The organism is Streptomyces sp. NPDC059582 (assembly GCF_042735715.1).
In the GTDB taxonomy this organism is placed as follows: Bacteria; Actinomycetota; Actinomycetes; order Streptomycetales; family Streptomycetaceae; genus Streptomyces.
In genome coordinates this window covers 1-56,784 of record NZ_JBHWCC010000011.1, presented here as the reverse complement: position 1 = coordinate 56,784, position 56,784 = coordinate 1, and the positions used below count along the sequence as shown (strand labels likewise).

Genomic DNA, 56,784 nt, shown 5'->3' with positions numbered 1-56,784 from the left:
CTGCGGGATGCCCGCGTTGACCCCGAGGTCGCCGTGGTACGCCTCCAGGTTCAGCACCGGGTTCAGCATCGCCGGGAACTGAGACGCCACCGCGCTGCCCCCGCCGTAGGTCGGCAGGAAGAAGGCCTGGAAACCGAGCTGTTCGGAGACGCCCTGGGGGTTCTTGTAGCCGTCCATGACCTTGACCACGCCGGAGGAGGTGACGTTGGAGTCCAGCGGCAGCAGCGGTACGGCGTTGTGGAAGACGACGTCGCCCTTGCCGTCCTTGACGGTCACGACGGGGGCGTAGCCGTGGGCGGTGAGATAGACCTTCGAGTCGCCGATCGCCAGCGGCTCGTTCACCTTGACGGTGGTCTTCTTCTCATTGCCGTAGGCGCCCTCGCTGTAGGTGATGGCCGCCTGGTAGGTGCGCGGAGTGCCCCGGTTGGGGCCGGTGAGCTCGTAGGTGCCGGTGAACTTGTCCAGGACGAAGCTGAAGGGCACCAGGTCGTCGGAGCCGAAGAGGTTGCCGGACTTGAAGTCGTCGTAGGAGATCAGCGTGTTCGAGAAACCGTCGCCCTCGACGACCAGCTTGTTGCCCTCGGACTTGAACAGCTGGCCCCAGGCGAAGGCGGACAGCATCACGATCAGCGCGATGTGGAAGGCGAGGTTGCCGACCTCTCGCAGATAGCCCTTCTCCGCGGCGACCGCGTCCCCGGCCGGGTGGGCGCGGAAGCGGCGCTGCTTCAGCAGCGCGAGCGCGGCCTCGCGGACCCGCTCCGGCTCGGCCTCGGTGCGCCAGGTCGTGTACGCGGGCAGCCGGGTCAGCCGCCGGGGCGCGCCCGGCGGCCGGCTGCGCAGCTGGCCGACGAACTGCCAGGTGCGGGGCACGATGCAGCCGATGAGGGAGACGAACAGCAGGATGTAGATCGCGGAGAACCACACCGAGCTGTAGACGTGGAAGAGCCCGAGCTTGTCGTAGACGGCCGCGAGGTTCTCGTGGGCGGCCCGGAAGTCGGCGACCTTCGTCGCGTCGGTCCCGGACTGCGGGATCAGCGAGCCGGGGATCGCGCCGAGTGCCAGCAGCAGGAGCAGCAGCAGCGCGACCCGCATGGAGGTGAGCTGCCGCCAGAACCAGCGGACCCAGCCGATGACACCCATGCCGGGCAGGTTGGCCGACGACTCCTGGGGTGCGGTGGACAGCTGGGAGCCGGCGGCGCCGAGGTCCTGGTCGTCCGGGACGGCCGGGGTCTCACCCGTCGGCGTGCCGGTTGTCGTCTCGCTCATCGCTCAGATCCCCACAGTGAAGCCGTTGGACCAGGTCTGCATGTCCTGCACGATGCGGTCCCAGGCACCGGTCAGCAGCAGCACACCGGTCACGATCATCATGGTGCCGCCGATGCGCATCACCCACGCGTAGTGGCGCTTGACCCAGCCGAAGGCGCCGAGCGCCTTGCGGAAGGCGACCGCGGCGAGCACGAAGGGCACGCCGAGGCCGAGGCAGTAGGCGACGGTCAGTATGGCACCGCGGCCCGCGCTCGACTGCTGGGAGGACAGCGCCAGCACGGAGGCGAGGGTCGGGCCGATGCAGGGCGTCCAGCCGATGCCGAACAGCGCGCCGAGCAGGGGGGCGCCGAACAGCCCGGCGACGGGTCGCCGGTGGAAGCGGAACTCCCGCTGGGTGAGCCAGGGCATCAGGCCCATGAAGAAGACGCCCATGAGGATCATGAGCAGGCCGAGCACCTTGGACAGGACGCCCCGGTGGCCCTGGAGCGTGTCGCCGAAGTAGCCGAACAGCGCTCCGCTGGAGACGAACACGGCGGTGAAGCCGAGCACGAAGAGGGAGGCGCCCGCGACCATCCGGCCGCGCCTGGCCTCGGCCAGGTCGGTGCCGGTGACCCCGGTGACATAGGACAGATAGCCGGGGACCAGCGGCAGGACGCACGGCGAGAAGAAGGAGACGAGACCGCCGAGCAGGGCGATGGGCAGGGCGACGAGCAGGGCGCCGTTGAGCACCGTCTGGTTCGGGTCCGTCGCCGCGGCGAGCAGGGACACTCCGGTCACGTCACTTCTCCGCGAGGACCGGGGAGATCATCTTGCGCAGCTTCTCCTCGCTGAGCGCGGACAGCGAGCGGGCGGCGATCCTGCCGTCCCGGTCGAGGACCAGCGTGGAGGGGATCGCCTGCGGGTTGAGGGTGCCTCTGCCGAAGCGGAGCATCAGCTTGCCCGTCGGGTCGTACAGACTCTGGTAGCCGACGCCGTACTGCTTCTCGAAGGCGCGCGCGGGACTGGTGCTGGTGTCGCGGGTGTTGATGCCGACGAACTGCACGCCCTGGCTCTTGAGGTCCTGGGAGACCTTCTCGAAGTCGGGTGCCTCGGCCCGGCACGGCGGGCACCAGGAGCCCCACACGTTCAGGACGACGACCTTGCCCTTGAAGTCGGCGACGTCGAGCCGCTTGCCGTCGACGGTCTCGCCGGACAGGTCGGGTGCGGCGGCCCGCTCCCCCTTGTCGGCGGTCGCGATGCCGTCCTTGCCCATGACGAAGTTGGTGTTGCCGCCTCCCCCGGAGGTACCCCCGGAGCTACAGGCGGACAGCACCAGCGCGGCGACGGCGGCACCGGCGATGGTCAGGGGGGCGCGGCTGGCGGCACTCATGTGAAAAGTTTCGCATGCCCGTTCTGGGGATCTTGCGCACCCCCCTTGCGGGCGGAAACCCGCATTTCAGGCGGGGCTTGGGACGGAGCTCCGGACGACGCCTCGGACGCCGCTTCAGGAGGTCGCGGAACCGGCCGTGGACTCTGTCGCGGAACCGGACGGGGATCCGGACGGGGAACCAGCCGTGGACCCTGCCGTGGACCCGGCCGCGGAAGTGTCCTTCAGGAACTCCTGCCAGCCGCCGGCCGGCTTCTGGCCGACATCCAGCGTGCGCAGCTTGGTGAGCACCTCGGGCCGCTGCACGTCCAGCCAGTCCGCGAACTGCCGGAAGGAGACCAGCCGTACGTCGGCGCCCTTCTCCTTCTCCCGCGCGATGTGCTTGAAGGCCTCTTCCACGGCGTCCATGTAGATGCCGCCGTTCCAGTGCTCGAAGTGGTTGCCTATGAAGAAGGGTGCGCGATTCGTCTCGTACGACCGCTGGAAGCCGGATATGTACGCTTGCGCGGCCTGTTGCCGCCAGCCCGGGTAGTTGTAGGCGGGCGCGTTGGTGGAGTTGACCGACTGGTTCGCGAGGATGTTGTAGTCCATCGAGAGGACCTCGAAGGAATGGCCGGGGAACGGCATCTGCTGCAACGGCAGGTCCCACAGCCCCTGTCGCTTCCCGGGCCAGACCTGCCGGCCGCCGGGCGAGGAGGCGTCGTAGCGCCAGCCGAGCTCACGGGCGGCGGGCAGCAGGTTGTCCTGGCCGAGGAGGCAGGGCGTACGGCCGCCGACGAGCTCCTTGTCGTAGTCGAAGGGCAGCGACGGCAGATCGGTCCACCCGGAGTTGGTCCGCCACTCCTTCACGAACGACTTGGCCTGCGCGATCTCGCTCTTCCACTGCTGCGGGGTCCAGTTGCCGACCGTGCCGTAGCCGCCACAGAAGTGGCCGTTGAAGTGGGTGCCGATCTCGTGGCCCTCCAGCCAGGCGCGGCGGACGTTGGTGAGCGTCGCCTTGACGTGGTCGTCGGTGAGGTAGCCGATGTCGGAGGCGCCGCGCGGGTTGTTCGGCGGGTCGTAGAGCCGCTTCTTCGACTCGGGCAGCAGATACAGCCCGGAGAGGAAGAAGGTCATGCTCGCGCCGTGGTCCTTGGCGAGGTCCAGGAAGCGTGGGAAGAGTCCGTTGCCGACCTCGCCGGCGCCGTCCCAGGAGAAGACGACGAACTGCGGCGGCTGCTGGCCGGGCTCCAGCGGCTCGGGCTTGGCGGGCTGGTGCGGCTGCCTGCCGGTGAAGGAGGTCGAGCCGTCACCGAGGGGCCGCGCGGTGGCGGTCGGCTTGGCGCTGGGGGTTCGGGAACCGCCCGTGGAGGTCGGCCCGTCCGATGACGGGCGCGTGCCGGGGTGGGTGCCGCACCCCGCGAGTCCGGCGGCGGCCGCAGCGCCTGCGCCGAGACCGAGTGCTCCCCTGCGGGTGAGAGTGCGCATGGCATCCCCGTTCGTCGCGTTCTCTGGTGTCACCCATTCAGAGGACGCGACGGACGGAGAGGTTCCCAGCGATCACATGAGTCTGGCAACAATTGTTACGAACGTGTCATCGACCTACGCTCCGAAGGCCTTGCCCTGACCCTTCACCGGCTTGGCGCCGGCGAGCAGGTGGGCCGGGACGAGATCACGGGCCGGCTCGGTGTAGCCGACGGACACGATCTTGTCGCCCTGATACGTGAAGGTCGTCAGCGAGGCGAGCGTGCACTGCCGCTTGCGCGGGTCGTGCCACAGCCGGCGCCGTTCCACGTAGGACCGCACGATCCAGATCGGCAGCTGATGGCTGACGAGTACCGCCTCGTGCCCACGGGCCGCGTCCTTGGCGGCGTCCAGCGCCCCCATCATCCGCACGACCTGGTCGACGTACGGCTCGCCCCACGACGGCTTGAACGGGTTGACGAGGTGCTTCCAGTTGTCGGGGTTGCGCAGCGCGCCGTCCCCGACGCCGAAGGTCTTGCCCTGGAAGACGTTGTCGGCCTCGATCAGCCGCCCGTCGGTGGCGAGGTCCAGGCCGTGCGCCTTGGCGATCGGCGTCGCCGTCTCCTGCGCCCGCTCCAGCGGGGAGGCGACGACGTACGTGACGTCGCGGGAGGCGAGGTGCTCGGCGACCCGGTCGGCCATCTGCCGCCCGAGCTCGGACAGGTGGTACCCGGGCAGCCGCCCGTAGAGGATCCCGTCCGGGTTCTCGACCTCGCCGTGCCGCATGAGGTGGACGACGGTGAGGTCGGCGTTGTTCTCGCCGCTGCCGCCGGTGTTGCCGTCGTTGCCGATGATGACGTTGCTCATGCCGCCGTGGCCTCCGCCGCCGCTCGGGCCGCCGCCGGAAGGGCGTCGGCGATGCGCTGCACCGCACGCTCGTCGTGGGCCGTGGAGACGAACCAGGACTCGAAGGACGAGGGCGGCAGGTAGACGCCGTTCGCCAGCAGCGCGTGGAAGAAGGCGGTGAAGCGGAAGGACTCCTGCGCCTTCGCCTCCTCATAGGTGCGGACCGGACGGTCCGTGAAGAAGACGGAGAACATGTTGGAGGCGCTCTGCAGGGTGTGCGCGACGCTTTCCTTGCTGAGGGCCTCGGAGACGAGCGTCTGGATCTGCCGCGATACGGCGTCGATCTTGTCGTAAGCGGCGTCGTCGAGCAGGCGCAGCTGGGCGAGTCCGGCGGCGGTGGCCACCGGGTTCCCGGAGAGGGTGCCGGCCTGGTAGACGGGCCCGGCGGGCGCGAGGTGCTCCATGATGTCGGCGCGGCCTCCGAAGGCGGCGGCCGGGAACCCGCCTCCCATGACCTTCCCGAAGGTCATGAGGTCGGGCGCCACCCCGTCGATGCCGTACCAGCCGCTCCTGCTGGTCCGGAAGCCGGTCATGACCTCGTCGGAGATGAACAGGGCGCCGTTCTGGGCGCAGGCGGCCTTGAGCCCCTGGTTGAACCCGGGCAGCGGCGGCACGACGCCCATGTTGCCGGGCGAGGCCTCGGTGATGACGCAGGCGATCTCGCCGGGATGGGCGTGGAAGGCCTCGTGCACGGCCTCGAGGTCGTTGTAGGGCAGGACGATCGTGTCGCCGGCCTGGGCGCCGGTGACGCCGGGGGTGTCGGGCAGGGCGAAGGTGGCCACACCGCTGCCGGCCGAGGCCAGCAGGGAGTCGACGTGCCCGTGGTAGCACCCGGCGAACTTGATCACCTTGGCCCGCCGGGTGAAGCCACGCGCGAGCCGGATGGCGGACATGGTGGCCTCGGTCCCGCTGGACACGAGCCGCACCTGCTGCACGGGCTCGACCCGCGCGACGATCTCCTCGGCGAGCGCGACCTCGCCCTCACCGGGAGTGCCGAAGGACGTACCGCGCGAGACGGCGTCCTGCACCGCCGCGATGACCTCGGGGTGGGAATGCCCGAGGATCATCGGACCCCAGGAACAGACGAGATCGACGTATTCACGTCCATCCGCGTCGGTCAGATACGGACCGGTGCCGGACACCATGAACCGGGGCGTACCACCCACGGCGCGGAAGGCGCGGACCGGGGAGTTCACCCCGCCCGGTGTGACGACGGACGCACGGTCGAACAGGGCCTGCGAAACAGGCGCTTCGTAGGGATAGGGCGCTCCTGAAAAGGGCGATTCGCTCATGACCTGCGACTTCTCCGACCTTCTCCGACTTGCTCGGACTCCGCTTGCTGGGTGACCTCCTCAGGGTAGGCCAGGGGCGGGAAACGGCAGGGAGCAGCACGGCGCCCCCGCCCAGGGGCCGCCCGCGAGCGGGGCCGGACCCCCGCAAACCGGTGGCCCCTCCGCCGCCATCTGCGAAACTGGCACCTGATACACACAGCTATACGGGCCCGTACGACCCCGGGAATACAAAGGCTTGCCCAGAGGCTTGCTCTCAGGCCTCCCAGGGCCTCCCCGGGGCTGCGAAGATCCTGCGGACAGGTGTTTCAGCGCACGTTTCGGCGGGCGGCCGTGGGGGAGGTCACTGACACGATGATCGGGTTGCGCGGCGGGGGCCACGCGTCCTAGAAAAGCAGTCGGGTGGAGATATGCATCGCGGTGGCGGACTGGGCGAGGGGACTGACGACCTGGGTCCTCGACGTGCCCGGCGGGGAAGGCACCGGCGCGACGTGGAGGAATCGGCGGAAGCACATCAGGCTTATGGTGTACCGAGGGAGTCCGACCGGCTCGACCAGGAGGTCGACCGACTCCGGGCGGGGAGCAGGAATGGTGGTCGGGTGGGGGTGACGTACAAATACTTCGGCGCGCCGGACGGCGCGACCGCGGCCCGTGTCCCGATCTCGATGCGCCCCGAGGAACTCGGCGGCGACGAACTCGGCATGAACGGCATGTTCACCAAGATCAAGCCGGAGACCATGGCGGCCATGGTCCTGACCGGCATCGAGGGCGTCCCCCTCAACCGGGTCCCGCCCCTGGAACTGGTCGTCCTGCACCCCGACTACGCGGTCGTGAAGCTCCCGATGACGGTGGTCGACCCGCTGCGCGACATCGGCGAGGAAGCGGTGGGCGCGGCGGCCTTCATCTGGTCGACGGTCCCGGACCGCGGCGGCCCGCGGGACGCGTTCAACGTGTACCAGTTGCTGCACGAATGGCAGGACTTCAGCCATCGACTGCATGAGGCGGGGCATCAGCCGTACTGCCTGGTGTGGCCCTGACCCTGGAGTGTCTCCGGTAGCGGGCGGGGTCTACGGGCCTCGCCCCTGAAGCGCGAGCTCATCAGCGGGATCGACCTGGTCCACGTCCCGGTCCACCTCGCCTGCGGCGCGGAGCCCGTCCAGCGGCATCCGGTGCGGCTCGGACCACACTCGGGCCACCGGCCGGAACGAACTGCCGCCGATCAAGCCACCGTCCCGTCGTGCTGTCGGCGCACCATCTCGTTGATCCAGACGGGCGCGAACGGAGACGTGCAGCCGGGAGACGTCGGGTAGTCCTTGAGTACCTCCAGGCGCTCACCGATGCCGATCGCACGGGTGCGGTGCTCGGCGTGCTCGATCCCGATCTGAGCCAGGCAGTGGTTCATCGCCCACTGCAACCGGTCCGGGGCGTCCCTCATCTCCGCCTCGATGACGTCGAGCAGTCCCGCGAGGTCGAGATCCTCGGGCTTCTTCGCCACGCGTTCGGTGGTCAGCGCCCAGCCGGCACTCGCCACCGCCGGATCCGGATCGGCGATCCAGGCCAGACGCAGCTCTTCGGAGTGCGGGTTCTTCTTCACCACGTAGTTCACGAGCCAGTCGTGCACCTTGGGGGCGCGCGCCTCGCGCACCATGGAGTCCAGCTCGTCCCGCTCGAACGCCTTCGGACGGCAGACCAGGATCGCCAGCAGTCGCGCCGCGGTGTCATCCGTCTCCCAGAGCCGGCACGCGAGTTCCTGCTGCGTCTTCAGCCGCTTCGCGAGCGCACGCAGTTTGCCGAGGTGCACACCGTGATCGTCACCGTGCCTCTCGTTCACCGCCCGCGCCTTCGGATCCTCGAGCCCGGCCAGCTCGGCCAGCACCTCGGCCGGCGTCATGTCAGCCACCTCAGTCTCCTGTCCCTCACACGCGGTGCCAGCGTACGACGGGGTCGGCCGCCGGTCGTAACGCCGATCCAACCCGGGTCAGGAGAAGGATCGGCGGCTGGTCGAGCCGATCAAGGTCCGGCCCTGCCGAGGCCGAAACAGTCGCTCCGCAAAGAGCGGCGGTGTGAACATGGTCTTCATGGCCGAACCCGCCAGAAGAGGCGACCTGTTCCCCGGTGCCGGCAGTGCCGGCCGCTTCGCCGGTTCCGCCACCGCCGGTGAGCGGCGGCTGCTCGTCGACGTGCTGGCCGCCCAGCGGGCCACGCTGGAGCTGAAGTGCTCCGGCCTGGGGCCGGAGTTGGGGCTGCGGGCCGTGACGCCCTCCACGTTGTCGCTGCTCGGGCTCGTCCGGCATCTCGCCGATGTCGAACGGCGCTGGTTCAGGCGAGTGCTGGCCGATCAGGACGCGCCCGCGCTGTTCTCGTCTGCGGCGGAGCCCGACGGGGACTTCGACGGGGCCGTGTCCGACCCGGCGGTGGTCGCGGCCTCCTGGCAGGCCTGGCGGGACGAGGTCGCCTTCGCCGAGGGCTTCGTGAGCGCGGCGGCCGACCTCGATGTCCAGGGCCACGACGCGTGGCGCGGGCCGGTGTCGTTGCGCTGGGTGCTGATCCACCTGGTCGAGGAGTACGCCCGCCACAACGGCCACGCCGACCTCCTGCGCGAGCGGATCGACGGCGAGATCGGGGTGTGAGGCGAGGGCGTGGGGCGAAGGGCGCGCAGCCGACGTGAGGTCGGGGGGTGGGGTCGGGGGCGAGCGGTCGTCCTCGCCCCCGGCGCTCAGCCGGCCGCCGCCGTCGACGGCGCCTGGGCCGTTCCGAGCTCCGTCTCCAGGCCGTCCAGCAGTGCGCGTAGCCCGAGCTCGAAGGTCTGTTCCGGGGACGCGTTGTAGCCCGCGGCGGCCGGTGTGTCGAGGCGGGTGCGCAGGCGAGGGAAGCGGAGAGCGACCTCGCGGGCCTGGGCCATGGCTTCCTGGAGTGCCTGCTCGGCGCCGTCGGCGTCCCGGGCCAGCCGGCGGGTGAGGGACGCGGTCGCGGAGGCCGCCAGGGCGCTGCCCAGGACGTAGGTGAAGACGGCGGCCGAGGCGCGGTCGGCCTCGGGCCCGGTGAAGCCTGCCGTCTCGTAGACGGCGAGGATGCGGTCGTCGTGACGGGCCTTGCCGGGGCCGTAGATGACGTGCGAGCCCATCGCCTGCACCAGCCAGGGGTGGCGGGCGAGCATCGCGTGCAGGCCGGTGGCCATCCGGACGGCCGCCGCGCGCCAGTCCACGGCGGCGAGGTCGGGGAGCTCGATCTCGTCCCACACCTGGTCGCCGGCGAGCAGGACGAGGTTGTCCTTGTTCTTCACGTGCCAGTAGACCGCGGTCGCGGCGGAACTGAGCCGCTTGCCCAGGGCCCGCATGTTGAGGCCCTCCAGGCCCTCCTCGTCGAGCAGTTCGATCGCCGTGTCGACGATCTGTTTTTTGGTCAGTGTGTCGCGGGGCATGCGCCCACGATAGGCGCGGAACAACCACTTGTACAAAGTTCAGGCGTGCCCACCGAGAGGTCTTGTACTTGGTTCAAGTCATCCTTTGCGGTTCCCTTCGCCGCCACCGCATGCACTTAGTTCAAGTCTGGAGCCCGCCATGAACACCCTCGTCGCCGCACTCCAACTCCTCGTCGCCGCCGCCTTCCTGAGCATCCCCCTGGTCCGCCACCGCTACGGCACCACCGCGATGGCCGGCGCGCAGACCGAGCCGGCGCGGCAGGGTGTACGCACCTCCGTCCTCGCCGAGAACGGGATGCGGTTCGACGCGAGCGGACACGAGACGGCCGCGGCCGCCGGCGTCGCCGCCGTCATGGTCACGATGGCCGCGCTGAACCTCCTCGACAGCTCCTGGGTATCGACGTCGACGTGGATCTTCCAGAGCCTCGTCCTGCTGGGCGACTGCGTGATCCTGTACAGCCGGCTCACCGCCACGCGGTCCGTCCGGGCCGCCTTCGCCCGCAAGGGCGACCCCGAACTGGCCGGCGTCGACGTCCCCGCCCTCCACAAGGCGGCCGAGGACGGCTTCCCCACCTGGACCCGGACGCTCCAGAACGTCCGTGACACGGTGGTCTTCGGCGCCTCCGTGCTCGCCCTCGCCCTGCCGGCCGCCGTCTGAACGCCTCACCCGACCGTCCGCAGCACGGTCAGGACGAGAGCCCGCGCCACCCCCACCACCTCCCGGAGGGACACGTGCTCCCGCGCGCTGTGCGCCACCCGCACATCCCCCGGCCCGAACTGCAACGTCGGGATCCCGGCCGCCGCGTACAGCCGCAGATCACTGCCGTACGGCGCCCCGCGCTCCCGGGGCCGCGAGCCGCCGCCCACCTCGGCACAGGCGTCCCGCACCACCTCCCGCAGCGGATGCCCCTCCGTCAGCCGCCCACTGGCGAACTGCCCGCCCGGCCAGGTCACGGTCGCCGGATGCTCCCGCAGCCACACGTCACCGGCGCACGCCTCGGCCACGCACCGCTCCAGCTCGGCACGGGCCTGCGCGACGTCCTCGCCGAGCCGGACCCCCAGCCGCCCCTCGGCCACCAGCAGGTCGGGCACGCTGCTTGCCCAGTCGCCCGCACGCAGGGTGCCGACGGACAGGGCGTACGGGATCGGGTACTCCGCCATCAGCGGGGAGACGTCCTGGTTGCGGGCGGCCTCCAGCCGGGCCAGCGCCCGGTGCAGCGGCAGGTACGCGTCGATCGCGCTCACGCCGGCGTCCCGCGAACTGGCGTGGGCCGCCCTGCCGGGTACGGCGAGCCGGAACGTCAGCGCACCGGCGTTGGCGGTGACGACGGTGCCGTCCGTCGGCTCGGTGATGACACAGGCGTCACCGCGGTGGCCGCGGCGCAAAGTCCCGAAGGCACCGATGCCGCCGTCCTCCTCCCCGACCACGAAGTGCACGGCGACCCGGCCGCGCAGCCGCACCCCGGCCGCCCGTATCGCGGCCAGCGCGGCGAGGTGCGCGACGAGTCCGGCCTTCATGTCGCACGTCCCGCGCCCGTGCACCACGTCCCCGCTCACCCTCGGCACGAACGGGTCGCCGTCCCAGGCGGCGCGATCACCCGGCGGTACGACGTCGACGTGGCCCTGGAGTATCAGCGTCGGCCCGGCGTCCCCGTCGGCACCGCCCGTCGTGCGCCCCACCAGACCCCACGCCTCGTCGCGCGGAGCCTCCGTACCGGGGAAGTCGGGGTCCGCGAGCAGCGCGGGCAGGTCCATGGACCACAGGTCGACGTCGAGCCCCAGGTGCTCCAGACGCCGCGCCAGGTGGTGCTGGATCTCCGACTCGGCGGAGCTTCCGGTCACGCTGGGGATCGCGATCAGCTCCAGCAGCGTCCGGCCCACGGCCGCCTCGTCGATCGCCGCCAGCGCGGCCGCCTCCTCGTCGCTCGGCATCCGCCCGCCTCCGTCTTCCGGTTCGGGGAGCGACACCCACCGCCCCCGGCGCCCTCGTTCGGGCGGCGCCGCCCGCCGCCCCGAACAGATGTCTGCTCATCCCGAGCCCCCCGTACGCGGCGCGCCGTCAGCCCGTACGCGACGCGCCGTCAGCCCGTACGCGACGCGCCGTCAGGAGGGGACGAGCGGAAGGGCGTCCGAGTACGCGTTCACCGGCTTGGCGATCTCCTCGACGGTACGGGCGTCCAGCTCGGCCGGGGCGGACTTGGTGCCCAGCGTCCCACCCCGGTGCCAGGTTCCGGTGACGGACACCCAGGTGTCGGCGGGCAGCGCGGGGGTGCCGTGGATCCGCACCTTCACGGACTGGGCGTCCGCCGCGCAGCAGGTGAAGATGATGCGGGCCAGGTACCAGCCGCCCCCGTTCCGGTCGGGCGCGACGAAGCCGGTCATCTGGACGGTGCGCCCCTCGATGGCCTGCTCCCGGTCCTGCTGCACCCGGCGGGTGAAGTCGGTGAGGGTCAGCGGGACCGGCGAGGTGGCGGGCAGCGGGTCGAAGTGCCGTTGCTCCGTGACGGCCTTGGGTGCCTCGCGGGAGGCGGTGTACGCGCCGAGGGCGGGCGGGGCGAAGAACAGCAGGCTCAGCGCGGGGAGGAACAGCAGCCAGGCGACGCGGGGCACGGAGGAGTGATCATGCCCGTGCCCGTGACCACCTACGTCCCCGTCACCACCGCCCGGCCCGTCGCCCTCACCGTCACGGCCCGCACGGCTCTCATGACCCTCATGGCTCTCATGACCCTCATGGCCCTCATAACCCTCATGGCCCCCATCGCCCTCGCGGCCCGCACGCCTCTCATGGCCGTCATGGCCCTGATCTCCGTCCGCCGCCCCCTGCCACGACCACGCCTCCGCCACCCCCAGTACGAGCAGCAGCACGCCCGACGCGACCAGCATCGGGCGCATCCCCTCACGGACGTATCTGAGGCACAGGTCGGTGAAGAGCGAGGCGTGGAGCAGGCCGAGGCCGCTGAGGACGAGCAGGACGATCTGGAGAGGGCGTTTCACAGCAAAAACCCTCCGATCAGCGCGCTGGCCAGGATGGCCACGACGGTCGTGGCGGCGGAGAAGCGGACCGCGAAGGCCCGCCCGAATGTGCCCGCCTGAAGGGCGATCAGCTTCAGGTCGACCATGGGCCCGACCACCATGAAGGCCAGCCGGGCCACGGGCGAGAAGCCGGTGAGGGAGGCCGCGACGAACGCGTCCGCCTCGGAGCACACCGCGAGCAGCACGGCGAGCCCGGCGAGGAACAGCACCGACAGCCAGGGCGAGCCGGAGAACGTGTCGAGCAGCGAGCGCGGCACGGTCACGTTGAAGGTGGCCGCCGCCATGGCCCCGAGCACCAGGAAGCCGCCCGCGTGCAGGAAGTCGTGCTGGAAGCCGAGCCGGAACTCCGTCCAGCGGCTGTGCCCGGGCCGGTGACCGGTGTGCCGTACGGCCGGCTTGAGCCACTTCTCGCGGCCCAGGAAGAGCCACAGCCAGCCCATCACGGCTGCCGTGGCGAGCGAGGCGAGCAGCCGGGCCAGCACCATCGCGGGGCTGCCCGGGAAGGCGATGGCCGTGGCGGTCAGCACGACCGGGTTGACGGCGGGCGCCGACAGCAGGAACGCGAAGGCGGCGGCCGGCGGGACGCCCCGGCCGATCAGGCTGTTCGCGACCGGCACGGACGCGCACTCGCAGCCCGGCAGGACGACCCCGGCGATGCCGGCGACCGGGACGGCGAGCACGGGCCGCCGGGGCAGTACCCGGGTGAACACCCGCGCCGGCACGAAGGCGTTGATCGCGCCGGACAGGGCCGTGCCGAGCAGCAGGAAGGGCAGCGCCTGGACGGTGACGGCGAGACACACGGTCCGCCACGCCTGCACGGCCGGCGTGTCCATCCACCGGCCGGCGGCGAACAGCACCGCACCGGGCAGGACGGCGGCCCCCAGCAGCAACAACGGCCAGGAGCGGGGCCAGGGCCGGGGCCGTCCACGGGCGTGGACGTCGTCCCTCTCGTCGGTCTCCACGGAGGCCACGACGGCCGCCTCCGCCTCCTCGGCCGGTTCAACTGTCTTCTGCACGCCAGCTCCGAACGTCGGATGTCCGGACCGAAGATAACGGCCTCGACGGGCACCCATAACGGCCTGACATACCGCAAAAAACCCATAAGATCATCAAGATCTGCCCCGGTCCCCGCCGCCGGCCCCGGACCCCGCCCCCACACACGGACGCTGCCCTCCACGGACCCCGCCCCCACTCACGGGCCCTGCCCCCTCACGGGCCCTGCCCCCGATCCCGACCCGCCGCCCCTACTCCGCCACCGGCCCCCCGCCCACCGTGAAGCCGATCACCGACCCGCCCCCCTCCCGCCGGAAGGCGAACGGCGCACCCCCGTGCGCCAGGGCCACCTCCCGCACGATGGACAGGCCAAGGCCGGAGCCCGGCAGGGCGCGGGCGTCGGCGGCGCGGTAGAAGCGGTCGAAGATACGCATCAGGTCGGCGTCGGCGATGCCGGGTCCCCGGTCGAGGACCTCCACCCGGACCGTGCCCGGCCGCGCCGGGCCCGCGACGTGGATCTCGATGGGCGAGGTGCCGTCACGGTCGAACTTGGTGGCGTTCTCCACGAGGTTGGACACCGCCCGCTGGAGCAGCCCCGGCCGTCCGTGGGCCGTGGTGTCACCGCTCGCGCGCAGCACGACCTCCCGACCGGTACGGCGGCGGGCGAGGCCGAGGACGTCCTCGGCGATGTCGGCGAGGTCGACCCGCTGCGCCGGCTCGGCGTCGGACTGGCCGGCGGCGAGGTCGACGAGCTCGTTGACCAGGTCGGTCAGTTCGCGCGCCTCCTGGGTGAGGTCGGCGACCAGGTCCTCCCGGGTGGCGGGCGGGAGTTCGTCGATCCGCCGAAGCAGCGAGATGTTCGTACGGAGCGAGGTGAGCGGCGTGCGCAGCTCGTGCCCCGCGTCCTGGACCAGCCGCCGCTGATCCTCCTCCGACTGGGCGAGCCGGCCCAGCATGCGGTCGAAGGCGCGGCCGAGGCGGCCCACTTCGTCGTAGCCGGTGACCGGCACCTGCACACCGAGCCGGCGGGTGCGGGCGACGTCCTCGGCGGCCGAGGTGAGCACCACCAGCCGGCGGGTCACGCGCCGGGCCAGCCACCAGCCGAACAGCCCCGCAGCGGTGACGACGGCCGCCATCAGCGCCAGCGTGCGCTGCTGGAGCGCCCGCAGCAGATCCTCCGTGTCGCTGAACTCCTGCGCGACCTGCACCGCGCCCCGGCCGCCGCCGAGGGCGACGGTCACGATGCGGTAGACGTCGTTGCCGACGTCGACGTCCTCGTGCTGGGTGATCCGCCCGGCGGGGGCGGCCGCGGCGATCGTCCGGTCGGCCGCGGTGACCGGCAGCCCCGGGCTGCCGCTGTCGACGACCGCGCCGTCCGGGCCGAGCACCTGCACGTCCGTACGGGCGGGCCGTACGACGTCGTGGCCGGGCGCGGAGGAGGAGAAGTCGGCGGGCGTCATCCGGTGCTGGCCGACCTCGTCGCGCAGGTCCTGCACGACCTCGTCGAAGACGGTCTGCTGATCGACGCGCACGAGGCGGGCGGCGGAGCCGTACGACAGGATGCCGACGAGAACGGTGACGACCGCGGTCACCGCGGCGAACGACACCGCGAGGGTGGTGCGCAGCGAGAGCAGTCCCGGCCGGCGTCTGGTCAGCAGCCGCCGGAGGCGGCCCACTCAGTCCTCCCGCAGCACGTAACCCACGCCGCGCACCGTGTGGATCAGCTGCGGCGCGCCGGGCTCGTCGAGCTTGCGGCGCAGGTAACCGACGTAGACGGCGAGGTTCTTGGAACCGGGTCCGAAGTCGTAGCCCCAGATGCGGTCGTAGATGGTCGAGTGGTCGAGGACGATGCCCGCGTTGCGCACCAGCAGTTCCAGCAGCTCGAACTCGGTGCGGGTCAGCTCCAGCTCGCGCGCGCCGCGCCAGGCCCGTCTGGCCTGCGGGTCCATGCGCAGCCCGGCCGCAGTGACGTGCCGCTCGGACGGCACCGGACCGGCCGCCGGACCGGCCGCCGAGCCGGCCGAGGGACCCGGCACGGAGCCGGGCGCCGCGGGCGCCGCGGGTGCCGACGCCTGCGGCGAGGGCCCGGGCGGCGTCTCCTTCGGGGCGTCGGGGACGGTGGCGGACTCGTTCGCGCTGGTGCGGCGCAGCAGGGCGCGCAGCCGGGCGAAGACCTCCTCGACGTCGAACGGCTTGACGACGTAGTCGTCCGCGCCGGCGTCCAGGCCCGCGATCCGGTCGGCGGTCTCCACCAGCGCGGTCAGCATGAGGATCGGGGTGCGGTCGCCCTCGGCGCGCAGTACCCGGCAGACCTGGAGTCCGTCGATGCCGGGCATCATCACGTCGAGAACGAGCACGTCCGGCGGGTTGCGGTGGGCGTGCGCCAGCGCCTCGACGCCGTCGGCGACCGCGGTGACCTGGTAGCCCTCCAGGGCCAGGGCCCGCTCCAGAGCGTGGCGGATGGCGCGGTCGTCTTCGGCGAGGAGCACAGTCTGGGGCACGGACCCAGTCTGCCAAGGTTCCGGGATCCTACGACCTGATGATCTCGCCCGGAGCACCCTTCTTACTGGCCTCTCACCCTCCCGGACGCAACCCGGATCCGGCCGCCCGCCGGCCCCTCATCGGCCCCGGCCGCCGGCCCTCGCCGGCCCGCCGCCACGGCCGCCGTCCGCTCCGGCCGCCTCGCCGCCGGCCCTTCCGAGCCCGTTCCCCCAGCCGTTCCCTCAGCCCGTGGGCCGCGCCCTCTCAGCCTGTTCCCTCAGCCCGTGGGCCGCAGCGCGGCGAGCCGCTCCGCGAACGGCACCACGTCGAGGTCGTCCTTGACCGGTCTGGCCGCCGACAGCCCCTGCGTCAGCGCGGCCAGCTCCCCCGCCGCCCGCTCGATGCGCTCGGGCAGCCCCTCCGCACCCCAGTCCTCCGAGGCGGCGTAGACGCCGGTCGGGACGACCACGGCCCGCAGATAGGCGAAGAGCGGGCGCAGGGCGTGGTCCAGGACCAGCGAGTGCCGGGCGGTGCCGCCGGTGGCGGCGATCAGCACCGGCTTGCCGGCCAGCGCGTCGTTGTCGTGCGCGCCGAGCACGTCGAAGAACGACTTGAACAGTCCGCTGTACGACGCCGAGAACACCGGTGTCACGACGATCAGCCCGTCGGCCTGCGTCACGGCGTCGAACGCGGCGGACAGCTCCCGCCCGGGGAAGCCGTTGGTGAAGTTGTGCGCGATCTCGACGGCGAGGTCGCGCAGCTCGACCACCTGGACGTCCGCCGGGGCCTGCCGGTCCACGGCGGCGGCCAGCCGGTCGGCGAGCAGCCGCGTGGAGGACGGGACGCTCAGCCCCGCGGAGACGACGACGAGCTTCATGCGACGGTCACCCCTTCCTGGGAACCCTGGGAGTCATCGGCCTGCGCGGAGTCCTTGGCCGCGAGCAGCGACTGGTGGGTCGGCGCGTCCGGCACGCCCGCCGGGCGCCCGGCCGCGAACTCCTTGCGCAGCACCGGCACGACCTCCTCGCCGAGCAGGTCGAGCTGCTCCAGCACGGTCTTCAGGGGCAGTCCGGCGTGGTCCATCAGGAACAGCTGGCGCTGGTAGTCACCGGCGTACTCGCGGAAGGACAGCGTCTTCTCGATGACCTGCTGCGGGGAGCCGACGGTCAGCGGGGTCTGGTCCGTGAAGTCCTCCAGCGACGGCCCGTGCCCGTAGACGGGCGCGTTGTTGAAGTACGGACGGAACTCGCGCACCGCGTCCTGCGAGTTCTTCCGCATGAACGCCTGGCCGCCGAGGCCGACGATCGCCTGCTCGGCCGTGCCGTGGCCGTAGTGGGCGTACCGGGACCGGTAGAACTCGACCATCCGCTTGGTGTGGTCGGCGGGCCAGAAGATGTTGTTGTGGAAGAAGCCGTCGCCGTAGAAGGCGGCCTGCTCCGCGATCTCGGGCGAGCGGATCGAGCCGTGCCAGACGAACGGCGGTACGTCGTCCAGCGGCCGGGGAGTGGAGGTGAACCCCTGGAGCGGCGTGCGGAACTTGCCCTCCCAGTTCACCACGTCCTCGCGCCACAGCCGGCGCAGCAGGGCGTAGTTCTCGATGGCGAGGTTGATGCCCTCGCGGATGTCCTGCCCGAACCAGGGGTAGACCGGCCCGGTGTTGCCGCGGCCCATCATGAGGTCCGTCCGGCCGTCGGCCAGGTGCTGGAGCATCGCGAAGTCCTCGGCGATCTTCACCGGGTCGTTCGTGGTGATGAGCGTCGTGGAGGTGGAGAGGACCAGCTTCTCGGTGCGCGCCGCTATGTACCCGAGCATGGTCGTCGGGGACGAGGGCACGAACGGCGGATTGTGGTGCTCGCCGGTCGCGAACACGTCGAGCCCGACCTCCTCGGCCTTCAGCGCGATGGCGACCATGGCCTTGATCCGCTCACGCTCGGTCGGCGTACGGCCCGTGGTCGGGTCCGCGGTCACATCGCCGACGCTGAAGATTCCGAACTGCATGCCGCTCAACCTCCAAGTTGTTTACCGTTCAACTATAGCCTCCAACGAGTCCGGCCCGCCAGGTATTCCGCCCCACTGTCATCACCCCACCCACCCGGTTCCGGCCGGGCGGCTTCCGCCCCTTCGCGCCGGAGCGGGCGGCGACCACCCGGACGGCCCGCCGCGTCCGCTTCCCGGGCCTTCACCCCTGACGGCAAGGCGCCGATCGCCACCGACCTGTCGGTCCCTCCGAGCCGGCTGGTACGCATCGACCTGGTGAACGGCGCCCGGAAGGTGCTGGCCGGCACCAGCGGCGCCTCCCGGCCGGCGGTGTCACCCAACGGAAGCAGCATCGCCTTCGCTGCCCCGGGCGGACTGTGGAAGGTTCCGGTCGCAGGAGGAACAGCCGTGGCGGTCACCGGCACGGCCGGGGCCTCCGCCACCGACCCGGCGTGGTCCTACAACAGTTCCAGGCTGTACTTCGCCTCCGGCGCCGCGGTCAAGGCGGTGCCGGCGGCCGGCGGTGCCGCCGTGACGGTCGCGGAGACCAGCAGCACGGAGAGCGACGCCGTCGCCCCGACGGAGATCTACTCTCCGATGCCTTCGGTGGCCACCACGCTCACCATGAGCGTCTCCAAGTCCACCGTGGCCTACGGCACGGCGGTCACGGTCAGCGGCACGCTCGGCCGCAGCGGCGGCGGTGTTGCGGCCGGCCAGACGGTCGCCCCGCAGTTCCAGGCCGCGGGAACCACCACCTGGAAGACGGTCGCCGAGCGCACCACCGGCACCACCGGCACCACCGGCACCACCGGCACCACCGGCACCGTGTCAGCCTCGGTGAAGCCGACCGGCCGGGGTTATTTCCGGCTGGCCTACGCGGGGAAGACCGGCACCGACACGGCGGCACCACTGCGCTCCGCCACATCGGCAAGCCGCTTCGTCCAGGTGAACGCAGTGGTCACGGCCAAGGCTTCGACCACCTCGATCCGGCTCGGAAGCACGGTGAAGGTCACCGGGAAGGCCGTACCGGCCGAGGCGGGCATCCGGATGTCGCTCCAGCGATGGAACGGCACCGGTCGGGCGACCCTCGGCTCTGCCCGACAGAGCTCCACGGGTGCCGTCTCGCTCTCGGTGAAGCCCGCAGCGCGTGGCCCGTACAGCTACCGCCTGTTCAAGAGCGCCACCACGCGGATCGGCGCGGCGGCGTCCCAGACCGTGCGCATCAGGGTGGGCTGACCCGCGAAGCCTCGCGTTCCCCGCGCCATGGAGTCCGGGCGGGCCCGTCCGGTCAGGGCCCGTCCGAACGGCGCCCGGGCTCCTCGACCCGCCCCTCCCGCAACCGGGCGACCTGCTCCCCGCTGAAGTCCACCGTCCGCCGCATATGCCCGATGATCAGGGCGAGTTCGGCGTCGTCCAGCCCGTCGAAGAGGGCGGTCCAGCCGCCGCCCAGCCGCTCCCACATCCGCCCGAACTCGGCGACCTTCTCCGGCACGGTCGCCACGAGCACCCGCCGCCGGTCGGCCGCGTCCCGCCGCCGGACCACGTACCCCGCCTTCTCCAGCCGGTCCACCAGCCGGGTCGCCGACCCGGTCGTCAGGCCCGTCAGCTCCGCGATGCGGCCCGTGGTCACCGCACCACCCTCCAGCGTGAGCAGGTTCAGACACTGGAGGTCGGTGGGGTGCAGGCCGATGTGGTCGGCGACGGCCTGGTTGAGCAGGGCGTAGGAGGCCATGTGGCGGCGGGAGACGGATGACAGTTCGTCCAGCAGCCGCGACCGCTCGTTCTCGGACCCGGACATGCCCCGCTCCTCTTCGTCTGCGCCGTGCAGCGATCGTACGACGCGAAGTGCCCGCCCCCACCGCCCGTGGCGAGCCGGCCGGCAGTGGTCGGACGTGGTCAGAAGTAGTACGAGTCCCCCGTGTCCAGAACCAACACCCGCTGCCGGTCGTTCGCCCGGTTGCCGTCCACCGCGCCACCGCCCCACGCCGTGTCGATCTCCAGCGTCACCTCGTCCGGCCGGTCCCGCAGCCGCAGCACCAGAGCGATCTGGTCGCCCAACCCGTCCTCGGCCAGCGCGCCCGTGCGGCACACCACGTCCCGCGCCGCCGTACGGACACACGCCTGCGGCAGCTGCTGCCGGTCCGCGAGCGGCTGCGACCAGCGCAGCAGCACGCTCGCGTCCGGCACGGCGGACGGGCCGTGGTTGCGCGGGGTCAGCCGGACCTCGACCCGGCCGCCGCTCATCGTCGCCGCACCGTGATACGCCAGATCGGCCTCCGGCACGCCCGACGCGCCCACGGCACCGGCGAACGGCGCCGCCCCGCCGACGAGGGCCAGCGCCGCACCCCACACCGCGAACCCCCGCGCCCCGCGCGTCCTGTGTGTCATCGGTGTCCTCCGCGTCCTGCACGTAACCCGCATGCCGCCACCACTCCTCACTCCACCGCAGTCGCACGGATGTCGCATGGATGTATCCCACGCGGAGCCGACGGCAGGCGCCCTCCATCAGGTGACACCGGAGCCGTCCGAGGGCCGTGCGAAGCTGCCCGCATGCTGATCGTGCGCTCCGCCGCCCTGTTCGTCGTCGCCGCGCTCTTCGAGATCGGCGGCGCCTGGCTGGTCTGGCAGGGCCTGCGCGAACACCGCGGCTGGCTGTGGATCACCGGCGGCGTCCTCGCCCTCGGCGCGTACGGCTTCGTCGCCACCTTCCAGCCCGACGCCCACTTCGGCCGCATCCTCGCCGCGTACGGAGGGATCTTCGTCGCCGGTTCGATCCTGTGGGGCGTGGTCGCGGACGGCTTCCGCCCCGACCGCTGGGACATCGCGGGCGCGCTGATCTGCCTCGCCGGAATGGCCGTGATCATGTGGGCCCCGAGGAACGGCGGCTGACCGCGACCCCACGGAGAACGCCCACCCGTACGACCGACCCCTGTCGCCTACCCTGGTCAGAAACGATCGCGCGCGGCCACGAACCGCCCGCACCACCGCGACGCCGGGCGCACGCGGGACGTCCGCACCCGCGAGACGCCCGACCGAGCGCCCCCACCCGGTACACCCGCCCGCACGCACGAGGAGCAGTCCCATGGCCACCGCCGCACCCTCCGCCGCCTCCCGCATCGCCGTCGTCACCGGTGCGAGCAGCGGAATCGGCGCCGCCACGGCCCGGCAGCTCGCCGCGGCCGGCTACCGCGTCGTCCTGACCGCCCGCCGCAAGGACCGCATCGAGGCCCTGGCGGAGGAGCTCACCGCGGCCGGCCACGCGGCGACGGCGTACCCGCTCGACGTCACCGACCGCGCGGCCGTCGACGAGTTCGCGACCGCGTTCAAGACCATCGGCGTCCTGGTCAACAACGCGGGCGGCGCACTGGGCGCCGACCCGGTCGCGACCGGCGACCCCGCGGAGTGGCGCACGATGTACGAGACGAACGTCCTCGGCACGCTGAACCTCACCCAGGCCCTGCTGCCCAAGCTCGACGCGAGCGGCGACGGCACGATCGTGATCGTCTCCTCCACGGCCGGCCACGGCACGTACGAGGGCGGCGCGGGCTACGTCGCCGCCAAGCACGGCGCCCACGTCCTCGCCGAGACACTGCGCCTGGAGATCGTCGGCCGGCCGGTCCGCGTCATCGAGATCGCGCCCGGCATGGTCAAGACCGACGAGTTCGCGCTGACCCGCTTCGGCGGCGACACGGAGAAGGCGGCGAAGGTCTACGCGGGCGTCGCCGACCCGCTGACGGCCGACGACGTGGCGGACACGATCACCTGGGCGGTGACCCGCCCCGCCCACGTCAACATCGACCTCCTGGTCGTCCGCCCGCGCGCCCAGGCGTCCAACACGAAGGTCCACCGGGACGCCTGATGCCGGACTCCGAGCGGCTCCCCGACGACCCCGCCCGCAGCGCCGAGAAGCGCCGCCTCGCCCAGGAGACCAAGGACGAACGCCAGGTCTGGATCTTCCTGGCCTACTTCCTCTTCGGCATCCACGTCATCGCCTTCGTGATGATCTACGCGGTGCGGCACGCGAAGTGAGTCTCAGGGCACCGAGCACTCGGGGTCGTCGACGATCACCGCGTTCGCCGGGATGATCACGACGTCGTCCTCGTCCTCCGGCTGGACGAACCGGGTGGTGGCGTACGCCCGCCTGCCGTCCCCGACGCACTTGCTGGCGAGGTTCCCGAAGCCGTCCGGGAAGTTGTACACCTCGGCCGGGCTGTCCTCGCCGGCCCGGCCCGCCACCGGGGCGTCGGCCTTGCCCCGCTCCTGGTAGTGCTGCCTGGAGCAGCCGCCGAGCAGGGAGACGAGCAGCAGCGCACCGCAGCCGACCGCGAGGCCGCGCCCGTGGGCCCGCCTCAGGAGGCGCACGACTCGTCCTCCACGATCTGCACGTTCGAAGGGCCGGTGGCGTTCGTCGTGACGTAGGCGCGAAAGCCGTGCCCCACGCACTTGGTGGCGAGGTTCCCGAAGCCGTCCGGCATGTTGTAGACCTCGGCCGGGGTGTCGTCGCCCGCCTTGCCCCGCACCGGGGCGTCGCCCTTGCCCCGCTCGTCGTTGTAGCTCTGCGAACAGCCCGCGAGAACGGCCCCCGCGGCCAGGACCAGGGCCGCGGCTCCCGCGGCCGCGCGTATGCGCTCACGTCTCATCGAAAATCCCCCGTACTGGTTTGTCGGACCTACCTCCGAAGACAGCCCGACACCGGCTCCGGTTCCCCGCCGCCCCGACCCGGATCGGTGACCGCGCCGGCGTCGGTTCCCTCGGCCCTGGCCCAGGGCCTTTCGCTGGTGCCGTGGCAGGCGACGTTCGCCCGTGAAGGAGCGGCGTCCGGTGCGTGCTCCCGGCGTGCCGGCCGGAAGTCCTCGTACCGGCGTACTCGGGCTTTCGTCCGGTGCGGCGGGAGTGCGTGCCGGGCGTCGCGACGGGGCGAACGTTGCCCGTTGCGGCACTAGGGTCGGTGTCCGTGGACAGACACCTGCCCTTCGAGGCCCTGCACAACTTCCGTGACCTGGGCGGCTACCCGGCCGACGACGGCCGCCGGGTCCGCCCGGGCCGCCTGTTCCGCTCGGACTCGCTCGGCAAGCTGACACCGGAGACGGAGGACTGGTCCCGCTTCCTCTCCCTGGGCATCCGCACCGTGGTGGACCTGCGCCACCCCTGGGAGATCGAGACCCGGGGCCGCGTCCCGGCCCACCCCTCCTTCGCCTACCACAACCTCAGCATCGAGCACCGCCCCTACGACCAGGCGGCCCTGACCCCCGACATCGACCCCGGCCCCTATCTGGCCGAACGGTTCATGGAGGTCGCGCAGGACGGCACGAGGGAACTGCGCACCGCACTGGAACTGATCGCGGAGTCGGCCCGCTCGGACGCCCCCCTGGTCTTCCACTGCGCCTCGGGCAAGGACCGCACCGGCCAGCTCGCCGCCCTGGTCCTCTCCCTCCTGGGCGTCCCGGACCAGGTGATCATCGAGGACTTCAGCCTCACGGAACTCGCCACCCGGTCCCTGCTGGCCGACTGGCGGACCCGCAACAACGGCCGCACGCCCACCTGGCCGGGCTTCGCCCGCGCCCCCGAGTCGGTGATGCGCCTGTTCCTGGCCTCCCTGTACGCCCGCCACGGCTCGACGCGCGCCTACGTGAGCCAGGCCCTGGGCATGGACGCGGAAGCCCTCTCCGCCACCCTGCGCACCCACCTCCTGGAACCCGCGCCCACCACCTGGCCGGCGCCGGCCTACCGCCGGGCGACCCCCGGCGACGCCCCCGCCCTGGTCCGCCTGCGTGACACGGCCGCCCTCTGGCAACTGGCCCGCGGAATCACCCAGTGGCAGCCCGGCGAGAAGGACGAGACCCACTTCCGCACCCGTATGCGCGAGGGCGAGGTGTGGCTGGCCCACACCGGCGACCATCTCCACGGCGCCTGGGAACTCTGGTGGGACGACCCGGCCGCCTGGGGACCCCGGCCCCCGGAGGCGGGCTACATCCACCGCCTCATGACCACCCCGCACACGGCCCCGCCGGGCACCGGCCGCACCATGCTGGCCCAGGCCGAATCCCGCATCGCCGCCACCGGCCGCCCCTACGCCCGCCTGGACTGCCTCGCCTCCAACCCCCGTCTGCGCGCCTACTACGAGTCCGCGGGCTACACGGTGGTCGGCGAACAGCGAGCGAAGGACGGCGGCTCGGGCAGCCCGTACGCGGTGACCCTGCTGGAGAAGCGACTCGGCTGACGCCCGCAGACGCGACTCGGCTGACGCCCGAAGAGACGTCCGAAGACGCGACTCGGCCGGCATCCGGAGAGACGGCCGGAGAAGCCGCCCGTCCGACGCGCGCGGGGCCCGGGCGGCAAACGCCACCCGGGCCCCGCGCCTGTCCGACGCCTTACGCGGGCGTCTCAGCCCTTCACACAGACGACCTGCTTCAGCTTCGCCACGACCTCCACGAGGTCGCGCTGCTGGTCGATGACCTGCTCGATCGGCTTGTAGGCCCCCGGGATCTCGTCCACGACACCGGAGTCCTTACGGCACTCCACGCCCCGCGTCTGCTCCTCCAGGTCCTTCGTCGAGAAGCGCCGCTTCGCCGCGTTGCGGCTCATCCGCCGACCTGCGCCGTGCGACGCCGAGTTGAAGGCCTTCTCGTTGCCGAGGCCCTTCACGATGTACGAACCCGTGCCCATCGAGCCCGGGATGATCCCGAACTCGCCGGAGCCGGCCCGGATCGCGCCCTTGCGGGTCACGAGCAGATCCATGCCGTCGTAGCGCTCCTCGGCCACGTAGTTGTGGTGCGCGCTGATCTCCGGCTCGAAGGTCGGCTTGGCCTTCTTGAACTCCTTGCGGATCACGTCCTTCAGGAGCGCCATCATGAGCGTGCGGTTGTGCTTCGCGTACTCCTGCGCCCAGAACAGGTCGTTGCGGTACGCCGCCATCTGCGGGGTGTCCGCGATGAAGACGGCGAGGTCACGGTCGACGAGCCCCTGGTTGTGCGGGAGCTTCTGGGCCACGCCGATGTGGAACTCGGCCAGTTCCTTGCCGATGTTCCGGGAACCGGAGTGCAGCATCAGCCAGACAGAATCGGTCGTATCTATGCAAACTTCGACGAAATGATTTCCGGATCCGAGCGTCCCCATCTGCTTGGTGGCGCGCTCCTGGCGGAACTTCACCGCGTCCGCGATCCCGTCGAACCGCCCCCAGAAGTCGTCCCACCCCGCCGTCGCCAGCCCGTGGAAGCCGCCCGGGTCCACGGGGTCGTCATGCATGCCCCGCCCGACCGGAATCGCCTGCTCGATCTTCGAGCGCAGCCGCGAAAGGTCCCCGGGCAGGTCGTTCGCCGTCAGCGAGGTCTTGACCGCCGACATTCCGCACCCGATGTCGACCCCCACCGCGGCGGGACACACCGCGCCCGCCATCGCGATGACCGAACCGACGGTCGCACCCTTTCCGTAGTGCACGTCCGGCATCACGGCCAGGCCCTTGATCCACGGCAGGGTCGCGACGTTCTGGAGCTGGCGCAGCGCCACGTCCTCGATCGTCGCGGGGTCGGTCCACATCCGGATGGGCACCTTCGCCCCCGGCATCTCCACGTACGACATATCGTCCTCATTCCCCCACGAGAAACATAAAAGCCTTGAATCGCAAAACCGGCGCCAAGGTCGATGAATGGGACAACGGACCGGCGTCCACGGCAGTGCGTGCGATACACATTGTCTCCAGGGAACGCCCCCGTGCGGCAAGCGAATAACCAGCGGGGACACTGGCGGCCCCAGGATCGTTCCAGGGGCGGACACCCACACCGGCACCCACCGGGACACACCGTCGAAAGGAGCCTCACCGTGCAGCGCAAGGCGTACGTAACCGGCGTCACCGCACTCCTCGCGGTACTGCTGGCCGGCTGCACCGGTAGCTCAGGCGAGGGCGACACCACGGACAACTCCAACCCCGGCCGGCCCGGTACGGCGACGGCCGCGGCCCAGCCCGGCAAGTACCGCACGCTCCCGGAGCCCTGCGCCGCGGTCGGCGACGACACCCTCGACGCCCTGCTCCCCGGTCTCGCGCAGATCGTCGACCAGGAGCAGCGGGACAACGCCTACAAGGGCGAGGCGACCCTGACGTACGACACCGACCGCAAGGTCGGCTGCCGTTGGAAGGTCGACTCGGCGGACGCCACCGACCACCTCCTCGTCGACTTCGAGCGGGTGGTGTCGTACGACAACGCGGTGAGCGACGACAACCAGGCCGAGCAGCTCTTCGCCACGCGGGTGGAGGCGGCCGACCTCCCCGAGCCGGCCGCCGTCAGCACGACCGCGGCCGGATCGGTGTCCGCCGACCCGAGCGCGACACCGTCCTCGCCGAAGTCTTCGTCACCCCCGTCGTCCTCCTCGCCGTCACCTTCCTCCTCGCCGTCCTCCTCGGGCGCCCCGGGGGGCCAGAACCCGTCCCCTTCCTCCTCCTCTTCCTCCTCCACCGCCCCCTCCGACCTCCAGCCCCGCACGCTCGACGACCTCGGCGACGAGGCCTTCGTGGACGACGTGCTCAGCAGCTCCGGTTCGACGGCCAAACAGCGCACGGTGACTGTGGCGTTCCGCACGTCCAACGTCATCGTGACCATCGAGTACGAGGAGCAGCCGGCCACCGTCGGCGTCGTCCCGGACAGCAAGGAAATGCAGGACAGGGCCCGGAATCTGGCTGCGCGACTGGCCGACACACTGGGCGGTTAGCCCCACTTCCGCACCCGCCCGCACCTGTCCGCGAAGCGAACGAAGCGCGACCGCACAGCTTCTTCACCGCGTACCGTGGCCCCTCGGACCCGACCCGACCGCAGGAACCACGAGCGTCATGAGTGAAGGAACCATGCAGCGACGAGCCCAGCGAGACGACCAGTGCGACCAGCGAGTCCAGCGAGCGAAGCGCCTTCGCCGTGCCCTTGTCGGCGCGGCGGCGGTCCCCGTGATCCTGGTCGCCGCGGGCTGCTCCTCGGACTCCGGCTCCGACTCCGCCGCCGGCTCCGGTGACAGCGCGCAGCAGGACTCCGGCAACGGCGCGACGGCGAACGCGTCGCCGACGGTCCAGGCGGCGGCGTACCAGAAGCTGCCCGAGGTGTGCGCGGTGCTGCCGGCGAAGACCCTGACCGAACTCGTACCGAAGGGTGCGAAGTCGGGCAAGAAGGGCGAGTCGAACGACACGGCGTCACGTGGCAGCTGCTCCTGGAGCAGCCTGGAGAACAAGGGCGTCAAGGGTTCGCAGTTCCGCTGGCTCAACGTCTCGCTGCTGCGCTTCGACTCCGACACCGCGCGCGGTACGGGCGAGAAGCAGGCGCAGGCCTACTACGCGAAGCAGATCCAGGACGCCCGCGCGGTGTCGGGTGCGAAGAACACGAAGTCGGAGCCGCTGGCCGGGACGGGCGACGAGGCGACGACCGTGCGCTACGACCTGAAGAAGAAGGAAGGCGCCTTCAAGCAGCAGACGGTCGTGGCCCGCGTGGAGAACGTGGTCGTCACCCTCGACTACAACGGCGCGGGTCTGGCCGGCGAGAAGACCCCGAGCGCCGACGCTCTGGTGAAGGCGGCGCAGAAGGCCGCGAAGCAAGCCGTCACCGCGGTGGCGTCGGCGAACGGCGCCGACACCGGCAGCGGATCCGGCAGTGACTCCGGCGGCGCGGGCACGGCGAACCCCTCCCCCTCGAAGTCGTCGTCCAAGTCTCCGTCGAAGGCGCCGTCCAAGTCTCCGTCGAAGTCGGCGAGCGCCTCCTCTTCTCCCTCAGCGCCGAAGAAGAGCTGACTGTCACACCTGGCGGCCAACCCCCTGTTCGCCCCGGCTTTTTGACGGAGCCCGGCCCCCTCGGGACCGGGCTCCTGGCGTACCGGCAACACGTCCGGCGTACACATGTGCCACTCTGTTGCGCGCAACAACACGCAAGGGGAGGGGAGTACGGTGGCCGCGCCACTGCAGCTGACTCGGATGCACCGCGTTCTCATCGGCGTGGTCGTGACCGGCGCCGTGATCATCGCCGGCATCGGCTTCGCCGGTTCGTACGCGGCGGTCCGCGAGCTGGCGATCCAGAAGGGCTTCGGGAACTTCGCCTATGTCTTCCCGATCGGCATCGACGCGGGTATCTGCGTCCTCCTCGCGCTCGACCTGCTTCTGACCTGGATCCGGATACCCTTCCCGCTCCTGCGTCAGACGGCGTGGCTGCTGACGGCGGCGACGATCGCCTTCAACGGCGCCGCCGCCTGGCCGGACCCGCTGGGCACGGGCATGCACGCGGTGATCCCGATCCTGTTCGTGGTGGCGGTCGAGGCCGCCCGCCACGCCATCGGCCGGATCGCCGACATCACGGCCGACAAGCACATGGAAGGCGTCCGCCTCACCCGCTGGATGCTCTCGCCCCTGCCGACGTTCCTGCTGTGGCGGCGGATGAAGCTGTGGGAGCTGCGCTCCTACGAGCAGGTCATCAAGCTGGAGCAGGAACGGCTCGTCTACCAGGCCCGTCTGCGCTCCCGCTTCGGCCGGGCCTGGCGGCGCAAGGCCCCGGTGGAGTCGCTGATGCCGCTGCGCCTGGCCCGCTACGGCGTCCCCCTGGCGGAGACCGCCCCCGCGGGCCTCGCGGCAGCGGGCATCGAACCGGCCCTGCTCCCCCCGGCACCCCAGCCGACGCCCGCCGCAGCCCCCTTGGAAGCCACGCCCGACCGCGCCATCGAGGCGGCGCCCGCCCCGCGCCAGGCGGCGCCCGCACAGCAGCAGCGCCCCGAGCCCGACGCGGACCAGTACCCCACGGAGCCCGAGTTCGTGCCCGAACCGGACCAGAGCCCGTGGTTCGAGGCTCCCCGGCAGGCCGAGTACCAGGGCGGCTACAACCCGGCCTACAACCCGGAGCAGCAGTACGCCGCCTGGTACGCCGAACAGCAGCAGGCCGAGCAGTACCAGGACCAGTACGTCGAGGAGCCCCCGGTCCAGGAACCGTCTCCGGAGGAGACCGGCACCTTTCCCATCCCGGCCGGCCCCAACCGCACCCGCCAGCTCGGCGAGGGCGGCGGCACCCCCGTCCCGGAGCCGGACGAGGAGTCGTACTACCAGGTCTTCAAGCAGTCGATAAACGGCAGCTACCCGACCCCGAGCCAGTTCGCCGACAACGTCGAGGCGACCTACCGCGTCCCCGTCTCGGACGCCGAGGCCAAGCGCATGGTCATGCGCTTCCAGAACCGCCACGCGGCGGAACTGGAGGAGGACCACATCGCGTGATCCGCGCGTACGAAGGAGGGGGCGCCCGGTGCTGACACCGGGCGCCCCCTCCTCGTGGACGCCGAAGCGGTCTACTCGCCGAGCAGCTCCCGCACCCGCTCCTGGCCGACCGCCAGCAGCAGCGTGGGCAGCCGCGGGCCGGTGTCGCGGCCGACGAGCAGGTGGTAGAGCAGGGCGAAGAACGTCCGCTGGGCGGTCTTGATCTCCGGCGGGAGTTCCTTGGGCGTGGCGTCGGCGGAGAAGCCGGCCTGGACCTTGGGAACGCCGTAGACGAGATGGGTGAGCCCGTCCAGCGACCAGTGGTCGGCCAGCCCGTCGGCCAGCAGCCGCAGGGACTGCCGGGAGGCCTCGTCGAGGGACTTCAGCAGCTCGGCGTCGGGCTCCTCGCGCACGATGGTCCGCTGGTCGGCGGGAACGTGGGTGTTGATCCACGCCTCTGCCTTGTCGTACCGCGGGCGGGCCTCCGCCAGCGTCCCCAGCGGGTCGTCCGGGTCGAGTTCGGACAGGATCCGCAGCGCCTGGTCCTCGTGTCCGGCGGTGATGTCGGCCACCGAGGCCAGGGTCCGGTACGACAGCGGCCGCGGCGTGCGCGGCAGCTCGCCGTCCGCGGTACCCACCGCACGGGCGTGCGCGGCCACGTCCGCCGGAAGGGCCGAACCGTCGGCGACCTTCGCGTCGAGCTTGTCCCACTCGTCGTAGAGGCGCTGGATCTCCTGGTCGAAGGCGATCTTGAAGGACTGGTTGGGCCTGCGACGGGCGTACAGCCAGCGCAGGATCTGCGGCTCCATGATCTTCAGCGCGTCGCCGGGTGTGGGCACACCACCCCTCGACGACGACATCTTCGCCATGCCGCTGATGCCGACGAACGCGTACATGGGCCCGATGGGCTGCTCGCCGTCGAAGATGCCGACGATCTGCCCGCCGACCTGGAAGCTCGACCCGGGCGAGGAGTGGTCGACACCGCTCGGCTCGAAGACGACGCCCTCGTACGCCCAGCGCATCGGCCAGTCGACCTTCCAGACCAGCTTGCCGCGGTTGAACTCGTTCAGCCGGACGGTCTCGGAGAAGCCGCAGGAGTCGCAGGTGTACGTCAGCTCGGTGGTGCCGTCGTCGTACGAGGTGACCTTGGTCAGGTCCTTCTCGCAGTTGCCGCAGTACGGCTTGTACGGGAAGTACCCGGCGGAACCGGAGCTGCCGTCGTCCTCGGCGGCCGCGCCCGAGCCCTCCTCGGCCTCCAGCTCGGCCTCGTCGAGCGGCTTCTGACCCTGCTGCTTCTTCGCCGGGGCCTTCCTGGTGCGGTACTGCTCCAGGATCGCGTCGATGTCGCCGCGGTGCTTCATGGCGTGCAGGATCTGCTCGCGGTAGACACCGGAGGTGTACTGCGCCGTCTGGCTGATCCCGTCGAACTCCACGCCCATCTCGGCGAGCGCCTCGACCATCGCGGCCTTGAAGTGCTCGGCCCAGTTCGGGTACGCCGAGCCCTGCGGGGCCGGGACGGAGGTCAGCGGCTTGCCGATGTGCTCGGCCCACGACTCGTCGACACCCGCGATGCCGGCCGGCACCTTGCGGTAGCGGTCGTAGTCGTCCCAGGAGATCAGGTGCCGGACCTGGCGGCCCCGCCGGCGGATCTCGTCGGCGACGAGGTGCGGGGTCATGACCTCGCGGAGGTTGCCCAGGTGGATCGGGCCGGAGGGGGAGAGGCCGGACGCCACGACGACCGGTTTGCCCGGGGCCCGACGCTCCGACTCCTCGATGACCTCATCCGCGAAACGGGAGACCCAGTCGGTGGTCTCGGTGCTCTGAGCCACGATCGGCACGTCCTCTTTTTCTGAAGGTTGTCCTGAAGGTTTTCCTGAAGGCTTTGGCCTGCGTACGGACCGCCCTCATTCTCCCAGACCACCAGGCGCCTGGGAAAACGGCTTTACCCTCCATGGGATACTGAGTGGGTCTATCCATCCCACGAGGAGAACGGCACCCACTCCTATGGCCTCGGTCACGTCCCTCAGCGACTCCGTCCAGCAGCACCTCGCGACGGCACTCTCGGCAGCCCTGCCGGATGCCGGTTCCGCGGACCCGCTGCTGCGACGAAGCGACCGGGCGGACTTCCAGGCGAACGGCATCCTGGCCCTCGCGAAGAAGGCCAAGGCCAACCCGCGGGAGCTGGCGACGCAGGTCGTCGAGCGGGTCGAGTCGGGTGGCGTGATCAAGGACATCGAGGTCTCCGGCCCCGGCTTCCTGAACATCACGATCAGCGACAAGGCGATCATCGAGAACCTGGCCGCGCGGTACGCGGACAGCGACCGGCTCGGAGTGCCGCTCGCCGCGCACCCGGGCACGACGGTGATCGACTACGCGCAGCCGAACGTGGCCAAGGAGATGCACGTCGGCCACCTGCGCTCGGCGGTGATCGGTGACGCGGTGGTCAAGCTCCTGGAGTTCACCGGCGAGACCGTCGTACGGCGGCACCACATCGGCGACTGGGGCACCCAGTTCGGCATGCTCATCCAGTACCTGGACGAGCACCCGCACGAGCTGGACCACAAGTCCGGCGCGGTGAGCGGCGAGGAGGCGATGTCGAACCTCGACCGCCTCTACAAGTCGGCCAGGAAGCTCTTCGACTCCGACGAGGCGTTCAAGACCCGGGCCCGGCGCAGGGTCGTGGACCTCCAGGCCGGGGATCCGCACACGCTGGCCACCTGGCAGAAGTTCGTGGACGAGTCGAAGATCTACTTCTTCTCCGTCTTCGAGAAGCTGGACATGGAGATCCAGGACGCGGACATCGTGGGCGAGTCCGGCTACAACGACATGCTCGCGGAGACCTGCCGCCTGCTGGAGGAGTCCGGCGTCGCGGTCCGCTCGGAGGGCGCCCTCTGCGTGTTCTTCGACGACGTCAAGGGCCCCGACGGCAACCCGGTCCCGCTGATCGTGCAGAAGTCGGACGGCGGTTACGGCTACGCGGCCACCGACCTCTCCGCGATCCGCGACCGCGTCTTCAGCCTGAAGGCGAACACGCTCGTGTACGTCGTGGACGCCCGCCAGGCGCTGCACTTCCGGATGGTCTTCGAGACCGCCCGCCGGGCCGGCTGGCTGAACGACGACGTCAAGGCCCTCCAGCTCGCCTTCGGCACGGTCCTCGGCAAGGACGGCAAGCCGTTCAAGACCCGTGAGGGCGAGACCGTCAAGCTGGTCGACCTCCTCGACGAGGCGGTCGAGCGGGCGACGGCCGTCGTCCGGGAGAAGGCCGGGAAGGTGGGCCTGTCCGAGCCGGAGATCGTCGAGAACGGCCGGTACGTCGGCATCGGCGCCGTCAAGTACGCGGACCTGTCGACGTCGGCGGTACGGGACTACAAGTTCGACCTGGACCAGATGGTGTCGCTGAACGGCGACACGTCCGTCTACCTCCAGTACGCGTACGCCCGTATCAAGTCGATCCTGCGCAAGGCGGGCGAGGCCCGTCCCGCCGCCCACCCGGAGCTGGAACTGGCCCCGGCGGAGCGGGCGCTGGGCCTGCACCTGGACCAGTTCGGCGAGCTGGTGCTGGAGGTGGCCGCGGGCTACGAGCCGCACAAGCTGGCGTCGTACCTGTACCAGCTGGCGTCGCTGCTGACCACGTTCTACGACCAGTGCCCGGTGCTGAAGGCCGAGACGCCGGAGCAGGTGGAGAACCGGCTGCTGCTGGTCGACCTGACGGCCAGCACGCTCCACAAGGGCATGGCCCTACTGGGCATCAGGACGCCCGAGCGTCTTTGATCGGCCCATCGGTCCGCGCCTCTCCGTAAGCTCGTGCTTCGCCAATTCTTCACTCCGTGGCTCCGTCTCGCGACGACGACTTCCTGACAACTCAATGGCCCGCCGTTAGAGTTGACCAATCGCCACAATGCGGATGGTCACCACGGGGGGTCATGATCATCGTCGAGGAGTCGCGAGCCGCGGAAACCACCGTCCTCGGGACCGAGAGCACTGTCCTGCAAAGCGACCCGACGGTCCCGGAGCAGGACGTCGGGGGTTCCCACCCAGGTGGGAACCCCCACACAGAAAGTCACACGACGGTCCTGTCCTCCGAGGCGAAGGCCGCCGCCGTGCGGACCACCCTCGCCTCTCCTCTGCACAACCTGCCCGCTCTGCCCCCGCAGCCCTTCGTGGGTCGTGGCCAGGACCTGGAGCGGCTGGACAGATCCTTACGCTCCGGCGGCGGGGTCGTCACCCAGACGACCACGGTGAACAACCTGGGCGGAATCGGCAAGACCGCCCTAGCGCTGCGGTACGCGCACTCCAGGCTGGCCGGCTATCGGCTCGTCTGGTGGATCGTCGCCGAGACCGAGGAGCAGATTGCCTCCGGTTTCGGCGGCCTCGCCCTTTGCCTGTACCCGTCGTGGGCCCGGGAGGCCACCGCCAGAGAACGCACCGAGTGGGCTCTGACCTGGCTGGAGAACCACGCCAACTGGTTGCTCGTATACGACAACGTGGAACGGCCCGAGGAACTGACACCGTCTCTGGGACGGTTGTCTGGTCACGGCCACCAGCTGGTCACAAGCCGGTGCGGCACCGGCTGGCCCGCAGATGCCTCCCTGGTCAGCCTGAACTTACTCGGCCACGGGGACGCAGTCAGCCTGCTGACCGAGACATCCGAACGGGGCGTCGCCACCGCGTCGTCCGGGCAAGTCTCCGGCCCCTCCTCCGATTCTGTCCTCTCCCCCGCCCTCTCGCCCGCAGCCCTGCTCGCGGTTGACCTCGGACGTCTGCCCTTGGCTCTCGCCCAGGCGGGCGCCTATCTACGCGAGACCGGCACCGACTTCGCCGCCTACCGGGCCGAGCTGGCCCTCCAGCCCGGCACCGAACCGACCGATGACTCAGGCCCCTCAGACCGAACCATCGCCCGCATCTGGCAGACCAGCCTGAACTCGATCCGAGCCGACCATCCGTCTGCCGTCTCCCTCCTCCACACCCTGGCCTGGTACGCCCCCGAGGCGGTACCGCGTGAGGTACTGGACCGCTTGGGATCGCGCCTCCGGGTCCAGGACGTCGAGCACTCGCTCGCCGCGCTGGCCGCTTACCACCTCGTCACAGCCGGCCCCGAGGGTCCGACCCTGCACCGGCTCGTCCGGCAGACCCTCCAGCAGGCCGATCCACCCGAGGTGCCCGAGGCCCGCGACCTGGCCGAAGCCGCGCTGGCCGCCGACCTTCTCGGAACATCCGCCGAGCGCGTGCGGCAGAGGCTGGTGCACATCCAGGCCCTCGCGGGGACCGGTCCGTCCGCCGAACCGGACGGGGCGGCAGTCGAGATGTACCGGCGCGGTGCCGCCGAGCTGGTCGAGCGGGAACAGCACGTACTGGCGATCCCGTTGATGTCCCTAGCCGTCGACGGCAGCAGGCGGCTGTTCGGCGAGGACCACGACACCACGCTCGACGATCGTGACCGCCTGGCGGAACTGCACGCCAAAGCGGGTGACCCGGCTCGCGCAGTCAAACTGTGCCAGGACGTCTATCTCGACCGCGCCCAGGCCCATGGGCAGGAGGCCATACAGACGCTCGCTGCCCGGGACCGTCTGGCGTACGCGCACCGCAAGGCGGGGGACGCTATCCGCGCCGTGGGGGAGCTGAGGGCCGTGGTAGCCGACCGCGTCCGGGTCCAAGGCGAGGAGCACCCGGACACGCTCATGAGCCGCAACAACCTGGCCTACGCGCTCCAGACAGCAGGCCGCTACCAAGCCGCCGTCGACGAATTCCGGGCGGTCGTCGCGGACCGCGAGCGGGTCCTGGGCGCGGAGCACACGGACACGCTCGCCAGTCGGACCAACCTGGCATACGCGCACCTGAGCGCCGGCGACCACCGCACCGCGCTAACCCTGTATGAGCAGGCTGTCGCGGACCGGCGGCGCGAGCACGGTCCGGACCACCCTGACACGCTGACGAGCCGCGGCTGGCTGGCCTCCGCCCACCGGACCGCGGGCGACCCGCGCACGGCGCTCGCCCTGTTCCGGGAGGTGGTCGCCGATCGGACACGGGTGCAGGGAGCGGATCATCCGGACACCCTGCGCAGCCGCCAGGACCTGGGCTGGGCGTTGTCCGGCGCGCAGGGCCCGGACGCGGCGCTGCGGGAGTTCGAAGCACTCGCACGAGACAGCGCACGGGCTCAGGGGCCGGACCATCCCGCCACCCTCGAATACCGCAGCGGCATCGCGGAGTCGCACCGCAACCGGTCGGACTACGCACGAGCGGCCGAAGGGTTCGAGTCGGTGGTCGCCGACTGCACCCGGGTCAGAGACAAGGACCATCCCGACACCCTGCGTGCTCGGGGCTCGCTGGCCTACACATGGCAGCTGGCGGGGGATCACGCGCGGTCCATCGGCGAGCGTCGGGCGCTGGTCACGGACCGGACGCGGGTGCAGGGCGCCCAGCACCCGGCGACACTCGCCGCTCGAGCCGAACTGGCCTACGCCCATCGCGCGGCCTCCGACTTCCCGGCCACGATCGAGCTACTCGAGGCCGTCCTGCGGGATCGCTGCAAAATCCTGGGTGCCGAGCATCCCCGGGTCTTCGCCACCCGCGCGGCACTGGCTCACACCCTCCAGCAGAACGGCAGCCACACCCGCGCGGTCCAGCAGTTCGAGACGCTGCACCGGGACATGCAGCGTCTCCTGGGCCCCGAGAACCCCCAGGTCCTCGGTGTCCGACTCGACCTCGCCCGGGTGTACGCCGAGGAGGGACGGCACACACAGGCCGTGGAGCTCTACAAGCTCTTGGCCGCGGACTACGAACGGATCCACGGACCCGACCACCCCAAGACCCTCGCGGTACGGCTGTGGACAGCGATCTCCCACCGTGCGGCCGGCCGGTATGACCAGGCCGGCGCACTGCTCGACGCGCTGATCACCGACCGCTCCCGGATTCAGGGACCGGACCATCCGGACACACTGAACGCCAGGAGCTGGCGAGCGTGGGTGTTGCGATCTGCGGGAGATTCCAAGCGGGCGATCACGGCCTACCAGGAACTGGTCGAGGACCGCACCCGCATCCTGGGCCCTCAGGCTGCAGGCACGCTCGACGAGCGCAACCGTCTAGTGCTGGCCCAACTGGGTGACGGCGACCACAAAGGCGCGATCGACGGATTCACCGACCTTCTCCGGGAGCGGCGCCTGCTGATGGGCGCTGACGCGCCGGAGACTCTGATCACGCTGGAGAACCTGGCTTACGCCTGTTCGGCGGACGGTCAGCACGACCGGGCCGTCACGCTGTACGAAGAGGCCATCGCGACCCGGACCCGAAAGTCGGGGGCCACCCATCCGAGCACCCTGAACTCGTGGCGGAATCTGGCAATGGCCCAGCGGACGGCCGGCCGGCACCGTTCGTCGCTGCGCACGCTGCACTCCGCACTCGACGAACGTCGTCGCATCGACGGTCCCGATCATCCCTCCGTGCTTTCCCTGCGCTACGACGTGGTGGCGGGACTCAACGCGGCCGGTGACCACGTCCGCGCCGCGGAACTGGGCGATCAGCTGCTGACCGACTACGCCCGGAGGTATGACCGGGACCACCTCTCCCTGCTGAACGCCCGTATGCAGCTCGCGAACGCGTGGCGGCAGTCCGGCGATTACCAGCGAGCCATGGTCGGATACGAGGCGCTGGTGGAGGACTGCGCACGGGTCCACGGTCCGGAACACAGTGAGACCCTCGCGGCGAGGTCCCTGCTGACGTTCGCTCTCTCCGAGCGCCACGACTACGAAGAGGCCATCGCCGTCGGCCTGGCGCTGGTGGACGACAGCACGCGCGTTCAGGGCGCCGACCATCGCCAGGTCCTCCAGAAGCGGCGCAACGTGGTCCGCTGGCGCGACTGGGCGGACGACCGCGTCGGAGCCCTGCGCGACCTGGACGTGTTGCTGCGCGACCACGAACGGGTGCTCGGCGCCGACCATGCCGACACCCTCGCGCTGCGCGGGGAGGTCGTCGAAGCCCTGCTGAGCCCCGCGACAGCCACGCGAGCGGTGGAAGCCGCCACCCGACTGGTGGAGGACGTCACCCGCCTGCTGGGACCGGACGACGTCAAGACCCTCACCGAACGCGGGCGACTCGCCGAGGCGCACGAGCAGGCGGGCCATCTCGCCCGGACCCTGCCCATGCGTGAGGCGCTCGTGGCGGACCGCCTCCGGGTGCAGGGCGCCGATCATGGCGCCACCTTCAGCGCGCGCAGGCGAGTGTCCTGGTCCCTGCGTCTGGTCGGCGACCGGGTGCGAGCCGTGCGGGAACTCCTGGCCTTGGTCGAGGACAGCGACCGGGAGCACGGCCCGGACCACCCCGCCTCCCTGCGCTGCCGTCTCGCCCTGGCGTCCGCCTACCGGGAGGGGGGCGATCCGCGACAAGCGGTGCTGGTCCTCGAAGACCTCCTCAAGCGCTGCGAGACGGCTCTGCCCGAGGCGCACTGGATGACACTCTGGGCCCGCGGTGATCTGGCCTGGACTACGGCGGACACCGGGCCCGCCGACACCGCGGTGCGCCTGGCCCTGGACTTGGTCGAGGACTGCAAGCGCCTCTTCGGCGCCCGCCATCGTCAGACGCTGCGCCATCTGCCGTTCCTGGCCCACGCCCAGTCGCAGGCGGGCCGGCCTCGAAAAGCCCTGGAGGTCATGACTGAGCTCCTCGGTTCCCAAGCCCTGCTGACGGCCCGGAACCTGCCCCTGCCCGAGACACCCGAAGCCATCGCCCTCGTCCATCGGAAGGCAGCTCACGCGGGCGCCGAGGATCCGGACGAAATCGTGCGCCTGGGCGTGATCGTCGAGATCTTCGCCCGCAGTACTGGCGCCTTCCGTCCCACCCTCGCCGTCCAGCTCGCCGACCACCTCTCCCACGCGGGCGATCACGGTACGGCGGCGGATCTGCTGAAGGCCGTGCACGAGGGCCGGGCCCGCACGTTCGGCCCCGACCATCCGCTCACCCTGGAGAGCCTCGCCGCGCTGGCCTTCGCGGCTCTGGAGGCCGGCGACCCGGACTCCGCACCGTCCCACGAGGAACTGATCGCCCGCTGGGAACAGGTCTTCGGGCCGGATCATCCAGAGACGGAGGAACTCCGTTGGCGGCTGCGCACGGCGCGACCGGCCTGGCGGGCCCGGGTTTCGCTGCTGACGGACGACGAGCCGACGGTCGGCCGCCCGGCGCCCGTCGAGGTCGCCCTGGTCCGGGAGGAGGGTGCCACCGGGGCCACGCCGGCCCTCGTCATGGTGGTCCCGTCCTGCCGGACGGCCGCCTCGGTGGAACCGGCCCTGGCGGAGTACGACCCCGACGGTGCCCCGGCGCGCTTCACACTGACCGCGCACGAGCCGGGGGAACACGACATCCGCTTCACGCTGTACGACCATGCGTCCGGACTGGTGTTGCAGGACCTTCGGACGACGGTCAGGGTAACGGGCTCGCCAAACCAGAACGAGCACGCTCCGCACGGTTCCGGGGAGGACTGACCCGCATGACGCAAAACCTCGCCGTGGAGGTGCTCCGAGACCCCTCCCACGGATTCACGGGTGTGCCGCCCCAGTGGGACGGTACGCCGACCGCCCCCGCAGACGGCCCACCTGCCGAACTACGGGTCAAGCTGTACCGGTCCGGCCTGGACGAACTCAAAGCCCTCGCCACGCTCCAGGGCGCACAGGAAGCTGGTGCTGGTGCGAGACCGTGGCACCAGGCCACGCTGGCGGTGTCCCCCGAGGAACTGCTGGATCGTGCCGACCGGTTGCGGGCCATCTGGCGCGACCAGGTGGTCCACCACCAGAACACCGATACGGTCACAGCCACCGGCACCGACTCCGGGTATGGGCAGCGGGTGGGCGCCTACCTCCTATCGGAGGCCGTCGATCTGACCGAACTGTCCGCGCTGACCGACCCGTTGGTAGCGCGGTTGGCTGACGAGGGTTTCGATCTGCTCCATGTGCTGCTCGATGGGCCGGACTACGCCCTGGGCCGCTTCCGCGAGTTCCTGATGAGCACGCTCAACGGCGAGCGACCCTTACGGATCAGCTTCGAGTCGGAGTGGCAGTTGCCCTGGCCCATGCTCGCCGTGGATCCTGCGCGGTGCGCGAGTCCGTGGGAGGCGTTCCTCGGTCACCGGCACCAGGTCGAGCAAGCCGACACCGGTTATCCCTGGGACCATGCCCCGCTGGGCCGACGCCAGCTGGCGACCACCAGCCTCAACAAGGACACGGCCCTCGACCACGTGGGCCGGGCGCACGAGGTGCACAAGCTCCTGGAGGAACGCTCCCTGCTGACCGTCCGCACCCAGGGAAGCGAACTTCTGGACGCCCTGTCGCGTTCCGTGCTGCACGAGGACGTCATGTATTTCTGGTGCCACGGCCACTTCGTGAGCACTGGTGCATCGAGCCAGTGTCTGACCATCCGGCTCTCCGACACCGAGAACATCGACGGCCCCGTGGTACAGCGCAAACGGCGCTCCTACGCATACAGCGCCCAGGCCCGCTTCAAGCCCTTCGTGCTGCTGAACGCCTGCCACTCGGCTCAGGCGGCGGCTCCGGGACGACTGAAGCACCTAGGACAGGAACTGATCGCCTTGGGAGCGGACGGGGTCCTCGCGCCGCAGATCGAGATCCCCCAGGTGTTCGCGACCGAGTACGCGCACGCGTTCCTCGACCGCTATTTGAGCGGCAGACACACCGTGGGCGAGATAGGCCAGTGGCTGGTGCGGCACTTCGCACGGGATTTCCACAACCCGCTCGCCCTCGCCTACTCCTTGAACTGCGGTATCAACAACCGGTTGGACCTCGCATCATGATCAGGCACCGAAAGCGCGCGCCGACACCGACGCTGGCCCCACCCGCCGAAGTCGACCTCGACGAGCAGGGACGCCTGACCGTTCCGGGTGGCGGAACGCCGGTGCCCGTCGGCCGGGTCGCCGAACAGCTGGCACGGCAGCTGCCCCTTCCCGACTGGGCGACCGACATCCACGTGTACGTCCACGGCTGGCGGACCCCGCCCGATGCAGCGCCACGGCGGGCCGTACGGCTGCTGAGCCAGGCAGTGGATCTGTACGCGGCTGCGCCCGACCGTTACCCGGGCCTGAAAGGCGGATACCGCCCGTGGTGCGTCGTCGTGCGGTGGCCGTCGGCCAGCCGACGATCGTTCAGCGGGTACCGGAGGATCAAGGACCGAGCGCACGCAATGAGCGCACAGGGCAAGGGGCACGCGCCCTATGTCATCGGGCACTTGTTGGGCTATCTGGACGGTGAGCGGGGTGATCCCAAGGGACCTGCGGTCCTCGCGGGCCGAAGCGGCAAGTATCTGCAGTTGATCGGCCACTCCTTCGGCGGTCGCTTCCTGTGCGAGGCGATACAGCGAGCAGCGGAGCGCCCGCCAGTCCTCGGCTGGAGCACCCCGCACGACCCGCGGCGCCCCTTCACCGTGGACAGCATGCTGATCTTTCAGATGGCTGCCCCGCGCGACGTTTTCACCACCAGCTTCGACAGCCTGTTCCCGACGGCCGCACACCCTGGCGCTCCGCTCCGCGGCCCGATCGCCCTCACCCACTCTCGCTGGGACCGGGCCGCCGGCTACTGGCACCTGCGCGCCGAAAAAGCGCCTGGAATCGGCCACTCCGGCGCCGGTGCGGCCCCGATCCCTCAGTTCTCCACCCGGCTGCTCCCGACCGACTCCGTCTATCCACAGCAGGTCCTGGACCATCGCCTCGTCAACGTCAACGCGGACTGGCTCTACCGGGGCAGTATTCGTACCCGCATCCATCCATCCGGCGCCCACTCCGACATCTACCATCCGGAATCCGCCCACCTCCTCTTGACCCTGGCGGAGCGCTCCCGCTGACCCGCGTCCCGTCACCCCTTCGGCCACGCGAACTCGCACCACACCACCTTGCCGAGCTCCCGTTCTCGTACGCCCCACTTGTCGGACAGCGCCGCGACGAGCAAGAGCCCCCGCCCGCCCTCGTCCCGCCCGCCCCCGTCCCGTCCGGCCGCGACACGCGGCACGCCCGGCCCGCTGTCGTGCACCTCCACCCGCAGCACGTGCCCGTCGTAGCGCAGGAACACCAGGAAGTGGCGCCCGGGCGGCACCCCGTGCAGCAGCGCGTTCGTCGCCAGCTCGCTCACGCACAGCAGCGCGTCGTCCCCGACGTCGGTACCGGCGAGCCCCCAGCCCTCCAGCACCTCGTACGCGAACCGCCTGGCAGCGGGCACCGACCGACGCTCACGCCGGAAGAACTTCTCCCGCAGAGGCGGAAGTTGGATCGTCTCGTTCACGGGACGATGGTCGCGGAGAGTCACTACCGTGGAGCACTGAGTGAACCCGTACGGAATTTTTGTACGGGTTCCCGCGGGGTCGTGTACGGGCAGGCGTGGGGAGTCGGACCAGCATGAACTCCAGGAAGTTTCCGCGGAAGAAGAACTTCTCGGCCACGAAGATGCTCGGCGTCCAGCTCGGCACGGCCCGGCGGTCGGCGGGCCTGACGCAACGGGAACTCGGGGAGCGGCTGATGCTCGACGAGGAGACGGTCGCGTCGATCGAGCAGGGCCGACGGCCGCTGAAGCCGGACCTGGCGGAGCTGCTGGACGAAGTCCTGGGGACGAAAGGGATGTTGGCGGCGGGGGTGGCGAACCTGCCGGAGATCGATCAGTTTCCGATGTGGGCGGAGCTGTACGTCCAGCACGAGCGGGAGGCCATTGCGCTGTCGTGGTACGACATCGTGGTGGTGCCCGGCGTCCTCCAGACCGAGGCGTACGCGCGGACGGTGCTGCGCGAACGGGTCCCGTCGTACAACGACGACGAGGTGGAGACCCGTACAGCAGCCCGCGTGGAACGCCAGGAGATCCTGCACCGCAGGATCCCACCGACACTCAGCTTTATCGTGTGGGAGGCGGCGCTACGCCTGGAGATCGGTACACCGGAGATGCGCGGGGAGCAGTTGCGTCACCTGCGCGCGATCGCGGAACTTCCGGGCCTGGCCCTCCAGTTCCTGCCTCTCGGCAGCCCGCACCACGCCGGACTGGACGGCCCCTTCACCCTCCTCGAGACCCCGGATCACCAGCACCTCGCGTACACCGAATCGCAGCGCGGCAGCCAGTGGGTCTCCGACCCGGACGAGGTGTCCATCCTGGCGCGCAAGTATGCGATGCTGCGGACTCAGGCCCTGACCACCCATGACTCCATGGGCCTGCTCGACCGCCTGGTAGGAGAGCAATGAACGCCGAAGCGCTTCAGTGGTTCAAGTCGACCTACAGCGGCGACGAGGGCGGCCAGTGCCTCGAAGTCGCCTACGCCTGGCGCAAGTCCAGCTACAGCGGCAGCGAGGGCGGCCAGTGCGTCGAGGTCGCCGCCTGCCCCCACACCGTCCACATCCGTGACTCCAAGAACCCCGAGGACGGTGGTCCCACCCTCGCGGTCGCCGCCGCCACCTGGACGGTGTTCACCGCCTTCGTCACCGGTTAGCCCCGCTGTCAGTGCCTGCCCCTACAGTCGGCGGCATGGCGACACTTCCCAACCCGCTGCCCACGCTGGCGGCCGACCCGAGCGGTCGCTCGCTCGGGCTCCAACTCCCGCTCGGGAGACTGATCGACGCGACGGACGAGGGTCCGTGGCACGAGCCGTTGCTGTGGTACGCGGAGCAGACCGCGTCCGCGGGCAACTGGACGGCATTGGGCGTGCGCGCGGGTCGCGCCGGGCTCCTGCCGGTTCTGCTGGACCTCGGCGACGGCCAGGGCGGGCCGCAGGACTGGGAGTTGACGCCCGGGGAGACGTCGTATCCCGGGGACCACGACGCCGAGGAGGTGCTCGCCGACTTCTGGGACGAGTACGCGGCGGCGGGGGACGAGTGGCCCGGCCTGTCCGCGCCCCTCACCCGCACGGCCGACCCTGACACCCGGGCCGCCGAGGTCGCCGACTCCCTGGCCGAGGAGCGGACTTCGCTCAGGGAACCGCATCTGGCCCTGGTGCCGGCCCGTCGCAGCGCGGACATACCGGCGGCCATCGGCTGGACCGGCCCCTTGAACTACGAGGAGGACGTCGCCGTCTACTGCGCGGTCCTGCGCTCCTGGGAGGACCGCTTCGGCATACGGGTCGTGGCCCTCGGTTTCGACCGTCTGGTGGTGTCCGTCGCCGCGCCGCCCACCACCCAGGCCGAGGCCGAGGCGGTGACGGCGGAGCACTTCGCGTTCTGCCCGGACACCATCGCGCAGGACGGCGATGAGGCCACGCGCGACTACGCGAAGCGTCTGGTCGGAGCGGAGACGTGGTCCTTCTGGTGGGACTGAGAGCCGGCTCCCGGCCTTGACGGAGGGCGCCAGCGTCCCGTTCTCCGTCCCAGGGAGGCATCGTTCTCGCAGGTCGCGGGCATGGTCCGCGTCCCGGCGTCCCGAAAACCGCCGTAGGCGTGGCGTCCAGGTGGAGCGACGGCCCAGGCTGTGTCCACAGCCGGTTCAGGCAGACCTCCGCTCCCACCTGGAAGGCCCCCATGTCCGCACGCGTCCGTCTTCTCGCCGCCTCGCTGACCGTCCTCGCCGCGCTCGCCCTCTCGTCGTGCCGGAGCGGTGAGGGCCTGCGCGACGAGGGACCGCCGGGCGGGAGCCTGCCCTCGTCGTCCTCCGCCTACAAGGTCGTCCCGGCCTCGACCCACGCGGAGCCGCCGAGCGGGAACTCGTAGGCGGGCCGTCCGTTGTTGCCGCTCGTGCGGAACTGCCTGCCGTGGTCGTCGATCCGGAGCGTGCCGTGCCGGTCGCCGCTGGACCAGGCCAGCTCCAGGTACCAGCTCACGTCGTACGCGGAGGCGTCGGCCTTGATGTAGTAGACCTCCGGATCGGACTCGCTCACCTTGTACGGGAAGTCCCTGTTCCCCGCCTCGGGCACGACGGCCGGGCGCGCGGCATCGAGGGCCACGGTGAAGGACCGGGTCGGCACCCCGCCGCCGCAGCCGACGCCCGGATAGCCCATGGCGTAGTCGTTCCACGCGAGGGGCGACCGCTTGGCCGTACGGACCGTCAGGCTGTCCACGACCACCGTCTCCCGCCCGGTGCCCTGCACGGTCAGCGTGACGAACTGCTCCCCCGACGACACGGCCCGGTGCGCGGCCGCCCAGGCGGTCGCGTCCGACTCCAGCGGCGGCGGCGCCACCCCGCCCGGCGCCCGGTCGATCAGATAGTGCTGGGTGCAGGGGCTCTCCCAGGTGTACGGGCTGACGGCGACCGTCAGCGGCGCGACGCCGGCGGCGGTGTCACTGCCTCCGGCGGCAGAAGCCGAGTCCGGGGCCGAGGCGTGGGCGGAAGGTGAGCCGCTACCGGAGCCGGAGGTGGACACGGACGGGGAGGCCGTCGTCGAGGCGCCGTCGTCCGGGGTCCGCGTGGCGCGCGCACCGCCTGCGCCCTGCGCCGACGCGGCTCCCGCCGGGCGGCCCCGGCCCGCGTCGTCGGAATTGCCGGAGCCGCCGGAGGAGAGCTGCACGGCCAGCGTGACGGCACCGAGCACGGCGACGACGAGCCCCGCGACGACAGCGGTACGCGTACGCCGACGACGGACCGACCCCGATTCACCCACCACCGCGGCCGACGCACCGGCCACCGGCTCGACCGCCGGCTCGACCGCCGGCTCAGCCGATGACTCCACCACCGGTTCCGCTACCGGCTCGACCGCCGGCTCCGCCTTCCGCCCCCGCAGCGCGTCGGCCAGCACCCACCGCCGGTGCAGCTCGACGAGTTCTTCGGGTGACGCCTTGCAGAGCCGGGCGAGCCGTTCCACGGGGGCGTAGTCGGTCGGTACAGCATCGCCGTTGCAGTAGCGGTGCAGGGTCGACGTACTCATGTGGAGTCTCTTGCCGAGCACCCCGTAACTCAGCCCGGAACGCTCCTTCAACTCCCGCAACAGCTCTGCGAACTCCTCGCCCGCCGTCCCCTCCGACACCGTTCCTCCGTCCCCCGTGTCCCGTCCCCGCGTTCCAGGGAGGGATCGTTTCCCCAGGTCAAACCCCGTGTGAGCGTTCCAGCATCCCTGATCGTCCGCCGGTCGTGGCGGGCGGGACGGATCACCCCACAGGCTGTGGACATCCAAGCACGCCACCCCTTCTCGGAAGAGGACCAGCCATGCGCACCCGACGTACCCGCCTGCTCGCCGCCACCGGACTCGCCCTCGCCGCCCTCGCCCTCACGGCATGCGAGGACGGAACGGGGACGAAGGACGAGGGCGCGCAGCAGCAGACCACGGCGACGGCGGCCACGACACCGAAGCAGTCGCCGACGCCGACGCCTTCGTCCGAGAAGCCGACCGCTTCCTCCGGGTCCACCGGGTCCACCGGGTCCACCGGGTCCACCGGGTCCACCGGGTCCACCGGGTCAGACTCGAAGCCGGGCGGCGCCTCCGGCGCCACCCGCGTGCTCTGCAACGGCTCCAACACGAAGGTCACCGCGCAGCCGGTCCCCCGCCCCCTCAACCACATGCTGATCACGGTCAAGAACACCGGCAGCAGGACCTGCGACCTGACCTACTACCCCGTGCTCCGCTTCGACGAGATGCAGTGGGTGCCGCAGGCGGCCGAGGAGACCCAGCCGCAGGCGGTGACCACCCTGGCGCCCGGCGAGTCCGGCTACGCGGGCGTGCTGCTCTCGGCCGCCGACGGCAGCGGCCAGGGCGGCACGACCGGCCACAAGCTGACGATCGCCTTCCAGGGCATGACGCCCAACAGCAGCGGCGGCGCCTCCGCGACGCCGTCGCTCCCCGCGAAGGGCGTGTACTACGACAGCGCGCTGACGGTCACGTACTGGCAGCGGGAGATGGCCGACGCGATCAACTACTAGAAGGCGTCCTGGCGGAGCTTCTGGGCCACCTCGGTGGCCCAGTACGTGAGGATGTTCCGCGCCCCGGCCCGCTTGATGCCGGTCAGCGACTCCAGGATCGCCCGGTCCCGCTCGATCCAGCCCCGCTCGGCGGCGGCCTCGATCATCGCGTACTCGCCGGAGATCTGGTAGGCCGCGACCGGCACGTCCACGGCGTCGGCGACCCGGGCCAGGATGTCGAGATAGGGACCGGCCGGCTTGACCATCACCATGTCGGCGCCCTCCTCCAGGTCGAGGGTCAACTCCCGCAGGGACTCACGGGTGTTCGCCGGGTCCTGCTGGTAGGTCTTGCGGTCGCCCTGCAGGGACGAGCCGACGGCCTCCCGGAAGGGACCGTAGAAGGCGGACGCGTACTTGGCGGTGTAGGCGAGGATCGCCACGTCCTCGCGCCCGATCTGGTCGAGCGCGTCACGGATGACACCGATCTGGCCGTCCATCATCCCGCTGGGCCCGACCACATGGGCGCCCGCGTCGGCATGGACCTGGGCCATCTCGGCGTACCGCTCCAGCGTGGCGTCGTTGTCGACCCGGCCCTGCTCGTCGAGGACACCGCAGTGCCCGTGATCGGTGGTCTCGTCCAGGCACAGGTCGGACATCACCAGCAGGTCGTCCCCGACCTCGGCCCGCACATCGCGCAGGGCGACCTGGAGAATCCCGTCCGGGTCGGTCCCCGGCGTCCCGAGCGCGTCCTTCTTCGACTCCTCGGGCACCCCGAAGAGCATGATCCCGGAGATCCCGGCCTCCACCGCCTCCAGCGCGGCCTTCTTCAGGCTGTCGCGGGTGTGTTGGACGACACCGGGCATCGACACGATCGGCACCGGCTCGCTCACGCCCTCGCGCACGAACGCGGGGAGGATGAAGTCGGCGGGGTGCAGTCGGGTCTCGGCGACCATGCGTCGCATGGCGGGCGTGGTGCGCAGCCGACGCGGACGCGTACCGGGAAAGGATCCGTACTTCGTCATACCACCACGCTACGCCCGCCCCAGAACCACCTTTACCGACTCAATGTCGGCGCGGCCACCGACTCGATGTCGGCGCGGCGGCCACCCCGGCAGCGCCCGGCCCGTCCGGCGTTCGAGGACCAGGCCGTTCACGCCGGAGCGGCGGTCCGGGGGCGGCGGCCCCCAGGGACCGTCACCCCCCCCACTACGCTCAGGTCGTGCGTCGGCGGCGCGACCCCGGCCGGCGCTCGCTGGGGCGGGTCACAGGGTCCCCCGCCTCCAGCGCGGCAGCCCGCCGCCGCAGACCGAAGTCCGCCAGCGCCTCCGCCAGCTTGTGCACGGACGGCTCCGGAGCCATGACGTCGACCCGCAGCCCGTGCTCCTCCGCGGTCTTGGCCGTCGCCGGGCCGATGCACGCGATCACGGTGACGTTGTGCGGCTTCCCGGCGATCCCCACCAGGTTGCGCACGGTGGAGGACGACGTGAAGAGAACGGCGTCGAAGCCACCCCCCTTGATCGCCTCCCGTGTGTCCGCCGGCGGCGGCGACGCCCGCACGGTCCGGTACGCCGTGACGTCGTCGACCTCCCAGCCGAGCTCGATGAGCCCGGCGACGAGCGTCTCGGTGGCGATGTCGGCGCGGGGCAGGAACACCCGGTCGATCGGGTCGAAGACGGGGTCGTAGGGCGGCCAGTCCTCCAGCAGGCCCGCGGCCGACTGCTCGCCGCTGGGCACGAGGTCAGGCTTCACGCCGAACGCGATCAGCGCCTTCGCGGTCTGCTCGCCCACCGCGGCGACCTTGATCCCGGCGAAGGCCCGTGCGTCGAGCCCGTACTCCTCGAACTTCTCCCGCACGGCCTTGACCGCGTTCACCGAGGTGAAGGCGATCCACTCGTACCGTCCGGTCACGAGCCCCTTGACGGCCCGCTCCATCTGCTGGGGCGTGCGCGGCGGCTCGACGGCGATCGTCGGGACCTCGTGCGGCACCGCGCCGTAGGACCGCAACTGGTCGGAGAGCGACGCCGCCTGCTCCCTGGTGCGAGGCACGAGCACCTTCCAGCCGAACAGCGGCTTGGACTCGAACCACGCCAGCTGGTCGCGCTGGGCCGGGGCGGAACGCTCACCGACCACGGCTATCACCGGCCGGCCGCCGTCCGGGGACGGCAGCACCTTCGCCTGCTTCAGCGTCTGCGCGATCGTGCCGAGGGTCGCCGTCCAGGTCCGCTGCCGGGTGGTCGTACCGCCGACCGTCACCGTCATCGGCGTATCGGGCTTGCGGCCCGCGGACACCAGTTCACCTGCCGCGGCGGCCACCGAGTCCAGGGTCGTCGACACCACGACGGTCCCGTCCGACGCCCCGACCTCGGTCCAGCACCGGTCGGACGCGGAGCGCGCGTCGACGAACCGTACGTCCGCGCCCTGCGCGTCCCGCAGCGGCACCCCGGCGTACGCGGGCACGCCCACGACGGCCGCGACACCCGGGACGACCTCGAAGGGAACCCCCGCGGCGGCGCAGGCGAGCATTTCGGCGGTGGCGTACGTATCAAGTCCGGGGTCCCCGGACACCGCACGTACGACCCGCCTGCCGCCCCGCGCGGCCTCCATGACAAGATGTGCGGCATCCCGCACGGCGGGGCCGCCAGCGGTTGTTGACGCGCCGTCAACAACCGTTAGCTGAGGCGTGCCTGTGCCCGGAAGCGGTTCCGAAGAGGAATCCGTTTCCGTGTTCACGATGGCGACACCGGGTCTGGCGTGCGTGCGTACGACGTCGAGCACCTCGCACTCGGCGACGAGGACGTCCGCGTTCGCCAGCGCCTCGACGGCGCGCAGGGTCAGTAGTCCCGGATCCCCGGGTCCGGCACCGAGGAAGGTGACGTGCCCGTGTTCCGGACCGGTGGGAAAGGTGGTGGGGCTCACTGTGCTTGCTCCCCCATCAGACCGGCCGCGCCCTGGGCGAGCATCTCGGCGGCGAGTTCGCGACCGAGCGCCATTGCCCCGTCGTGTGTCTCGGGCACGGGACCGGTGGTGGACAGCTGCACCATCCGGGTGCCGTCGGTCGTGCCGACGACGCCCCGCAGGCGCATTTCCTTGACAATCTGCCCGTCGGCCTGGGGGCGCCCCCGCTCGAGCGGAGCCGAGAGTGGGGGAAGGTCGGCCAGCGCGCCCACAGGGGCGCTGCAGCCGGCCTCCAGGGCGGCGAGCAGTGACCGTTCGGCGGTCACGGCGACCCGCGTGAACGGGTCGTCGAGCTCGCCGAGCGCCGCGATGAGGTCCGCGTCGTCCGCGGCGCACTCGATCGCCAGGGCCCCTTGGCCGGGGGCGGGCAAAACCGTGTCGACCGACAGGAAGTCGGTCACTTCCTCGCTGCGGCCGATGCGGTTCAGGCCGGCGGCGGCCAGCACGACCGCGTCCAGCTCACCGTCCCGCACGAACCCGATCCGCGTGTCGACGTTCCCGCGGATCGGCACCGGCTCGATGTCCAGTCCGTGGCTGCGCGCGTAGGCGTTCAGCTGCGCCATGCGGCGCGGCGAGCCGGTACCGATCCGGGCCCCGCGGGGCAGGTCGGTGAACTTCAGGGCGTCCCGGGCGACGATCACGTCACGCGGGTCCTCCCGCACCGGGACGGCGGCCAGCGCCAGCTCCTCGGGCTGCGCGGTGGGCAGGTCCTTCAGCGAGTGGACCGCGAAGTCGACCTCGCCGCGCATGACGGCGTCCCGCAGGGCGGTCACGAAGACCCCCGTGCCGCCGATCTGCGCGAGGTGCTCACGGGAGGTGTCGCCGTACGTGGTGATCTCGACGAGCTCGACGGGCCGTCCGGTCACCTGGCTCACGGCGTCCGCCACCTGCCCGGACTGGGCCATGGCGAGTTTGCTTCGCCTGGTCCCCAGCCTCAGTGCCTTCTGACTCATGCTGGCCCTCGGTTCTTGGCGTTCTTCTCGGTGCTGTCCTCGGCCCGGGAGACGGAGGCCACCGTCTCGGGGTCGAGGTCGAACAGGGTCCGCAGCGCGTCGGCGTACCCGGCACCGCCGGGCTCGGCCGCGAGCTGCTTGACCCGTACGGTCGGTGCGTGCAGCAGCTTGTCCACGACGCGCCGCACGGTCTGGGTGATCTCGCCGCGCTGCTTGTCGTCGAGGCCGGGCAGCCGCCCGTCGAGCCGCGCGATCTCGTTCGCGACGACATCGGCGGCCATGGTGCGCAGGGCGACCACGGTGGGCGTGATGTGCGCGGCCCGCTGGGCTGCCCCGAAGGCCGCGACCTCGTCGGAGACGATACGCCGGACCTGGTCCACGTCGGCCGCCATCGGCGCGTCCGCGGAGGCCTCGGCGAGCGACTCGATGTCCACCAGGCGCACCCCGGCCAGCCGGTGCACGGCGGCGTCGATGTCGCGGGGCATCGCGAGGTCGAGCAGGAAAAGGGCCGGCTCGGGGCGCGGCGCCTCGGCGACCGGCTCGGGCCTGCGGCGCTCGGGAACGCGGCCGACGCTGGCGGCGGCCGCGGCGAGCGCGGTGATCAGCTCGGCGTCGGCCTCGGGCGCGCTGCGCGGGGCCTCGCGGCGGTCGACGGTGCCGTTGTCGACCCAGGCCGCGTGCTGCTCCAGCGTCGCCGCGTCCATCCCGGCGACGGCCGCCTCGCCCATCACGGAGAAGCCGGACTGCGCGGCGGCCACGTCGAGCGGGCAGTTCTCGTCGACGCCGACGGAGGTGGGCGGCAGCATTCGTACGTCCGTACGAGCGTCGGCACCGTGGGTACCGGCATCGGTGTCGGCCGGCTCCGCCACCGGCTGCCCGGCACGGCCCCGCACCGCGGCGGCGACGGCCTCCGCCGTGAGGACCAGTCCGGTCGCGCCGGTGCAGGACACGACGACATCGGCACGTGTCAGCTCGGCCGGCACCGCGTCCATCGGTACCGCGCGGGCCAGCACGTCCGTGTCGTCGCCCTCGGTGAGGATCTGGGCGAGGCGCTCGGCACGGTCGGCGGTGCGGTTGGCGATCACGATCTCGCCGATCCCGGCACGCGCGAGCGTGGCCGCGGCGAGCGAGGACATCGAGCCGGCGCCGATCACCAGGGCCTTCTTGCCCCGGGCCCAGGTGCGGACGTCGGCGCCCCCGGCCAGCTGTTCCAGGCCGAAGGTGACCAGGGACTGTCCGGCGCGGTCGATACCGGTCTCGGAGTGGGCGCGCTTGCCGACCCGCAGGGACTGCTGGAACAGGTCGTTCACCAGGCGTCCGGCGGAGTGCAGCTCCTGCGCCTTGGCGAGGGAGTCCTTGATCTGCCCGAGGATCTGGCCCTCGCCGACGACCATGGAGTCCAGCCCGCAGGCCACCGAGAACAGCTGGTGGACGGCCCGGTCCTCATAGTGCACGTAGAGATACGGGGTGAGCTCGTCGAGCCCGACCCCGCTGTGCTGGGCGAGCAGTGTGGACAGCTCGGCGACACCGGCGTGGAACTTGTCCACGTCGGCGTACAGCTCGATGCGGTTGCAGGTGGCGAGCAGGGCGGCCTCGGCGGCCGGCTCGGCGGCGACCGTGTCCTGGAGCAGCTTGACCTGGGCGTCCGCCGGCAGCGAGGCCCGCTCCAGCAGGCTGACCGGAGCGCTGCGGTGGCTCAGTCCCACGACGAGGAGACTCATGCCGGCATCACGGCGGGAACGTCCCCGTCGGGTCCCTGTTCGGTGGATTCCTTGCGGGCGGCGGCGGCCGGGGCGGCGCCGTCGCCGGCCGCGGCCTCCTCACCGGCCTTGCGCTGCTCGTGGAAAGCGAGGATCTGCAGCTCGATGGAGAGGTCGACCTTACGCACGTCGACGCCGTCCGGCACGGTCAGCACGGTCGGCGCGAAGTTCAGGATGGAGGTGACCCCGGCGGCCACGAGCCGGTCGCAGACCTGCTGGGCGGCACCGGCGGGCGTCGCGATCACGCCGATCGACACGCCGTTGTCCTTGATGATCTTTTCCAGCTCGTCCGTGTGCTGGACGGGAATCCCCGCGACGGGCTTTCCGGCCATTGCCGGATCGGCGTCGATGAGCGACGCGACCCGGAAACCACGGGAGGCGAACCCGCCGTAATTGGCCAGAGCGGCGCCGAGGTTACCGATACCGACGATCACAACCGGCCAGTCCTGGGTCAGCCCCAGTTCGCGGGAGATCTGGTAGACGAGATACTCGACGTCGTAGCCCACACCGCGCGTTCCGTACGAGCCCAGGTAGGAGAAGTCCTTGCGCAGCTTCGCGGAGTTGACCCCCGCCGCGGCCGCGAGCTCCTCGGAGGAGACCGTGGGTACCGAGCGCTCCGACAGTGCGGTCAGCGCGCGGAGGTACAGCGGAAGCCTGGCGACGGTGGCCTCGGGAATCCCTCGGCTACGGGTCGCCGGTCGGTGAGTTCGGCCAGTTGCCACGGTGCTCCTGCGGGTAGAGCGGGGCTGTAGGCGGTCACACGTACCCAGACCGCCCCGTCGACAGAAGGCTATGTCTTTGTGAACGCGTGCACAAAGATGGTGTCCGATTTGCCCGTCCAACGTGACCGGGGTCACGCACCCCCGCCGCAGACGTGGGGAACCGGCGCACAGACACCACCGTTCCTTCTTTACCGGGGGCAAAACCGCACACTCTCCTCACGAATCCCGCCCCCGAGACCAAGTCGCCGTCGATCCTAAGCGACTTTCCCCGCCACTTGGACTAGTCGGTCAGTGCTTTGCGCAACCGCTGCTCGTCCACGCGCCAGAAGGTGTGCTGCCTGCCGTCCACGAGGACGACGGGAATCTGCTCCCAGTACTGCTCATGGAGCCGGGCGTCCTGGGTGATGTCCTTCCCCTCCCAGGACACGCCCAGATCGCCGCAGACCTTCTCGATCACCAGCTGTGCGTCATCACACAGGTGACACCCCGGCTTGCGGATGAGGGTGACCACACGCTCCTGCGGGGACTTGCGCCGAAAGATGGGACTCATGCCGTCCATTCTCGCGCCCTCGCGGTCAGTTCTTTAACTGCTCGGTCGCGGAGAGTTCACACCCTTCAAACCTCTCGACTCCGGAACCACCGAACAGACTGGCTATGCTCACGCCATGGCCGCTCTCGGATGGCTCACTCCCCGTAGGCGCTCCGCCACGGCGCGGAGCGTGTTGGCAGGCGAGGCCTCGGCGGAGGCGGCGCGCAAGTCGTCACCGTCGGAGGTCTCCGACCAGGAACCCGAATTCCCGGTGCTCGGCGACGAGAAGGCCGCCGCGTTCTTCGACCTCGACAACACCGTGATGCAGGGCGCCGCCCTCTTCCACTTCGGACGAGGTCTGTACAAACGGAAGTTCTTCGAGACCCGTGACCTCGCGAAGTTCGCCTGGCAGCAGGCGTGGTTCCGGCTGGCCGGCGTCGAGGACCCGGAGCACATGCAGGACGCCCGCGACTCAGCCCTGTCGATCGTCAAGGGCCACCGCGTCTCCGAGCTCATGTCGATCGGCGAGGAGATCTACGACGAGTACATGGCCGAGCGCATCTGGCCCGGCACCCGCGCCCTCGCCCAGGCCCATCTGGACGCGGGCCAGCGGGTGTGGCTGGTCACCGCGGCCCCCGTCGAGATCGCCCAGGTGATCGCCCGCCGCCTGGGCCTCACCGGCGCGCTGGGCACGGTCGCGGAGTCCGTCGACGGCGTCTACACCGGCAAGCTGGTCGGCGAGCCGCTGCACGGCCCGGCGAAGGCCGAGGCGGTCCGCGCCCTGGCCGCCGCGGAGGGCCTCGACCTCGCCCGCTGCGCCGCCTACAGCGACTCCCACAACGACATCCCGATGCTCTCCCTGGTCGGCCACCCCTACGCCATCAACCCCGACACCAAGCTCCGCCGACACGCCCGGACCCTCGACTGGCGCCTGCGCGACTACCGCACCGGCCGCAAGGCGGCCAAGGTCGGCATCCCGGCGGCGGCGGGCGTGGGCGCGGTCGCGGGGGGTACGGCGGCGGCGATCGCCCTGCACCGCAGGCGCCGATAGGGAAGCCGCCACGCGGACATGGACGGGGGGTGCCTGAAGTTCAGGCACCCCCCGTCCGGCGTCGCGCCCGGCCCTCGGTCACCGGGTTTACGGACCCGGCCACAACACGCCCGGACCCACCCCCAACCCGAAGCTTTCCGATCAACAACCTTTCACTATGCGGCACTTGATCAGGCGCCAATCGGTTACAGAAGCGACGTAATCGATGATTTGAGCAACTGGGTGTAGCAGTGCCTGCACGAAGCGTTATTCTCCTCAGACGCAAACCGGTACCCCTCCGTCGCTACGACGGGTGAACGGTCCCGCACTGCACGTGATGGAAGCTCTGCCTCTGGGAGTCCCGTGTACCCACACGTCGGGGTTGACGCCTCGGGCCTGGCTACGCTGCGCGCAACGGTCGCTACGGTCAAAGATCTGTTGCGCGACTTCGTCCCCACCGCGTCCGTCGTCCCCACCTCGTACGCCGTCCCCGCCTTCGCCGCCGCCATCCCCGTCGGCCCGTGCTACGCACTGGCCGACGGCACCGCCGCGGTCGGCAGACGGGGACGCTCGACGGGCTCCGGTGCCGGCACCGCACGCCGCCCCGCCGCCGACAGCGACAGCGCCCGCATGATGGACCTGGTCGAGCGTGCCCAGGCCGGTGAGGCCGAGGCGTTCGGCCGGCTCTACGACCAGTACAGCGACACCGTGTACCGCTACATCTACTACCGGGTGGGCGGCAAGGCGACCGCCGAGGACCTCACCAGCGAGACGTTCCTGCGCGCCCTGCGCCGCATCGGGACGTTCACCTGGCAGGGCCGCGACTTCGGCGCCTGGCTGGTCACCATCGCCCGCAACCTGGTCGCCGACCACTTCAAGTCGAGCCGCTTCCGGCTCGAGGTGACCACCGGCGAGATGCTCGACGCCAACGAGGTCGAGCGCTCCCCCGAGGACTCCGTCCTGGAGTCACTCTCCAACGCCGCCCTCCTCGACGCCGTGCGCAGGCTCAACCCCCAGCAGCAGGAGTGCGTGACACTCCGCTTCCTCCAGGGCCTCTCCGTCGCCGAGACCGCCCGCGTGATGGGCAAGAACGAGGGCGCCATCAAGACCCTCCAGTACCGCGCCGTCCGCACCCTCGCCCGGCTCCTCCCGGACGACGCCCGCTGAACCGACACACACCGTCAGCAATCACCAACTCACGTTCAGTGAAAGACCGTTGACTTCACGATCCGATCATCCGTCGTCCGTAACCCAAGTGCCACGCCGCTCGTTGTGCGGGATGCAGGCTCCCTGTGGTCACACCCTGGCCGACTTCGATCACCCGATCGCGTGGACGAGGTCAGGGCGTGCGACCCTCAGGACCCCCTGGGGAGCCGACCGTCATGACGAGAGGAGGTGCCGCCAGTGATCGCGAACGTATCGGCGCACCGGCGGGCGAACGCCTTCGCCCAGGCCCTGGAGGAGCTGTCCGACCTGGGCACGGCGGCCGAGCAGCCCGAAGGACCGACTCCGTCCCCGGCTGCTGCGGAACAGACCGAGCAGGGTCAGCTGCTGACCCTCGCCACCGGTCTCGGCACGCTGCCCAAACCGGAGCTCGACCCCGAGGTCAAGGTCGTCCAGCGGGCCCAACTGGTGGCCGCGATGGAGGCCATGCTCCAGGAGGGCACACTGGGCGCAGGGGCGACGGACACTTCGGTGCCCGAGCAGCGTTCCCGGTCCCGGGGCGCCCACCGGGCGACCACACTGAGCAAGTTCCGGCCACGCTCCCGGCTGGCCAAGGGCCTCACCGCGGGCGGACTGAGCGTCGGCGTCGCGGCCGGAGCCTTCGGCGGTGTCGCCGCCGCCAGCTCCGACGCGCTGCCCGGCGACTCGCTCTACGGCCTCAAACGCGGCATCGAGGACTTCAAGCTCAACCACCTGTCCGACGGGGACGACGAACGCGGCCGTTCCTATCTCGACCAGGCCTCGACCAGGCTGAGCGAGGCCCGTCGGCTGATGGATCGCGGCCGCGGCGGACACCTCGACCACGAGTCCCTCGGCGAGGTCCGGCGCGCCCTGTCCGGCATGCAGCACGACGCGACCGAGGGCCACCGGCTGCTGCACGCGGCCTACGAGCGCGACCCGGAGTCCCTGGGACCCATCCAGGCACTCTCCACCTTCTCCCGCTCCCACCGTGAGGCCTGGGGCACGCTGCGCGAGCAGCTCCCGCTCCAGCTCGGCGATGTCAGTGACCAGGTCTCTTCGATGTTCGACGCCATAGACGAGGAGGTCGCCCCGCTCCAGTCCCTGCTCCCACAGCCCCCGGCCCGCACCGGCGGAGGCGAACGGCAGGGCTCGGGCCCGGCATCCACCGGCTCGTCCGGTTCCGACCGGTCGAGCACGCCCAGCGCCGGCGACGGCACCACCGGCACCGGGCACTCTCACACCGGCAGCCCCAGCAAGTCGGCCGGCACCGGCGGCGAGGGCGACGGACTGCTCGGCGGCAGCACCGGCGGCCTGCTCGACCCGCCCAAGGACACCGGCAGCGCGTCACCGTCGACGAGCCCGTCGACCGGCGAGCCGGACGTCACCCTCCCGCCGCTGCTCCCGGGCCTGCTGCCCGGCCTGGGCATCGACAGCGAGGACGCCGACTAGGCGGACGCGGTACGGCGATGGGGGCGCCCTTCTCGGGAA

52 protein-coding genes (1 of these 52 only partly in view) are annotated in these 56,784 nt (G+C 71.0%); 23 read left to right on the top strand and 29 right to left on the bottom strand.

Annotation, left to right across the window (positions count from 1 at the left end; genetic code table 11):
* The 6 genes from ACFV0T_RS12700 to hemL all read right to left on the bottom strand — a co-directional run.
* Positions 1-1,266, bottom strand: partial view of a cytochrome c biogenesis protein ResB gene (locus tag ACFV0T_RS12700; protein WP_385777499.1) — the 5' portion only. It extends 462 nt beyond the left edge of the window; the window shows 1,266 of its 1,728 coding nt (coding positions 1-1,266); the start codon lies at positions 1,264-1,266; its stop codon lies beyond the left edge, outside the window.
* A gap of 3 nt (positions 1,267-1,269) precedes the next feature.
* Positions 1,270-2,043, bottom strand: a complete 774-nt coding sequence (locus ACFV0T_RS12695; RefSeq protein ID WP_385777497.1) for a cytochrome c biogenesis CcdA family protein — start codon at positions 2,041-2,043, stop codon at positions 1,270-1,272.
* Position 2,044: 1 nt separating this feature from the next.
* The gene (locus ACFV0T_RS12690) at positions 2,045-2,635 is read right to left on the bottom strand and encodes a TlpA family protein disulfide reductase (protein WP_385777496.1); all 591 of its coding nucleotides are present in this window, start codon (positions 2,633-2,635) and stop codon (positions 2,045-2,047) included.
* Between the two features lie 114 nt (positions 2,636-2,749).
* On the bottom strand, positions 2,750-4,099 hold the full coding sequence (locus ACFV0T_RS12685; RefSeq protein ID WP_385777494.1) for a hypothetical protein: 1,350 nt from the start codon (positions 4,097-4,099) through the stop codon (positions 2,750-2,752).
* Positions 4,100-4,213: 114 nt separating this feature from the next.
* Positions 4,214-4,942 carry a histidine phosphatase family protein gene (locus ACFV0T_RS12680; protein ID WP_385777492.1) on the bottom strand — a complete coding sequence of 243 codons (729 nt, stop codon included), beginning with the start codon at positions 4,940-4,942 and terminating at the stop codon, positions 4,214-4,216.
* Positions 4,939-6,273, bottom strand: a complete 1,335-nt coding sequence (hemL, locus tag ACFV0T_RS12675; protein ID WP_385777490.1) for a glutamate-1-semialdehyde 2,1-aminomutase — start codon at positions 6,271-6,273, stop codon at positions 4,939-4,941. The genes ACFV0T_RS12680 and hemL overlap by 4 nt, the downstream gene beginning before the upstream one ends.
* Before the next feature lie 407 nt (positions 6,274-6,680).
* Between hemL and ACFV0T_RS12670 the strand changes: the two genes are divergently transcribed.
* Positions 6,681-7,307 carry a hypothetical protein gene (locus tag ACFV0T_RS12670; RefSeq protein WP_385777489.1) on the top strand — a complete coding sequence of 209 codons (627 nt, stop codon included), beginning with the start codon at positions 6,681-6,683 and terminating at the stop codon, positions 7,305-7,307.
* A 182-nt stretch (positions 7,308-7,489) separates the two neighbouring features.
* Here ACFV0T_RS12670 and ACFV0T_RS12665 read toward each other — a convergent pair whose 3' ends face one another.
* Positions 7,490-8,161: a DNA alkylation repair protein gene (locus ACFV0T_RS12665; protein ID WP_385777779.1), complete on the bottom strand. Its 672-nt coding sequence runs from the start codon at positions 8,159-8,161 to the stop codon at positions 7,490-7,492.
* A gap of 178 nt (positions 8,162-8,339) precedes the next feature.
* Here ACFV0T_RS12665 and ACFV0T_RS12660 point away from each other — a divergent pair, with 178 nt between their 5' ends.
* A complete protein-coding gene (locus tag ACFV0T_RS12660; protein WP_385777776.1) occupies positions 8,340-8,900 on the top strand; it encodes a DinB family protein in 561 nt (186 codons plus the stop codon).
* A gap of 86 nt (positions 8,901-8,986) precedes the next feature.
* Here ACFV0T_RS12660 and ACFV0T_RS12655 read toward each other — a convergent pair whose 3' ends face one another.
* A complete protein-coding gene (locus tag ACFV0T_RS12655) occupies positions 8,987-9,691 on the bottom strand; it encodes a TetR/AcrR family transcriptional regulator (protein WP_385777487.1) in 705 nt (234 codons plus the stop codon).
* A 139-nt stretch (positions 9,692-9,830) separates the two neighbouring features.
* Between ACFV0T_RS12655 and ACFV0T_RS12650 the strand changes: the two genes are divergently transcribed.
* The gene (locus tag ACFV0T_RS12650) at positions 9,831-10,349 is read left to right on the top strand and encodes a hypothetical protein (RefSeq protein ID WP_385777485.1); all 519 of its coding nucleotides are present in this window, start codon (positions 9,831-9,833) and stop codon (positions 10,347-10,349) included.
* Between the two features lie 5 nt (positions 10,350-10,354).
* Here the strand turns inward: ACFV0T_RS12650 and ACFV0T_RS12645 are convergent, their stop codons facing one another.
* The 7 genes from ACFV0T_RS12645 to ACFV0T_RS12615 all read right to left on the bottom strand — a co-directional run bounded on the left by ACFV0T_RS12645 (position 10,355) and on the right by ACFV0T_RS12615 (position 18,196).
* Entirely contained in the window at positions 10,355-11,623 is a 1,269-nt protein-coding gene (locus ACFV0T_RS12645; protein WP_385777483.1) for an ArgE/DapE family deacylase, read from the bottom strand.
* A 171-nt stretch (positions 11,624-11,794) separates the two neighbouring features.
* Positions 11,795-12,685, bottom strand: a complete 891-nt coding sequence (locus ACFV0T_RS12640) for a TIGR03943 family putative permease subunit (RefSeq protein WP_385777481.1) — start codon at positions 12,683-12,685, stop codon at positions 11,795-11,797.
* Positions 12,682-13,740: a permease gene (locus ACFV0T_RS12635; protein WP_385777478.1), complete on the bottom strand. Its 1,059-nt coding sequence runs from the start codon at positions 13,738-13,740 to the stop codon at positions 12,682-12,684. The genes ACFV0T_RS12640 and ACFV0T_RS12635 overlap by 4 nt, the downstream gene beginning before the upstream one ends.
* A 228-nt stretch (positions 13,741-13,968) precedes the next feature.
* Positions 13,969-15,393 (bottom strand): ATP-binding protein, encoded by a 1,425-nt coding sequence (locus ACFV0T_RS12630; protein ID WP_385777476.1) that lies wholly within the window; start codon positions 15,391-15,393, stop codon positions 13,969-13,971.
* On the bottom strand, positions 15,394-16,218 hold the full coding sequence (locus tag ACFV0T_RS12625) for a response regulator transcription factor (protein WP_385777474.1): 825 nt from the start codon (positions 16,216-16,218) through the stop codon (positions 15,394-15,396).
* Positions 16,219-16,475: 257 nt separating this feature from the next.
* Positions 16,476-17,075 carry an FMN reductase gene (locus ACFV0T_RS12620; RefSeq protein WP_385777473.1) on the bottom strand — a complete coding sequence of 200 codons (600 nt, stop codon included), beginning with the start codon at positions 17,073-17,075 and terminating at the stop codon, positions 16,476-16,478.
* On the bottom strand, positions 17,072-18,196 hold the full coding sequence (locus tag ACFV0T_RS12615; protein WP_385777472.1) for an LLM class flavin-dependent oxidoreductase: 1,125 nt from the start codon (positions 18,194-18,196) through the stop codon (positions 17,072-17,074). The genes ACFV0T_RS12620 and ACFV0T_RS12615 overlap by 4 nt, the downstream gene beginning before the upstream one ends.
* 387 nt (positions 18,197-18,583) lie before the next feature.
* Here ACFV0T_RS12615 and ACFV0T_RS12610 point away from each other — a divergent pair, with 387 nt between their 5' ends.
* Positions 18,584-19,411 carry a hypothetical protein gene (locus tag ACFV0T_RS12610; protein ID WP_385777470.1) on the top strand — a complete coding sequence of 276 codons (828 nt, stop codon included), beginning with the start codon at positions 18,584-18,586 and terminating at the stop codon, positions 19,409-19,411.
* Between the two features lie 52 nt (positions 19,412-19,463).
* Here ACFV0T_RS12610 and ACFV0T_RS12605 read toward each other — a convergent pair whose 3' ends face one another.
* Positions 19,464-19,973 carry a MarR family winged helix-turn-helix transcriptional regulator gene (locus tag ACFV0T_RS12605; RefSeq protein WP_385777468.1) on the bottom strand — a complete coding sequence of 170 codons (510 nt, stop codon included), beginning with the start codon at positions 19,971-19,973 and terminating at the stop codon, positions 19,464-19,466.
* Between the two features lie 98 nt (positions 19,974-20,071).
* A complete protein-coding gene (locus tag ACFV0T_RS12600) occupies positions 20,072-20,563 on the bottom strand; it encodes a hypothetical protein (RefSeq protein ID WP_385777467.1) in 492 nt (163 codons plus the stop codon).
* 162 nt (positions 20,564-20,725) lie between these two features.
* On the opposite strand from ACFV0T_RS12600, the gene ACFV0T_RS12595 reads away from it, so the two are divergent.
* The 3 genes from ACFV0T_RS12595 to ACFV0T_RS12585 all read left to right on the top strand — a co-directional run bounded on the left by ACFV0T_RS12595 (position 20,726) and on the right by ACFV0T_RS12585 (position 22,204).
* The gene (locus ACFV0T_RS12595) at positions 20,726-21,064 is read left to right on the top strand and encodes a YnfA family protein (RefSeq protein ID WP_385777465.1); all 339 of its coding nucleotides are present in this window, start codon (positions 20,726-20,728) and stop codon (positions 21,062-21,064) included.
* Between the two features lie 193 nt (positions 21,065-21,257).
* Positions 21,258-22,034: an SDR family NAD(P)-dependent oxidoreductase gene (locus ACFV0T_RS12590; protein ID WP_385777463.1), complete on the top strand. Its 777-nt coding sequence runs from the start codon at positions 21,258-21,260 to the stop codon at positions 22,032-22,034.
* Positions 22,034-22,204, top strand: a complete 171-nt coding sequence (locus tag ACFV0T_RS12585; RefSeq protein WP_385777461.1) for a hypothetical protein — start codon at positions 22,034-22,036, stop codon at positions 22,202-22,204. The genes ACFV0T_RS12590 and ACFV0T_RS12585 overlap by 1 nt, the downstream gene beginning before the upstream one ends.
* A gap of 3 nt (positions 22,205-22,207) precedes the next feature.
* Here ACFV0T_RS12585 and ACFV0T_RS12580 read toward each other — a convergent pair whose 3' ends face one another.
* Both ACFV0T_RS12580 and ACFV0T_RS12575 read right to left on the bottom strand, forming a co-directional pair.
* On the bottom strand, positions 22,208-22,537 hold the full coding sequence (locus ACFV0T_RS12580; protein ID WP_385777459.1) for a hypothetical protein: 330 nt from the start codon (positions 22,535-22,537) through the stop codon (positions 22,208-22,210).
* Positions 22,525-22,815, bottom strand: a complete 291-nt coding sequence (locus ACFV0T_RS12575; protein WP_385777457.1) for a hypothetical protein — start codon at positions 22,813-22,815, stop codon at positions 22,525-22,527. The genes ACFV0T_RS12580 and ACFV0T_RS12575 overlap by 13 nt, the downstream gene beginning before the upstream one ends.
* Before the next feature lie 314 nt (positions 22,816-23,129).
* Here ACFV0T_RS12575 and ACFV0T_RS12570 point away from each other — a divergent pair, with 314 nt between their 5' ends.
* Positions 23,130-24,395: a GNAT family N-acetyltransferase gene (locus ACFV0T_RS12570; RefSeq protein ID WP_385777455.1), complete on the top strand. Its 1,266-nt coding sequence runs from the start codon at positions 23,130-23,132 to the stop codon at positions 24,393-24,395.
* A 164-nt stretch (positions 24,396-24,559) separates the two neighbouring features.
* Here the strand turns inward: ACFV0T_RS12570 and ACFV0T_RS12565 are convergent, their stop codons facing one another.
* Positions 24,560-25,753: an RtcB family protein gene (locus ACFV0T_RS12565; RefSeq protein WP_385777453.1), complete on the bottom strand. Its 1,194-nt coding sequence runs from the start codon at positions 25,751-25,753 to the stop codon at positions 24,560-24,562.
* 240 nt (positions 25,754-25,993) lie between these two features.
* Between ACFV0T_RS12565 and ACFV0T_RS12560 the strand changes: the two genes are divergently transcribed.
* The 3 genes from ACFV0T_RS12560 (at position 25,994) to ACFV0T_RS12550 (ending at position 29,399) form a co-directional block, all read left to right on the top strand.
* A complete protein-coding gene (locus ACFV0T_RS12560) occupies positions 25,994-26,878 on the top strand; it encodes a DUF3558 domain-containing protein (RefSeq protein ID WP_385777451.1) in 885 nt (294 codons plus the stop codon).
* Positions 26,879-26,996: 118 nt separating this feature from the next.
* Positions 26,997-27,938: a DUF3558 domain-containing protein gene (locus ACFV0T_RS12555; protein WP_385777449.1), complete on the top strand. Its 942-nt coding sequence runs from the start codon at positions 26,997-26,999 to the stop codon at positions 27,936-27,938.
* Positions 27,939-28,091: 153 nt separating this feature from the next.
* The gene (locus ACFV0T_RS12550) at positions 28,092-29,399 is read left to right on the top strand and encodes a DUF2637 domain-containing protein (RefSeq protein ID WP_385777446.1); all 1,308 of its coding nucleotides are present in this window, start codon (positions 28,092-28,094) and stop codon (positions 29,397-29,399) included.
* A 71-nt stretch (positions 29,400-29,470) separates the two neighbouring features.
* On the opposite strand, the gene lysS is transcribed toward ACFV0T_RS12550, so the two are convergent.
* A complete protein-coding gene (gene lysS / locus ACFV0T_RS12545) occupies positions 29,471-31,216 on the bottom strand; it encodes a lysine--tRNA ligase (RefSeq protein WP_385777444.1) in 1,746 nt (581 codons plus the stop codon).
* A gap of 166 nt (positions 31,217-31,382) precedes the next feature.
* On the opposite strand from lysS, the gene argS reads away from it, so the two are divergent.
* The 4 genes from argS to ACFV0T_RS12525 all read left to right on the top strand — a co-directional run bounded on the left by argS (position 31,383) and on the right by ACFV0T_RS12525 (position 41,213).
* Entirely contained in the window at positions 31,383-33,149 is a 1,767-nt protein-coding gene (gene argS / locus ACFV0T_RS12540) for an arginine--tRNA ligase (protein ID WP_385777442.1), read from the top strand.
* A 152-nt stretch (positions 33,150-33,301) separates the two neighbouring features.
* Positions 33,302-38,848, top strand: coding sequence for a tetratricopeptide repeat protein (locus ACFV0T_RS12535; protein WP_385777440.1), 5,547 nt, complete (start codon positions 33,302-33,304; stop codon positions 38,846-38,848).
* A 5-nt stretch (positions 38,849-38,853) separates the two neighbouring features.
* Positions 38,854-40,170, top strand: coding sequence for a hypothetical protein (locus ACFV0T_RS12530; protein WP_385777438.1), 1,317 nt, complete (start codon positions 38,854-38,856; stop codon positions 40,168-40,170).
* Entirely contained in the window at positions 40,167-41,213 is a 1,047-nt protein-coding gene (locus tag ACFV0T_RS12525) for a hypothetical protein (protein ID WP_385777436.1), read from the top strand. The genes ACFV0T_RS12530 and ACFV0T_RS12525 overlap by 4 nt, the downstream gene beginning before the upstream one ends.
* An 11-nt stretch (positions 41,214-41,224) precedes the next feature.
* On the opposite strand, the gene ACFV0T_RS12520 is transcribed toward ACFV0T_RS12525, so the two are convergent.
* Positions 41,225-41,647 (bottom strand): ATP-binding protein, encoded by a 423-nt coding sequence (locus tag ACFV0T_RS12520; RefSeq protein WP_385777434.1) that lies wholly within the window; start codon positions 41,645-41,647, stop codon positions 41,225-41,227.
* A 113-nt stretch (positions 41,648-41,760) separates the two neighbouring features.
* Between ACFV0T_RS12520 and ACFV0T_RS12515 the strand changes: the two genes are divergently transcribed.
* The 4 genes from ACFV0T_RS12515 to ACFV0T_RS12500 all read left to right on the top strand — a co-directional run bounded on the left by ACFV0T_RS12515 (position 41,761) and on the right by ACFV0T_RS12500 (position 44,043).
* Complete coding sequence (locus ACFV0T_RS12515) at positions 41,761-42,588, top strand: Scr1 family TA system antitoxin-like transcriptional regulator (protein WP_385777432.1); 828 nt, start codon at positions 41,761-41,763, stop codon at positions 42,586-42,588.
* Positions 42,585-42,833 carry a DUF397 domain-containing protein gene (locus ACFV0T_RS12510; protein WP_385777430.1) on the top strand — a complete coding sequence of 83 codons (249 nt, stop codon included), beginning with the start codon at positions 42,585-42,587 and terminating at the stop codon, positions 42,831-42,833. The genes ACFV0T_RS12515 and ACFV0T_RS12510 overlap by 4 nt, the downstream gene beginning before the upstream one ends.
* 35 nt (positions 42,834-42,868) lie before the next feature.
* Complete coding sequence (locus tag ACFV0T_RS12505) at positions 42,869-43,654, top strand: DUF4253 domain-containing protein (protein ID WP_385777427.1); 786 nt, start codon at positions 42,869-42,871, stop codon at positions 43,652-43,654.
* 200 nt (positions 43,655-43,854) lie between these two features.
* The gene (locus ACFV0T_RS12500; RefSeq protein ID WP_385777425.1) at positions 43,855-44,043 is read left to right on the top strand and encodes a hypothetical protein; all 189 of its coding nucleotides are present in this window, start codon (positions 43,855-43,857) and stop codon (positions 44,041-44,043) included.
* On the opposite strand, the gene ACFV0T_RS12495 is transcribed toward ACFV0T_RS12500, so the two are convergent.
* Positions 43,989-45,293, bottom strand: coding sequence for a helix-turn-helix domain-containing protein (locus ACFV0T_RS12495; protein ID WP_385777423.1), 1,305 nt, complete (start codon positions 45,291-45,293; stop codon positions 43,989-43,991). The two genes, ACFV0T_RS12500 and ACFV0T_RS12495, sit on opposite strands and share 55 nt — an antisense overlap.
* Before the next feature lie 179 nt (positions 45,294-45,472).
* Between ACFV0T_RS12495 and ACFV0T_RS12490 the strand changes: the two genes are divergently transcribed.
* On the top strand, positions 45,473-46,183 hold the full coding sequence (locus ACFV0T_RS12490; protein WP_385777421.1) for a DUF4232 domain-containing protein: 711 nt from the start codon (positions 45,473-45,475) through the stop codon (positions 46,181-46,183).
* Here the strand turns inward: ACFV0T_RS12490 and hemB are convergent.
* The 6 genes from hemB to ACFV0T_RS12460 all read right to left on the bottom strand — a co-directional run bounded on the left by hemB (position 46,180) and on the right by ACFV0T_RS12460 (position 53,111).
* Positions 46,180-47,184, bottom strand: coding sequence for a porphobilinogen synthase (gene hemB, locus ACFV0T_RS12485; RefSeq protein WP_385777419.1), 1,005 nt, complete (start codon positions 47,182-47,184; stop codon positions 46,180-46,182). The genes ACFV0T_RS12490 and hemB overlap by 4 nt on opposite strands.
* Before the next feature lie 190 nt (positions 47,185-47,374).
* Positions 47,375-49,078, bottom strand: coding sequence for a uroporphyrinogen-III synthase (locus ACFV0T_RS12480; protein WP_385777417.1), 1,704 nt, complete (start codon positions 49,076-49,078; stop codon positions 47,375-47,377).
* Positions 49,075-50,070, bottom strand: a complete 996-nt coding sequence (hemC, locus tag ACFV0T_RS12475) for a hydroxymethylbilane synthase (RefSeq protein WP_385777415.1) — start codon at positions 50,068-50,070, stop codon at positions 49,075-49,077. Before hemC ends, ACFV0T_RS12480 begins: the two co-directional genes overlap by 4 nt.
* The gene (locus tag ACFV0T_RS12470) at positions 50,067-51,791 is read right to left on the bottom strand and encodes a glutamyl-tRNA reductase (RefSeq protein ID WP_385777413.1); all 1,725 of its coding nucleotides are present in this window, start codon (positions 51,789-51,791) and stop codon (positions 50,067-50,069) included. Before ACFV0T_RS12470 ends, hemC begins: the two co-directional genes overlap by 4 nt.
* A complete protein-coding gene (locus tag ACFV0T_RS12465; RefSeq protein WP_385777411.1) occupies positions 51,788-52,552 on the bottom strand; it encodes a redox-sensing transcriptional repressor Rex in 765 nt (254 codons plus the stop codon). Before ACFV0T_RS12465 ends, ACFV0T_RS12470 begins: the two co-directional genes overlap by 4 nt.
* Positions 52,553-52,832: 280 nt before the next feature.
* On the bottom strand, positions 52,833-53,111 hold the full coding sequence (locus ACFV0T_RS12460) for a glutaredoxin family protein (protein WP_385777409.1): 279 nt from the start codon (positions 53,109-53,111) through the stop codon (positions 52,833-52,835).
* 106 nt (positions 53,112-53,217) lie between these two features.
* On the opposite strand from ACFV0T_RS12460, the gene ACFV0T_RS12455 reads away from it, so the two are divergent.
* The 3 genes from ACFV0T_RS12455 (at position 53,218) to ACFV0T_RS12445 (ending at position 56,745) form a co-directional block, all read left to right on the top strand.
* Positions 53,218-54,132 (top strand): HAD family hydrolase, encoded by a 915-nt coding sequence (locus tag ACFV0T_RS12455; RefSeq protein WP_385777407.1) that lies wholly within the window; start codon positions 53,218-53,220, stop codon positions 54,130-54,132.
* A 342-nt stretch (positions 54,133-54,474) separates the two neighbouring features.
* Entirely contained in the window at positions 54,475-55,278 is an 804-nt protein-coding gene (locus ACFV0T_RS12450) for an ECF subfamily RNA polymerase sigma factor, BldN family (protein ID WP_385777405.1), read from the top strand.
* Between the two features lie 237 nt (positions 55,279-55,515).
* Positions 55,516-56,745: a DUF5667 domain-containing protein gene (locus tag ACFV0T_RS12445; protein ID WP_385777403.1), complete on the top strand. Its 1,230-nt coding sequence runs from the start codon at positions 55,516-55,518 to the stop codon at positions 56,743-56,745.
* The last annotated feature ends 39 nt before the right edge of the window (positions 56,746-56,784 follow it).

Coding starts and splice junctions, on each gene's coding strand:
- ACFV0T_RS12690 (WP_385777496.1), bottom strand. CDS start 2,635: ATGAGTGCCGCCAGCCGCGCCCCCCTGACCATCGCCGGTGCCGCCGTC.
- ACFV0T_RS12685 (WP_385777494.1), bottom strand. CDS start 4,099: ATGCGCACTCTCACCCGCAGGGGAGCACTCGGTCTCGGCGCAGGCGCT.
- ACFV0T_RS12680 (WP_385777492.1), bottom strand. CDS start 4,942: ATGAGCAACGTCATCATCGGCAACGACGGCAACACCGGCGGCAGCGGC.
- hemL (WP_385777490.1), bottom strand. CDS start 6,273: ATGAGCGAATCGCCCTTTTCAGGAGCGCCCTATCCCTACGAAGCGCCT.
- ACFV0T_RS12670 (WP_385777489.1), top strand. CDS start 6,681: ATGCATCGCGGTGGCGGACTGGGCGAGGGGACTGACGACCTGGGTCCT.
- ACFV0T_RS12665 (WP_385777779.1), bottom strand. CDS start 8,161: ATGACGCCGGCCGAGGTGCTGGCCGAGCTGGCCGGGCTCGAGGATCCG.
- ACFV0T_RS12660 (WP_385777776.1), top strand. CDS start 8,340: ATGGTCTTCATGGCCGAACCCGCCAGAAGAGGCGACCTGTTCCCCGGT.
- ACFV0T_RS12655 (WP_385777487.1), bottom strand. CDS start 9,691: ATGCCCCGCGACACACTGACCAAAAAACAGATCGTCGACACGGCGATC.
- ACFV0T_RS12650 (WP_385777485.1), top strand. CDS start 9,831: ATGAACACCCTCGTCGCCGCACTCCAACTCCTCGTCGCCGCCGCCTTC.
- ACFV0T_RS12645 (WP_385777483.1), bottom strand. CDS start 11,623: ATGCCGAGCGACGAGGAGGCGGCCGCGCTGGCGGCGATCGACGAGGCG.
- ACFV0T_RS12620 (WP_385777473.1), bottom strand. CDS start 17,075: ATGAAGCTCGTCGTCGTCTCCGCGGGGCTGAGCGTCCCGTCCTCCACG.
- ACFV0T_RS12615 (WP_385777472.1), bottom strand. CDS start 18,196: ATGCAGTTCGGAATCTTCAGCGTCGGCGATGTGACCGCGGACCCGACC.
- ACFV0T_RS12605 (WP_385777468.1), bottom strand. CDS start 19,973: ATGTCCGGGTCCGAGAACGAGCGGTCGCGGCTGCTGGACGAACTGTCA.
- ACFV0T_RS12600 (WP_385777467.1), bottom strand. CDS start 20,563: ATGACACACAGGACGCGCGGGGCGCGGGGGTTCGCGGTGTGGGGTGCG.
- ACFV0T_RS12595 (WP_385777465.1), top strand. CDS start 20,726: ATGCTGATCGTGCGCTCCGCCGCCCTGTTCGTCGTCGCCGCGCTCTTC.
- ACFV0T_RS12590 (WP_385777463.1), top strand. CDS start 21,258: ATGGCCACCGCCGCACCCTCCGCCGCCTCCCGCATCGCCGTCGTCACC.
- ACFV0T_RS12585 (WP_385777461.1), top strand. CDS start 22,034: ATGCCGGACTCCGAGCGGCTCCCCGACGACCCCGCCCGCAGCGCCGAG.
- ACFV0T_RS12575 (WP_385777457.1), bottom strand. CDS start 22,815: ATGAGACGTGAGCGCATACGCGCGGCCGCGGGAGCCGCGGCCCTGGTC.
- ACFV0T_RS12565 (WP_385777453.1), bottom strand. CDS start 25,753: ATGTCGTACGTGGAGATGCCGGGGGCGAAGGTGCCCATCCGGATGTGG.
- ACFV0T_RS12555 (WP_385777449.1), top strand. CDS start 26,997: ATGAGTGAAGGAACCATGCAGCGACGAGCCCAGCGAGACGACCAGTGC.
- argS (WP_385777442.1), top strand. CDS start 31,383: ATGGCCTCGGTCACGTCCCTCAGCGACTCCGTCCAGCAGCACCTCGCG.
- ACFV0T_RS12535 (WP_385777440.1), top strand. CDS start 33,302: ATGATCATCGTCGAGGAGTCGCGAGCCGCGGAAACCACCGTCCTCGGG.
- ACFV0T_RS12530 (WP_385777438.1), top strand. CDS start 38,854: ATGACGCAAAACCTCGCCGTGGAGGTGCTCCGAGACCCCTCCCACGGA.
- ACFV0T_RS12525 (WP_385777436.1), top strand. CDS start 40,167: ATGATCAGGCACCGAAAGCGCGCGCCGACACCGACGCTGGCCCCACCC.
- ACFV0T_RS12515 (WP_385777432.1), top strand. CDS start 41,761: ATGAACTCCAGGAAGTTTCCGCGGAAGAAGAACTTCTCGGCCACGAAG.
- ACFV0T_RS12510 (WP_385777430.1), top strand. CDS start 42,585: ATGAACGCCGAAGCGCTTCAGTGGTTCAAGTCGACCTACAGCGGCGAC.
- ACFV0T_RS12505 (WP_385777427.1), top strand. CDS start 42,869: ATGGCGACACTTCCCAACCCGCTGCCCACGCTGGCGGCCGACCCGAGC.
- ACFV0T_RS12500 (WP_385777425.1), top strand. CDS start 43,855: ATGTCCGCACGCGTCCGTCTTCTCGCCGCCTCGCTGACCGTCCTCGCC.
- ACFV0T_RS12490 (WP_385777421.1), top strand. CDS start 45,473: ATGCGCACCCGACGTACCCGCCTGCTCGCCGCCACCGGACTCGCCCTC.
- hemB (WP_385777419.1), bottom strand. CDS start 47,184: ATGACGAAGTACGGATCCTTTCCCGGTACGCGTCCGCGTCGGCTGCGC.
- hemC (WP_385777415.1), bottom strand. CDS start 50,070: ATGAGTCAGAAGGCACTGAGGCTGGGGACCAGGCGAAGCAAACTCGCC.
- ACFV0T_RS12470 (WP_385777413.1), bottom strand. CDS start 51,791: ATGAGTCTCCTCGTCGTGGGACTGAGCCACCGCAGCGCTCCGGTCAGC.
- ACFV0T_RS12460 (WP_385777409.1), bottom strand. CDS start 53,111: ATGGACGGCATGAGTCCCATCTTTCGGCGCAAGTCCCCGCAGGAGCGT.
- ACFV0T_RS12455 (WP_385777407.1), top strand. CDS start 53,218: ATGGCCGCTCTCGGATGGCTCACTCCCCGTAGGCGCTCCGCCACGGCG.